The 55873-nt window shown below is 61.5% G+C and carries 54 protein-coding genes and 2 pseudogenes (1 of these 56 cut by a window edge); 27 read left to right on the forward strand and 29 right to left on the reverse strand.

Annotation, left to right across the window (positions count from 1 at the left end; translation table 11 throughout):
- Nucleotides 1–46: 46 nt before the first annotated feature.
- From E4Q08_RS00325 to E4Q08_RS00360, 8 genes are all read right to left on the reverse strand, one after another.
- Nucleotides 47–301 carry a hypothetical protein gene (locus E4Q08_RS00325; RefSeq protein WP_169068945.1) on the reverse strand — a complete coding sequence of 85 codons (255 nt, stop codon included), beginning with the start codon at nucleotides 299–301 and terminating at the stop codon, nucleotides 47–49.
- Nucleotides 302–731: 430 nt separating this feature from the next.
- Nucleotides 732–1478, reverse strand: coding sequence for a zf-TFIIB domain-containing protein (locus E4Q08_RS00330; RefSeq protein ID WP_169068946.1), 747 nt, complete (start codon nucleotides 1476–1478; stop codon nucleotides 732–734).
- A gap of 157 nt (nucleotides 1479–1635) precedes the next feature.
- Nucleotides 1636–2919 carry a DUF3422 family protein gene (locus E4Q08_RS00335; protein ID WP_169068947.1) on the reverse strand — a complete coding sequence of 428 codons (1284 nt, stop codon included), beginning with the start codon at nucleotides 2917–2919 and terminating at the stop codon, nucleotides 1636–1638.
- 85 nt (nucleotides 2920–3004) lie between these two features.
- Entirely contained in the window at nucleotides 3005–4405 is a 1401-nt protein-coding gene (locus E4Q08_RS00340) for a PIG-L deacetylase family protein (RefSeq protein ID WP_169068948.1), read from the reverse strand.
- A gap of 47 nt (nucleotides 4406–4452) precedes the next feature.
- Complete coding sequence (locus E4Q08_RS00345; protein ID WP_169068998.1) at nucleotides 4453–5349, reverse strand: GNAT family N-acetyltransferase; 897 nt, start codon at nucleotides 5347–5349, stop codon at nucleotides 4453–4455.
- Nucleotides 5350–5522: 173 nt separating this feature from the next.
- A complete protein-coding gene (locus E4Q08_RS00350) occupies nucleotides 5523–6509 on the reverse strand; it encodes a CapA family protein (RefSeq protein ID WP_169068949.1) in 987 nt (328 codons plus the stop codon).
- Nucleotides 6506–6919: a hypothetical protein gene (locus E4Q08_RS00355; protein ID WP_248594603.1), complete on the reverse strand. Its 414-nt coding sequence runs from the start codon at nucleotides 6917–6919 to the stop codon at nucleotides 6506–6508. Before E4Q08_RS00355 ends, E4Q08_RS00350 begins: the two co-directional genes overlap by 4 nt.
- Before the next feature lie 59 nt (nucleotides 6920–6978).
- Nucleotides 6979–7776 (reverse strand): alpha/beta hydrolase, encoded by a 798-nt coding sequence (locus E4Q08_RS00360; RefSeq protein WP_169068950.1) that lies wholly within the window; start codon nucleotides 7774–7776, stop codon nucleotides 6979–6981.
- Nucleotides 7777–8058: 282 nt separating this feature from the next.
- On the opposite strand from E4Q08_RS00360, the gene E4Q08_RS00365 reads away from it, so the two are divergent.
- From E4Q08_RS00365 to E4Q08_RS00385, 5 genes are all read left to right on the forward strand, one after another.
- Nucleotides 8059–9291, forward strand: a complete 1233-nt coding sequence (locus tag E4Q08_RS00365; protein WP_169068951.1) for a Card1-like endonuclease domain-containing protein — start codon at nucleotides 8059–8061, stop codon at nucleotides 9289–9291.
- A 65-nt stretch (nucleotides 9292–9356) separates the two neighbouring features.
- On the forward strand, nucleotides 9357–9776 hold the full coding sequence (locus E4Q08_RS00370; RefSeq protein ID WP_034916575.1) for an Hsp20/alpha crystallin family protein: 420 nt from the start codon (nucleotides 9357–9359) through the stop codon (nucleotides 9774–9776).
- Nucleotides 9766–12138: an endopeptidase La gene (lon, locus tag E4Q08_RS00375; RefSeq protein ID WP_169068952.1), complete on the forward strand. Its 2373-nt coding sequence runs from the start codon at nucleotides 9766–9768 to the stop codon at nucleotides 12136–12138. Before E4Q08_RS00370 ends, lon begins: the two co-directional genes overlap by 11 nt.
- A gap of 200 nt (nucleotides 12139–12338) precedes the next feature.
- Nucleotides 12339–12842 (forward strand): BCAM0308 family protein, encoded by a 504-nt coding sequence (locus E4Q08_RS00380; RefSeq protein WP_034917343.1) that lies wholly within the window; start codon nucleotides 12339–12341, stop codon nucleotides 12840–12842.
- A gap of 103 nt (nucleotides 12843–12945) precedes the next feature.
- On the forward strand, nucleotides 12946–13620 hold the full coding sequence (locus E4Q08_RS00385) for a protein-L-isoaspartate(D-aspartate) O-methyltransferase (protein ID WP_169068953.1): 675 nt from the start codon (nucleotides 12946–12948) through the stop codon (nucleotides 13618–13620).
- Between the two features lie 58 nt (nucleotides 13621–13678).
- Here the strand turns inward: E4Q08_RS00385 and trpE are convergent, their stop codons facing one another.
- From trpE to rpe, 3 genes are read right to left on the reverse strand one after another with little or no spacing between them, the layout of a single operon-like run.
- Complete coding sequence (gene trpE, locus E4Q08_RS00390; protein ID WP_034917348.1) at nucleotides 13679–15151, reverse strand: anthranilate synthase component I; 1473 nt, start codon at nucleotides 15149–15151, stop codon at nucleotides 13679–13681.
- Nucleotides 15148–15834, reverse strand: coding sequence for a phosphoglycolate phosphatase (locus E4Q08_RS00395; RefSeq protein WP_169068954.1), 687 nt, complete (start codon nucleotides 15832–15834; stop codon nucleotides 15148–15150). The genes trpE and E4Q08_RS00395 overlap by 4 nt, the downstream gene beginning before the upstream one ends.
- On the reverse strand, nucleotides 15831–16520 hold the full coding sequence (gene rpe / locus E4Q08_RS00400; protein ID WP_034917353.1) for a ribulose-phosphate 3-epimerase: 690 nt from the start codon (nucleotides 16518–16520) through the stop codon (nucleotides 15831–15833). Before rpe ends, E4Q08_RS00395 begins: the two co-directional genes overlap by 4 nt.
- 145 nt (nucleotides 16521–16665) lie before the next feature.
- On the opposite strand from rpe, the gene apaG reads away from it, so the two are divergent.
- Nucleotides 16666–17049: a Co2+/Mg2+ efflux facilitator ApaG/CorD gene (apaG, locus tag E4Q08_RS00405; RefSeq protein ID WP_034917357.1), complete on the forward strand. Its 384-nt coding sequence runs from the start codon at nucleotides 16666–16668 to the stop codon at nucleotides 17047–17049.
- Nucleotides 17050–17142: 93 nt separating this feature from the next.
- Here the strand turns inward: apaG and argJ are convergent, their stop codons facing one another.
- Nucleotides 17143–18381, reverse strand: coding sequence for a bifunctional glutamate N-acetyltransferase/amino-acid acetyltransferase ArgJ (gene argJ, locus E4Q08_RS00410; RefSeq protein WP_169068955.1), 1239 nt, complete (start codon nucleotides 18379–18381; stop codon nucleotides 17143–17145).
- A 109-nt stretch (nucleotides 18382–18490) separates the two neighbouring features.
- Nucleotides 18491–21208, reverse strand: coding sequence for a preprotein translocase subunit SecA (gene secA, locus E4Q08_RS00415; protein WP_169068956.1), 2718 nt, complete (start codon nucleotides 21206–21208; stop codon nucleotides 18491–18493).
- A gap of 452 nt (nucleotides 21209–21660) precedes the next feature.
- On the opposite strand from secA, the gene E4Q08_RS25370 reads away from it, so the two are divergent.
- A complete protein-coding gene (locus E4Q08_RS25370; protein ID WP_256435931.1) occupies nucleotides 21661–21795 on the forward strand; it encodes a hypothetical protein in 135 nt (44 codons plus the stop codon).
- Between the two features lie 121 nt (nucleotides 21796–21916).
- Here E4Q08_RS25370 and ubiB read toward each other — a convergent pair whose 3' ends face one another.
- Together ubiB and E4Q08_RS00425 are read right to left on the reverse strand one after the other, a co-directional pair.
- A complete protein-coding gene (ubiB, locus tag E4Q08_RS00420) occupies nucleotides 21917–23455 on the reverse strand; it encodes a ubiquinone biosynthesis regulatory protein kinase UbiB (protein ID WP_169068957.1) in 1539 nt (512 codons plus the stop codon).
- An 85-nt stretch (nucleotides 23456–23540) separates the two neighbouring features.
- Nucleotides 23541–24371: a ChbG/HpnK family deacetylase gene (locus E4Q08_RS00425; RefSeq protein ID WP_034914638.1), complete on the reverse strand. Its 831-nt coding sequence runs from the start codon at nucleotides 24369–24371 to the stop codon at nucleotides 23541–23543.
- A 19-nt stretch (nucleotides 24372–24390) separates the two neighbouring features.
- Here E4Q08_RS00425 and E4Q08_RS00430 point away from each other — a divergent pair, with 19 nt between their 5' ends.
- Complete coding sequence (locus E4Q08_RS00430; RefSeq protein ID WP_034914641.1) at nucleotides 24391–24783, forward strand: GtrA family protein; 393 nt, start codon at nucleotides 24391–24393, stop codon at nucleotides 24781–24783.
- Here E4Q08_RS00430 and E4Q08_RS00435 read toward each other — a convergent pair.
- Complete coding sequence (locus E4Q08_RS00435; RefSeq protein ID WP_169068958.1) at nucleotides 24746–26317, reverse strand: ArnT family glycosyltransferase; 1572 nt, start codon at nucleotides 26315–26317, stop codon at nucleotides 24746–24748. The two genes, E4Q08_RS00430 and E4Q08_RS00435, sit on opposite strands and share 38 nt — an antisense overlap.
- 10 nt (nucleotides 26318–26327) lie before the next feature.
- Nucleotides 26328–27317: a glycosyltransferase family 2 protein gene (locus E4Q08_RS00440; RefSeq protein ID WP_169068959.1), complete on the reverse strand. Its 990-nt coding sequence runs from the start codon at nucleotides 27315–27317 to the stop codon at nucleotides 26328–26330.
- Nucleotides 27318–27551: 234 nt separating this feature from the next.
- On the opposite strand from E4Q08_RS00440, the gene argS reads away from it, so the two are divergent.
- The 4 genes from argS (at nucleotide 27552) to E4Q08_RS00460 (ending at nucleotide 31666) form a co-directional block, all read left to right on the forward strand.
- Complete coding sequence (gene argS, locus E4Q08_RS00445; RefSeq protein ID WP_169068960.1) at nucleotides 27552–29318, forward strand: arginine--tRNA ligase; 1767 nt, start codon at nucleotides 27552–27554, stop codon at nucleotides 29316–29318.
- 32 nt (nucleotides 29319–29350) lie between these two features.
- Nucleotides 29351–30148 (forward strand): SPOR domain-containing protein, encoded by a 798-nt coding sequence (locus E4Q08_RS00450; protein WP_248594604.1) that lies wholly within the window; start codon nucleotides 29351–29353, stop codon nucleotides 30146–30148.
- Nucleotides 30149–30162: 14 nt separating this feature from the next.
- Nucleotides 30163–30810 carry a thiol:disulfide interchange protein DsbA/DsbL gene (locus E4Q08_RS00455; protein ID WP_034914653.1) on the forward strand — a complete coding sequence of 216 codons (648 nt, stop codon included), beginning with the start codon at nucleotides 30163–30165 and terminating at the stop codon, nucleotides 30808–30810.
- Nucleotides 30811–30904: 94 nt separating this feature from the next.
- A complete protein-coding gene (locus tag E4Q08_RS00460) occupies nucleotides 30905–31666 on the forward strand; it encodes an SDR family oxidoreductase (RefSeq protein ID WP_034914655.1) in 762 nt (253 codons plus the stop codon).
- 24 nt (nucleotides 31667–31690) lie between these two features.
- Here the strand turns inward: E4Q08_RS00460 and E4Q08_RS00465 are convergent, their stop codons facing one another.
- Genes E4Q08_RS00465 through E4Q08_RS00475 form a run of 3 tightly spaced genes read right to left on the reverse strand, consistent with a single transcriptional unit; the run spans nucleotide 31691 to nucleotide 36480 of the window.
- Nucleotides 31691–33235: a SpoVR family protein gene (locus E4Q08_RS00465; RefSeq protein WP_211203255.1), complete on the reverse strand. Its 1545-nt coding sequence runs from the start codon at nucleotides 33233–33235 to the stop codon at nucleotides 31691–31693.
- Nucleotides 33232–34506, reverse strand: a complete 1275-nt coding sequence (locus E4Q08_RS00470; protein ID WP_169068962.1) for a YeaH/YhbH family protein — start codon at nucleotides 34504–34506, stop codon at nucleotides 33232–33234. The genes E4Q08_RS00465 and E4Q08_RS00470 overlap by 4 nt, the downstream gene beginning before the upstream one ends.
- A gap of 51 nt (nucleotides 34507–34557) precedes the next feature.
- Entirely contained in the window at nucleotides 34558–36480 is a 1923-nt protein-coding gene (locus E4Q08_RS00475) for a PrkA family serine protein kinase (protein WP_169068963.1), read from the reverse strand.
- Between the two features lie 714 nt (nucleotides 36481–37194).
- Here E4Q08_RS00475 and E4Q08_RS25935 point away from each other — a divergent pair.
- Nucleotides 37195–38118 (forward strand): annotated as a pseudogene (locus tag E4Q08_RS25935) (sensor domain-containing diguanylate cyclase); the annotation flags it as partial.
- Nucleotides 38090–38440 (forward strand): GGDEF domain-containing protein, encoded by a 351-nt coding sequence (locus E4Q08_RS24255; protein ID WP_252396602.1) that lies wholly within the window; start codon nucleotides 38090–38092, stop codon nucleotides 38438–38440. The pseudogene E4Q08_RS25935 and the gene E4Q08_RS24255, both read left to right, overlap by 29 nt.
- Nucleotides 38441–38640: 200 nt before the next feature.
- On the opposite strand, the gene E4Q08_RS00485 is transcribed toward E4Q08_RS24255, so the two are convergent.
- Nucleotides 38641–39366, reverse strand: a complete 726-nt coding sequence (locus E4Q08_RS00485) for an SDR family oxidoreductase (protein ID WP_169068964.1) — start codon at nucleotides 39364–39366, stop codon at nucleotides 38641–38643.
- A gap of 36 nt (nucleotides 39367–39402) precedes the next feature.
- On the opposite strand from E4Q08_RS00485, the gene E4Q08_RS00490 reads away from it, so the two are divergent.
- The gene (locus E4Q08_RS00490; protein ID WP_169068965.1) at nucleotides 39403–40203 is read left to right on the forward strand and encodes a helical backbone metal receptor; all 801 of its coding nucleotides are present in this window, start codon (nucleotides 39403–39405) and stop codon (nucleotides 40201–40203) included.
- 34 nt (nucleotides 40204–40237) lie between these two features.
- Here E4Q08_RS00490 and glpK read toward each other — a convergent pair.
- Nucleotides 40238–41750: pseudogene (gene glpK / locus E4Q08_RS00495) on the reverse strand (glycerol kinase GlpK).
- Nucleotides 41751–41874: 124 nt separating this feature from the next.
- Here glpK and pyrC point away from each other — a divergent pair.
- Both pyrC and E4Q08_RS00505 read left to right on the forward strand, forming a co-directional pair.
- On the forward strand, nucleotides 41875–42909 hold the full coding sequence (gene pyrC, locus E4Q08_RS00500; RefSeq protein ID WP_034918833.1) for a dihydroorotase: 1035 nt from the start codon (nucleotides 41875–41877) through the stop codon (nucleotides 42907–42909).
- 40 nt (nucleotides 42910–42949) lie between these two features.
- Nucleotides 42950–43381 carry a hypothetical protein gene (locus tag E4Q08_RS00505; protein ID WP_169068966.1) on the forward strand — a complete coding sequence of 144 codons (432 nt, stop codon included), beginning with the start codon at nucleotides 42950–42952 and terminating at the stop codon, nucleotides 43379–43381.
- Nucleotides 43382–43536: 155 nt separating this feature from the next.
- On the opposite strand, the gene E4Q08_RS00510 is transcribed toward E4Q08_RS00505, so the two are convergent.
- The 3 genes from E4Q08_RS00510 to E4Q08_RS00520 all read right to left on the reverse strand — a co-directional run bounded on the left by E4Q08_RS00510 (nucleotide 43537) and on the right by E4Q08_RS00520 (nucleotide 45787).
- Entirely contained in the window at nucleotides 43537–43674 is a 138-nt protein-coding gene (locus tag E4Q08_RS00510) for a hypothetical protein (protein WP_169068967.1), read from the reverse strand.
- Nucleotides 43675–43794: 120 nt separating this feature from the next.
- On the reverse strand, nucleotides 43795–44970 hold the full coding sequence (locus E4Q08_RS00515) for a class I SAM-dependent methyltransferase (protein ID WP_248594605.1): 1176 nt from the start codon (nucleotides 44968–44970) through the stop codon (nucleotides 43795–43797).
- Nucleotides 44971–44974: 4 nt separating this feature from the next.
- Entirely contained in the window at nucleotides 44975–45787 is an 813-nt protein-coding gene (locus tag E4Q08_RS00520) for a hypothetical protein (protein WP_169068968.1), read from the reverse strand.
- Nucleotides 45788–45973: 186 nt separating this feature from the next.
- Here E4Q08_RS00520 and E4Q08_RS00525 point away from each other — a divergent pair, with 186 nt between their 5' ends.
- From E4Q08_RS00525 to E4Q08_RS00540, 4 genes are all read left to right on the forward strand, one after another.
- Complete coding sequence (locus E4Q08_RS00525; protein ID WP_169068969.1) at nucleotides 45974–46711, forward strand: pteridine reductase; 738 nt, start codon at nucleotides 45974–45976, stop codon at nucleotides 46709–46711.
- A 6-nt stretch (nucleotides 46712–46717) separates the two neighbouring features.
- Nucleotides 46718–47626, forward strand: coding sequence for a tRNA 2-thiocytidine(32) synthetase TtcA (gene ttcA / locus E4Q08_RS00530; protein ID WP_169068970.1), 909 nt, complete (start codon nucleotides 46718–46720; stop codon nucleotides 47624–47626).
- Between the two features lie 85 nt (nucleotides 47627–47711).
- Nucleotides 47712–48320: an adenylate/guanylate cyclase domain-containing protein gene (locus tag E4Q08_RS00535; RefSeq protein WP_169068971.1), complete on the forward strand. Its 609-nt coding sequence runs from the start codon at nucleotides 47712–47714 to the stop codon at nucleotides 48318–48320.
- Nucleotides 48317–48607: an FHA domain-containing protein gene (locus E4Q08_RS00540; protein ID WP_169068972.1), complete on the forward strand. Its 291-nt coding sequence runs from the start codon at nucleotides 48317–48319 to the stop codon at nucleotides 48605–48607. Before E4Q08_RS00535 ends, E4Q08_RS00540 begins: the two co-directional genes overlap by 4 nt.
- Nucleotides 48608–48681: 74 nt before the next feature.
- Here E4Q08_RS00540 and E4Q08_RS00545 read toward each other — a convergent pair whose 3' ends face one another.
- Nucleotides 48682–49389, reverse strand: coding sequence for a ComFC family protein (locus tag E4Q08_RS00545; protein WP_169068973.1), 708 nt, complete (start codon nucleotides 49387–49389; stop codon nucleotides 48682–48684).
- Nucleotides 49390–49458: 69 nt separating this feature from the next.
- Between E4Q08_RS00545 and bioB the strand changes: the two genes are divergently transcribed.
- Together bioB and bioC are read left to right on the forward strand one after the other, a co-directional pair.
- A complete protein-coding gene (gene bioB / locus E4Q08_RS00550) occupies nucleotides 49459–50451 on the forward strand; it encodes a biotin synthase BioB (RefSeq protein ID WP_034916692.1) in 993 nt (330 codons plus the stop codon).
- 15 nt (nucleotides 50452–50466) lie between these two features.
- Nucleotides 50467–51354 (forward strand): malonyl-ACP O-methyltransferase BioC, encoded by an 888-nt coding sequence (gene bioC / locus E4Q08_RS00555; protein WP_034916690.1) that lies wholly within the window; start codon nucleotides 50467–50469, stop codon nucleotides 51352–51354.
- A gap of 28 nt (nucleotides 51355–51382) precedes the next feature.
- On the opposite strand, the gene E4Q08_RS00560 is transcribed toward bioC, so the two are convergent.
- Complete coding sequence (locus E4Q08_RS00560; RefSeq protein WP_169068974.1) at nucleotides 51383–51871, reverse strand: disulfide bond formation protein B; 489 nt, start codon at nucleotides 51869–51871, stop codon at nucleotides 51383–51385.
- Nucleotides 51872–51883: 12 nt separating this feature from the next.
- Nucleotides 51884–53047: a DesA family fatty acid desaturase gene (locus E4Q08_RS00565; protein WP_169068975.1), complete on the reverse strand. Its 1164-nt coding sequence runs from the start codon at nucleotides 53045–53047 to the stop codon at nucleotides 51884–51886.
- Nucleotides 53048–53237: 190 nt separating this feature from the next.
- Here E4Q08_RS00565 and E4Q08_RS00570 point away from each other — a divergent pair, with 190 nt between their 5' ends.
- The 4 genes from E4Q08_RS00570 to E4Q08_RS00585 all read left to right on the forward strand — a co-directional run bounded on the left by E4Q08_RS00570 (nucleotide 53238) and on the right by E4Q08_RS00585 (nucleotide 55795).
- A complete protein-coding gene (locus E4Q08_RS00570; protein WP_169068976.1) occupies nucleotides 53238–53969 on the forward strand; it encodes a winged helix-turn-helix domain-containing protein in 732 nt (243 codons plus the stop codon).
- Nucleotides 53956–55362 carry an ATP-binding protein gene (locus tag E4Q08_RS00575; protein WP_169068977.1) on the forward strand — a complete coding sequence of 469 codons (1407 nt, stop codon included), beginning with the start codon at nucleotides 53956–53958 and terminating at the stop codon, nucleotides 55360–55362. Before E4Q08_RS00570 ends, E4Q08_RS00575 begins: the two co-directional genes overlap by 14 nt.
- 79 nt (nucleotides 55363–55441) lie before the next feature.
- Nucleotides 55442–55597, forward strand: a complete 156-nt coding sequence (locus E4Q08_RS00580; RefSeq protein ID WP_169068978.1) for a hypothetical protein — start codon at nucleotides 55442–55444, stop codon at nucleotides 55595–55597.
- Nucleotides 55598–55606: 9 nt separating this feature from the next.
- A complete protein-coding gene (locus E4Q08_RS00585) occupies nucleotides 55607–55795 on the forward strand; it encodes a hypothetical protein (RefSeq protein ID WP_169068979.1) in 189 nt (62 codons plus the stop codon).
- A 5-nt stretch (nucleotides 55796–55800) separates the two neighbouring features.
- Here E4Q08_RS00585 and E4Q08_RS00590 read toward each other — a convergent pair whose 3' ends face one another.
- Nucleotides 55801–55873, reverse strand: the 3' end of a protein-coding gene (locus E4Q08_RS00590; RefSeq protein ID WP_169068980.1) for a mechanosensitive ion channel family protein. It continues 1331 nt past the right edge of the window; the window shows 73 of its 1404 coding nt (coding positions 1332–1404); its start codon lies beyond the right edge, outside the window — the gene reads right to left on this strand; its stop codon occupies nucleotides 55801–55803.

Consider the following 55873-nt stretch of genomic DNA (forward strand, 5'->3'; position numbering starts at 1 on the left):
GTATGCTCTCGAACGACGTCCAGAAACGTCGTCGATAATTCGGGCGTCAGGTCGAGCTTACGCTTCCGCCCACCGCCTTTTTTCGGAGCTTATCCCCCGTCGCCTCTTCCGCTATGTCCAGGTCGGCCAGTCCTTGTCGGATCGTCTTGCTATCGATCTCAAACAACTGCGCGATGTACTGCTGGCCCCCATGCCCTAACTTGTCAGACTCCACCGCCGCGTACCGGCGACGATCCTTTTCCGATAGTCGCCGATAGAATTCCTTCATTCGCCGCTCTACGTCTTCCCGGTAATAGCCCACGCTGCATTCCCTTTGCTGTTTTCAGAACAACCAAGCAAGCAAGTGGCATGCCCGAGCGCACAGTCAAAACGGGAAGTTATTTCGTAGGCGTTCCCTGGGGCTCACGCCGCTATGACAACCGAGTGGCAAGGCCCTGAGGTCTCCCCCACCCGAGCGGATGGCGTTCATTCAAGAACGGTTCTATTATTTTCCACTGTTCGTTCGTCAGATCGGAATCGTAGGTTGCTCTGCTCATATAATAGATAGACAATGGCGTGTTTAAACGGATGGAATATTCTCCCGGGTCAGACAGGCCTCTCTTCCCGCCTTCCGGATGAGCAATCATTATAAATCAATAGGTTAGGTTTTTTAACACGCTCTGACGTTAGACACGGTTGCTCCCCCGCGCGGGGGGAGGGGAGATTCGTGAGTCGCATACGCGACTTTCACATTAATTCTTCAGCAATAGCCACACGCCCTCGATACCGTTGAGCACGAGATCCACGACGTCGGGTGCTAATCGGTCCTTGTGCTCCTGCCGCTTCGCCCGCAATCTGGCACGCTCGTTGGCGATCAGCGCTTCGGCAAGGGCCTGCGGGTCAAGGTTTGCCTGCCGGTTCGCTTTCTTGCCGAAGTCATCAAGTGCTTTCTGCACGGCGTCGGGGTCGAGAATGACGATCGGTGAACGGCAGTGATTGCAGACCTGGTCGCGACAAATATCGACCGGCGCGCCGCAACCGGAGCAGCGAATGGTCTGCACCTGGCGCGCGAGTTGATCGACTTCGGCGCCGTTGAGCAGACGAACGAAGCCCTTTTCGATCATGAATGCGGCAAATCCGGTGTAACGGCCGTGCCGTTGCGGGCAACGGTGGTAGGCAAAACGGCCGGCGCGCGTGCTGTCGAGGCAGGCCAGCAGCGACTGCTGGCAGCGCGGGCAGCGCAGCGGCTGGCGCCAAGGCTGGCGCGAGTCGGCAAAATGCTGGTGCAGCAGCCGGAACAGTTCGAGGACCCCCGCTGGCGCCAATTGCGCACTCTCATATTCGTCGAACCAGATGCCCTGGCAGGCGAAACAGAGATCCAAAGTGAGTTCGCCGCTGAGCTGGCGCTGGAATCGATGAACTGCCATCGGTACCTGGCAGCTCGGACATCGCGCAGCGTTGGTCGGAGGCGGGGAAAATGGCTTGGGGAGACTGGACATGGTGGCGAAGGGGCGAAGGCGGCAGGGGGTCAGTCGGCGGAGGCTCTGCGTTCAGCCCCGCAAGTGGTGTGAAACGATCAAAGGCGAACCAATGGGCCAGGTTCGGCGGTTCTACTGCATTCACAAAACGATGTGAGCCCGGCTGCTAGCTGTTGCTTTACATCGCTGCACGCTGCACGACGCGACGGATGTGTCGGACCCCCATCGCGGCGCTGATGACCACGATCGGAATCGCCACCCCGGTGACGACATCCGGATTGACATCGACGCCCGCCGCCTTGATTGCCTTGGTGATGTAAGCGATCAGGCCGACCACGTAATAGCTGACCGCGGCTACCGACAATCCCTCGACGGTCTCCTGCAGGCGCAGTTGCAGTCTGGCCCGCCGTGCCGTCGCGCTCAGGAGCGCCTGGTTCTGCCTTTGCATCGCGATGTCGACCCGCGTGCGCAACAATTCGCTGGCACGACCGACTCGTTCCGACAGGCTGTCCTGGAGCCTGGCCACGGTTTCGCAGGTGTTCATCGCCGGCATCAGGCGCCGCTCGACGAACTCGCGCAGGGGCGACAGACCTTCGACACGCACTTCCCGCAGTTCGACGATACGACGATCGACCAACTCGTGGTAGGCGCGCGCGGCGCAAATCCGACCCAGAGTCGATGAAATCGTGCTCTCGACGACGGCGGCGAGTTTGGTGAGCCGGTCGAGCAGCGCCGGTTCATCTTCGCTCCTGGCCTCGACCATTTCGTTGATCAGCGCCGCCAGTCGCTGATCGACATCGACCAGCACCGGCATGGTCGCCCGGGCCACCGGGAGGGTGAGCAGCGCCCTCATCAGATAGGTTTCGATCTCCAGCAAGCGCTGCACCATCCGTCCCGCCTGGCGCGGGGTGAGGCTGAAATCTTCGATCAGGAAGCGGCTGTAGCCATCCGCATGGATGCGAAAGTCGGCCCACACGCTGGCGACGCCGTCGCCGACACGTGAACCGACGAGCGGGTTGCCTTCGAAATACGTCGCCAGTTCCTCGTTGCCGGTCGCTTTCCTGGGGGCTTTTCGCAGCGCGACGTGCGCGGCCACGAGCACCTGCCCCGGCAGGCTCTCCAGCCAGTCTGGCGGGACGCTGGCGATCACTGGCCTGGCGAAGGGATCGTCGAACTCGCCCTGACGGAAGAAGGTGTAGCTGTTGCACTCGGTACGCCGCTCCCATTTGATCCGGAAGGTGCCGAGATCGGCCTGGAAGTGATTGACATCCGGCGCCGGGGGAGGCACGCCGTAGCGCGTGCACAGCTCGACGAGGCGCTCGTACTCGGCCTCCCGGTTGGCAGGGTCGGTGGCGAGGGCCAGATAGGATGCCTGCTCCGGAATGTTGAGCGTTTCCGGTAAGCGGGCATGCAGCTCGTAGTTGAGAGCAAAGCGTTGCGGATGATTCACTGCGGTTGCCATGCCATTCCTTCATCAATCTTGCAGGGGATTTCTGGCGAATAGTAACCGATGAGCTTTCTTGAACGCTACCCGGCGCCCTCGACACTCAGGCGTCGAAACGACGTACCCAGAACAGTTCATGGCGGCGGACGGCCTTGCGGAAAAATTCGTTTTCGCCGGTGGGCGGCCAGGAACGACCAGTGAGCACTTGCTGGATGCGCCGGCGCAGACGTTTCTTGATCGGCAGGCGGCCCTGCAGATCGTGCTGCATGGCCAATGCCATGGCTTTGTCGAGCTGCACCGCTTCGCTCAGCGTCGGGCTCCAGAGAGCATCGGCGGGCAGCGATGTGAACGCCGGCGGCAAGGCGATGCCGCAGCCGGCCGGTCCCATCGGCCAGCGGTCGTTGTCGTGCAGGTGATTGGCGTAGAGCAGGGCGATTTCGGGCTGCCAATTCGCCAGTTTTGCCGCCAGATCGATCGCCAGAGTGGTGGCGTAGTGATCGGGATGCGGGTCGAGCTGCGGGTGCGGCGTGACGACAATTTCCGGGCGAAAGTGTTCGAGCAGAGCAACCAGATCACCGAGCAGGTTCTTCCCCGAAGGCTGGCCATCGGCATCGGCTGGCAGTGGCAGCGGATTGTGGCAGCGCGCGCTGCGGATGTCGGACTCGCCCGATGCGCGGGAAGCAAAGGTTTCCGCGGCATCTTCGAGCATCGCCGATAGTTGCAGGCAGTAGTAACCGAGCTGCACGCAGCGCTTCTGCGGAACGTTGCCCCAGAGCGGTACGGCGATGCTGTCCCAACTGCGCAAGCGGCCTTTCAGCCTGGCCGCCTGCGCGGCATCGAGGTCGTAACGCTGGTACGCCTCTGCCTCGATCTCGCCCTGCGTCAGCGTCACGATGAGTACTGCGGACGCTCGGCTATAGAGGCCGAATGCCGCCAATTCGGCGTCATCGGCGTGCGGCGCGAGCACCATGATGCGGCGCTGCGCATAATCCGGGTTATGCAATGTGTAGAGCGTGGCGGTCGCCGGCAGGCGGCAGTGTCTCCCCTGGATCAGCAACTCGCTCCTGGCAAGCACATCGGCCTGTCCCGAGACATTCAGATAGCGCCGACCCGAGACACCGCGCTCGAAATCCTGCCGGTCATCGCCGAGCAGAACCTGCGGGTCGAGCCAGTAGCCGAGCCCGCTGCTGCGCAACTCGATTTCGAGGATCAAGGTCTCGCCAGCCGCCAGTGGCTCGCTCAACTGCACGCGGCCATCGCGCAGCGATACCTGCTGCCGGGGAGTATCGGGCGGGAAGCGGTACTGGTAGTCATCGTGTGGCGAATAGAAGAGATGATCGGCCAGCCAGGCCTCATGCGTGATCCAGCCGAGCAGCAGCAGGCCGGGCAGCAGCCACCAGGCGAGGAAAAAGCCAAGCACGACGAGCAGGAGCGCGGCCGAGAGTAGCAGATAGCGTTTCTGTCGGCGGTAGCGCGAGAGTAATTGCGGTTTACGTGAAAGCATGGCTGGCCTCGTGGAGGAATTCGCTGGCATCGCGGAGAAAACGTTTTCTAGATTTGATAGGCTGGCACGCGATGGCACCAGCGATCCTTGTATTCACGATCGGCGCGACCGAAGGAATAACGCAAGGGTTTGCCGAGCGCGCGCGCATCCTGCCAGGCGGCTTGCGTGTTGACGAAGCTGAGGACGCTGCCGGGGCTGAACTCTCTGCATTGCGGGTCTACACCGCCATTGATGTATTCGAGAGAAATCCACTGCGGGGCTTCGACGCGGTAGAGAATCTGGATGGCGATCGGCTGCGCGTTGCGCAACAGCACCGCGCCGGTCATGAATTCACGCAACAGCGTAAAGACTTCGCTCAAATGCGCAGCGCCACGCGCGGCAAAGCCCCAGCGGCGCTCGAACAAATCTGCGTAGATGGCGGCCTGCTCGGACGGCGAAAAATCGAGCATCGAACGAATGCTGCCCCCCGCTTCCTCGAGCAGACGCAATTCGCGGCGCTGGTTGTAGCGGAACTTCTTGCCGTAGTCTTCGGGTGGGCGCGCCAACGCCAGGCCCTGCGGCTGCGGCCGCAGCGTGCTGATGCGTGCGGCGTTCAGTTCGGAGACGTATGGCACTCGCAAACGCACCGGTACAGAGGCCTCGGCAGCGATCGGCAGGATGATCTCGGCATTGCCGAGATCGAACAGGCCGCGCTGCCCGCGCTTTTTGAGCACCACCTTGGACAGCGCCAGATAAGGCCCCCAGCAGGGAATCGCTGCCAGCAGTCGATCGCCGGCAAACCAGCCGAGGTAACGCACCGGTATCGCCGCCAGCCCCGCCAGCCGCTCGACGACGAGCGGATGCGTGGCGACGCTGCCACCGTACTGTTGCCAGGCCTGCGCGTAGCTCGCCGCATCGATCGGCGTCCAGCCACGCTCGCGCCAGGCGCGCAACAGCGTCAGCACGGGTCTCTGCCGGCAGCACGCGGCGCGCGCACTGCGACCAGGCGGGTGGCGTGCCAGGACTCTGCGCTGCACGCCGGTGGCTCCTGCCCCATGCTCCGATTGATCCCCAACGACTCGTCAAAACAAGAATGTACCGCTTTTTCCATGAAATCAGCTTAAAGGCATGCGCGACCTCAGGGCTTGGCGCATTCGCGGACGAGGCGATCCCCGGCGCGGCCGCAGGGCGTGGGGGTACCGGCTTGCGGGTGCGGGGTGCCGTCTTCGTCGATCTGCGCGGCCACGGTATCCCAACTGAGCAGGCCATGCTTGTCGAGGGTCAGGCGCAGCAGCCAGCCGGTCCGGGCTGCGGGGAGGTCAAAACCGTCAAAGACGAAGTTGCCGAGGCTATAGACAATCAGCTTGCCCTGGTAATACTCGATGTCTTGCGTCACATGCGGATGCCCGCCGACCACCAGGCTGGCACCGGCGTCGATCATCAAACGGGCCAGTTGCCGCTGCCGTTGGCTCGCCTGCCGTTCACGTTCCCAGCCCCAGTGCATGAAAGGAATCACCAGGTCGGCACCGGCCGCGCGCGCAGCGCGGATGTCGGCGACGACCTGGCTATCCTCGCTCCAGGCGATTCCCGGCCATTCGGCACCGGCTTCGAAGGCGCGCGGCTTGAACTCGTTGTAGGCCAGCACGGCGATGCGCAGGCCGCGCCGTTCGATCCACAGCGGACGGTGCGCCTCGGTCAATTGGCGACCACCTCCGAAGGTGGCGATGCCGTGGCCGGCGAGATGAGCGAGGGTTTCGAGAAAAGCCGCCTGACCGTAATCGCCGGAATGATTGTTGGCCACACCGAGCGCATCGAATCGCCCGCGCAGAACGGGCAGCACGCGCGGGTCGGCGCGGAAGCTGAAAATCTTGTTGTCGAGCGGTTTCCCGGTCGTGGCAATCGGGCATTCGAGGTTGCCGATGCGGTAGTCGGCGTCCTGCAGCAGCGCCGCGAAAGGTGCGAGCGGATCCCCACCGCGGTGGATCAGGCGGCCCGGACCATCGTCGAGCATGATGTCGCCGACGAAAATCAGACGGACGGGTTCGGCGCGCGCGCTTCCGGCGAGGATTGCCCCAGGTACGCCGAGCAGGATGACCAGCAGGCGCAAGCGGCCTCGCCAACTCATCGTGCCGGCCCGCTGCTGGGAGACCATTCGCACCAGTATTGCAGCTCGCCATCGCGGATCGGCTCATAGACCTGGTTGAGGCCAGTAAAGCCGAAGCCTGCGCCCTTGCCTGCGAGCGGCGGGTAAGGGTGTGTTGCCTGCTGGATCGGCAGCGGTCCGCTGTCCCGATCGGCAAAGACATAGAGCTTGATCGCCGCCAGGTCTGCCGGTTCTTTCTGAAAAACGATGCGAAAGAGGAAATACGAGCCGATCGGCTGCACCGGGACGGTGTAGGGCGAACTGACCGGCCGCGCTTCCAGATCCTGCGTTTCACCGCCGTAAGTGACGTGGCAGAGCAGCGTCTCGGCATGCACGGGCGCGGCAAACAGCAGGATGGCGGCGAGGAGGCGTTGGCAACGGTTGGGTATCATCGGCGAGTGGCGGCTGGAAAACTGACTGGCGTCGGTGTAGGGACGAGCGATGTGCCAGCCTATGGCTGCCGCTCGATCCAGGCTGCGATTCGCTCGGCCGCGGCTTCCCAGTGGGCGTCGAGCATCAGCGTGTGTCCGGCACGCGGAATCACCGCCACTTCGGCCTGCCAGTGCGCGGCAATGAAGCCCAGCCCTGCCGGCGGAAACAGGGCGTCCGCTTCGCCGCCGACGACCAGCACCGGCAGCTTCGGCCGGCGCCGGCCGATGTGCATCGCCAACAGCGTCAGGTCGAGGATGGCACGACGGGATTCGGACTGGAACAATGGCGCAAAGCGGAGCAGATTCTCGGTGCAGGTCTCCGGCGAATAGTAGACGTCGCGAATCGTCTGCAGCGTCTCCGGCGTGTACTCGCCGCGAGTCGCGCGCGCTTGCTGGTCGAAGAATGCAGGCTCGGTCAAGGCAATCTTCATCGTCGCGCCGAGAATGCCCGTCGGCGGGACCGGTGCCATCAGGACTGCAGCCTGCGCCTGCTGACGTTCGAGAAAGCGTTCGACGACGACGCTGCCCATCGAGTGCCCGATCAGGATCGCCGGCACATCGAGTTTCCGGGTCACCTGGGCGAGGTCTTCGGCATAATCGTCGATGCCGAAAGAGTGCAGATGCTCGCGGCCCTCGCTGGCGCCGTGACCGGAGAGGTCGAGCGCGTAGCAGTCGAAACCGCGACGGCTGAACCAGGGCAGAAAGTACGCGTCCCAGCAGCCGGCCGTGGCATAGCCGCCATGGACAAAAACGAGTGCTGGAAAACGCTTCGCGCCGACCGCCGGCCGGTGCAGAGTATGGATGCGGCGAATTTTCATGATCGATGGGAAAGTGGCACGGCGAGGCCTGCTGGCCGAATGCCGAAGGTTGGCAGTTGGATCGAGCGCTTTGGCAGCTTTGGATGCCAGACAGGAAGCTGACGATGGCAAGTATCGCAGGGTCTTGCCAGTGCAGGCAATCCCCATTTTCTCAATGGACGTTCGCTGTCGGCCTGGCATTCTGATCAACGCAGGCATGGAAGCGCTCCCACGCCATCTCCATCTCCATCTCCGGCGAACAGGCGCACAATGGCGATTGCTTACCGTCCACGGAAACATCACATGCAATTCCAGCCACGCATCCTCGTCTGTCTGGCCTCCGAGCAGATCATGCAGAACACCCTGCCCGCCCTGCGCCTGCGACCGGCGCAGGTGATCATCGCCGCCAGCGACTCCGAACCGGCGCTTCAGGGCGCGCTGCAGGTCAGCCGCGTCCTGCACGATGCCGGTTGGCCAGCGGATGCGGTACGCATCGTCGAGCACACGCCGGACCACGATCTCGGGAGCATCAGCCGCTACGCTCAGGATCTCGCCAGCGAGTTGCAGAACCAGCATCCGGGTCTGCCGATCGACCTCAATGCCAGCGGCGGTACCAAGGTGATGTCCTTCGGTTTTGTCGGTGCGCTCGCCGGACTGGGCGATGCCTGGTATTGCGATACCCGCCATGGTCTGCTCGAGCATCTGGGCGGCGGTGCGCCTTTGCTGCTGCCGGCCGACATGCTCAAGCTCGGCGAGGTGCTGCAGGTGCAGGGATATCGCGTCGTTGCCGACCCTACCTGGAACCCGACATTCGTGTGCGCCGCTGCCGCGCGCGCTGGTCTGACCGAGCGCCTGGTCCGTGAGGCACCGCAACTCAACGGCTTTTTCGGCTACGTCAACCGGCTGACCCGCGAAGCCTTGCCGCAGAGCCGTACGGACGGCAGCATTCTGCGCACTTTCCGTGACGAAATCCTCGCTCAGCGCCCGTTGTTCTCGAACAACCACGAACTGGCGCGAGCCTTTGAAGAGGCCGGCATCTGGGAGTGGGACGGCGATTGCCGCTTCCTCTTTGCCAGCGAGGCCAGCGCCAGGTATGCCGGAGGCGGCTGGCTCGAGGAATGGGCCTGGCTGACGCTGGCCGGGCTGCAGGCCGATGGCCTGATCCCCGACGGCCATTGGGGCACCAATCTGCGCGTCGATGCCGGACACGGCCTGCAGGAGGCAGCCAGCAACGAGCTCGATGCGGCACTGGTGTGGCGCAACCAGTTGCTGGTGCTCGAATGCAAGACCGGAGTGCAGATCAGCACCGAAGGCGGCAGTCAGTCGATCCTCAACCGCCTGGACAGCCTGCGTCGCCATGTCGGTGGCGCGATGGGCGAAACCTGGCTGCTCACCGCGCGGCGCTTGCAACAGGGCACCGGATCGGCGGCGCGGGAACGCGCGCGTGCCTACCGCATCCGCCTGATCGAGCCTGCACAGCTGGTCGATCTGCGGGCGGAAATCTGCGCCTGGATGGACATCGATATCGCTGCATAGCGCTATACTTCACAGGCTTTGCGTCAGCAAGTACCAGTTTTGCAGTCTTGTCAGGGATGTAGCCAATGAGAGCCGATGATCGAAGGTTATGGATGTGGGCGGAGGCACTCGATCTGCTGCAGGGCGGAGAGCGATTGCAGCGCCGCTTTCTTGCCCTGGAGAGCCTGCAGTCGGTGCCCTGCTGGGAACCATCGGTCGATCTGTACGAGAACGGCGACGAACTGAGACTGCTGGTGGCTCTGCCTGGCGTCCATTTCCGGCAGGTCGAAGTCGTCCTCGATGAAGCTGGCCTGGTCGTACGTGGTACGCGCCCGATACCACAGGCTTTGCGTCGGGCAACGATCCACCGCCTGGAGATTCCCTATGGGCGCTTCGAGCGCTGGATAGCGCTGCCGCCAGGAAACTACCAGCTGCACGAGCAGTTCCTGGAGGACGGCTGCCTGGTGTTGGTGCTGCGCCACCTGCGAGACGAAAATGCGATCTGACCGGACAGACGCGAGTCGCAACGCACTCGCGACCGGCGCTGGCGTCCTGGTGATCCCGGACGACGCGATGGTCATCGTTCCGGTACGCAACGTGCTGCTTTTTCCCGGCATGATCCTGCCGCTCACCATCAGCCGCGAACAGTCGATGCTGGCAGCGCAGCAGGCGGTCAAGACCGAGCGCCCGGTCGGTGTTCTCCTGCAGCGGGATGCCGAGGTCGAAGTGCCGGGACCGGATGATCTTTGCCTGGTCGGTACGGTGGCCAACATCCTGCGTTATGTGACCCTGCCGGATAACACGCATGTCATCGTCTGCCAGGGGCTGCAGCGATTCCGCGTCGTCGAGTACCTGCCAGGCTATCCTTTCCCGGTGGCGCGTGTCGGGCGGATGGATGAACCCGACGCGACAGACAGCCAGATCGAAGCGCGCATGATCCAGCTCAGGGAACGCGCGCTCGAAGTCCTGCAGTTTCTGCCGCAGGTCTCACAGGAACTGGTCGGTGCGGTCAAGAGCATTACCCAGGCGGGGGCTCTGGCCGACCTGGTGGCGAGCGTCGCGGAACTGAAAATTGCCGATCGGCAGAGGGTCCTGGAAAGCATTGATCTGCAGCGGCGGCTCGACATCGTTCTCGATTGCCTGCTCGCGCGCCTGGAAGTGCTGCGACTTTCACGCGAACTCGACGAGCGTACCAAGGCGAACATCGATCAGCGTCAGCGCGAATACCTGCTGCGCGAGCAGTTGAAGTCGATCCAGAAGGAACTCGGTGAAGGGGAAACCGGCAACAGCGTCGAGATCGAGGCGCTGCGCAAAGCCATCGCCGAAGCCCAGATGCCCGAGGAGGTGGCAAGTCAGGCAAACAAGGAGCTGCAGCGCCTGGCGCGCATGTCGGACGCTTCGGCGGAGTACTCGATGGTGCGTGCCTATCTCGACTGGCTGATCGAGTTGCCATGGCGGGCACCCGAGCCGGATCGGATCGAGATTGCCGAAGCCCGTCAAATCCTCGACGCCGATCATTTCGGCCTCGACCAGGTCAAGAAGCGTATCGTCGAGTTTCTCGCGGTGCGCAAGCTCAACCCGAGCGGGCACGGACCCATTCTGTGCTTTGTCGGCCCGCCCGGAGTTGGCAAGACCTCGCTTGGCCAGTCGATCGCCAGAGCGCTGGGACGAAAGTTCGTGCGCGCATCGCTCGGCGGCGTCCACGATGAAGCCGAAATCCGCGGCCACCGGCGCACCTACATCGGCGCCCTGCCCGGCAACATCATTCAGGCGATCCGCAAGGCCGGATCGCGAGGCTGTGTGATGATGCTCGACGAGATTGACAAGCTCGGTGCCGGTATTCAGGGTGACCCTTCGGCCGCCCTGCTCGAAGTGCTCGATCCGGAGCAGAACAATACCTTCCGCGACAACTATCTGGCCTTGCCGTTCGACTTGTCCCGGATGCTGTTCATCACCACCGCGAATGTGCTGGACAACATTCCGGGGCCACTGCGTGACCGCATGGAGATCATCCAGTTGCCCGGCTACACACAGGAGGAAAAGCGGGAGATCGCCCGGCGTTATCTCGTCGGACGTCAGATTACCCAGAATGGCCTCCAGGAAGGTCAGATCGAGTTTTCGGAACAGGCACTCGTGGCGATCATCCGCGATTACACGCGCGAAGCCGGCGTGCGCTCGCTCGAGCGGGAAATTGGCGCGGTGTGCCGACGCGCCGCGGTGAACATTGCCGAGGGCAAGATGCCGTCGATGCGGGTCGATGAGGGCGATCTCGCCAGCATACTCGGTCCAGGCAAGTACGATAACGAAGTCGCCTTGCGCACCGGTCTTGCCGGAGTGGCCACCGGGCTGGCGTGGACGCCGGTCGGTGGCGACATTCTGTTCATTGAAGCCAGCCGTACGGCGGGTGACGGCAAGTTGATCCTCACCGGGCAACTCGGGGAGGTGATGAAGGAATCCGCACAGGCAGCGCTGACCCTGGTGAAAACGCGTGCAGCAGACCTCGGCATCGATGCCGGCAGCTTCGAGAAAAGCAACGTACATGTGCATGTGCCGGCGGGGGCGATCCCCAAGGATGGTCCGAGTGCGGGCGTGGCGATGTTCATCGCGCTGGCCTCGCTGTTTGTCGACCGCCCGGTCCGCAACGATACCGCGATGACTGGCGAGATCAGCCTGCGGGGACTCGTTCTGCCAGTGGGCGGAATCAAGGACAAGGTGCTCGCCGCCATGCGCGCCGGGATTCAGCGGGTGCTGTTGCCGGCAAGGAACCGCAGGGATCTCGATGAAGTGCCGCAGGAGGCGAAGGAGCGACTCGAATTCATCTTCCTGGAAAATGTGGACGATGCGGTCCGGCATGCCATGCGGCAATGAGTCGGCGGGACGCGCTGCGTCCTGGCAAGGTGGATCTCGTTTTTTTTCCTGGAAAATGCCATCGGACGACCTATCATGAATGTGTCAGCAGGCTGTTTCCTAAGGGTTGCGGTGCTGGCAATACCCAGGGTGGGCAGAGTGTGAAGAATGGGTGGTTTTCGCCTGTCGCCGGGGTGACATTTTCATTGAGGAGTTTTGTCATGAGTAGCAGATCCATTCCCCCCGGTTATCAGCCGGTTCGCCATGATCGCCTGTTGCAGGAAGCGCAGCATGACAGCTACAAGAGCCGGGGAAAACTTCCGGAGCCTACCATCTGCGCGCATTGCGGCGCCGTTTTCCATGCTGGCCGTTGGCAATGGGGTATCTCGGCAGCAACCGATGCGCATCGGGCAAGCTGTCCGGCCTGCCAGCGCGTGCACGATCATTGTCCGGCCGGGTTTGTCTTCCTTGCCGGCGCCTTCCTGCAGGCGCATCACGAGGAGATCTTGCACCTGGTGCGCAACGAAGCCGAGCGTCAACGTGCGGAGCATCCCTTGAAGCGGGTGATGGCCATCGACGAAGCCGAGGGAGAGGTTCGGGTCAGCACCACCGACATCCATCTCGCGCGCGCCCTGGGTGAAGCCGTGCATCACGCGTACCAGGGCGAACTCGAATTTCATTACAACCCGCAGGAAATGCTGCTGCGCGTTCATTGGTCGCGATGATCGGCATGGCCAGCAGGTCTTGCCCTACGACGAGAGTGCCATGGCCAGGTCGGTCTCCGTGGCAGGAAGTCTGTGCGCCGGGCCAGCGTTCAGTGAGGCGTCAATGAGCAAGGCGGATCATCGGGAGGTCGATCTGTTGCTCGATGAAATCCGCGACGAAATGCTCGCGACCGGCCATCTGACCGGTTGCGCGGCACTGGAGCAACGGGTATTCGAGGTCTTGAGCGCGGTACCGCGGCACGCTTTTGTTCCGGAAGAACTGGTGGACTGCGCTTATGCCAACCACCCGCTGCCGATCGGGCATGGGCAGACCATTTCGCAGCCCTATATCGTCGCCTTGATGACCGAACTGATCCGCCCCAAGGCGGAAGACGTGATCCTTGAAGTAGGTACCGGTTCCGGATACCAGGCGGCCATTCTGGCCGGCCTGGTCAAGCAGGTCTATTCGCTGGAAATCATCGCGGAGCTCGCCGAACAGGCGCGCCAGCGCCTGCAGCGGCTGGGCTATCACAATGTCGAGGTGCGCACGGGCAACGGCCACTTCGGCTGGCCGGAGCACGCTCCGTACGACGCGATCGTCGTCACCGCGGCCGCTGCACGGGTTCCTCCGGCACTCGTCGAGCAGCTCAAGCCTGGCGGAATGCTGGTGATGCCGGTGGGCAGTCGGTATTTCGGACAGGATCTATGGACGATCCGCAAGGACGCGCAAGGCCGGATTGCCGAAAGGCGGGTCCTGCCGGTCGCATTCGTGCCTCTGACCGGAGCACCGGCGGAGTGAGCGAGCTGCCGGGCCTGCCCAGCGAAGTCGCGGTCGCACCTGCCTGGCCGACCGCCCCTTACATGCGGGTGTCGAGGCCGTGCTCGGCGAGTTCGGCAGCGCGCAGTACGGCGCGGGCCTTGTTCTGCGTTTCCTGCCATTCGGATGCCGGGTCGGAATCGGCGACGATGCCGGCGCCCGCCTGCACGTGCAGTTGGCCGTCCTTGACGATGGCGGTGCGGATCGCGATCGCGAGATCCATGTCGCCGTTGAAACCGAGGTAACCGACCGCGCCGGCATAGATGCCGCGTTTGACCGGTTCCAGTTCGTCGATGATCTCCATGGCCCGCACCTTGGCCGCGCCGGAGACGGTTCCTGCCGGGAAAGTCGCCTTGAGCACGTCGAGCGCGTTCAGGCCTGGCCGCAGTTTGGCTTCGACGTTCGAAACGATGTGCATCACGTGCGAATAGCGCTCGACGATCATGTTTTCGGTGAGCTTGATCGTACCGACGCAAGCGACGCGGCCGATGTCGTTGCGACCGAGATCGAGGAGCTGCACATGCTCCGCACGTTCCTTCTCGTCGGCCAGTAATTCGGCAGCGAGTTCCTGATCTTCCTCGAAGGAAACGCCACGTCGGCGTGTGCCCGCGATCGGCCGGACGGTGACCGTGTCGCCTTCGAGACGAACGAGAATTTCGGGCGAAGCGCCGACGACGTGGAAATCCTCGAAGTCGAAGTAGAACATGTACGGCGACGGATTGAGCGAGCGCAGCGACCGGTACAGCGCCATCGGGCTGGCAGCCAGGGGTTTGCTCATGCGCTGTGACAGAACCACCTGCATGATGTCGCCCTCGGTGATATAACGCTTGGCTTTCAGTACCGCCTGCCTGAACTGCGTCTCACCAAACATCGAGGCCGCCGGCTGCGAAGGTTGCGGCGCTTCGGGTGGAATGCGCACCGGTTCGCGCAGGCGGGCGAGCAGTTTCCTGAGCCTGGCCTGCGCTTTCTGGTAGGCGCCGGGAACACCGGGCTCGGCATAGACGACCAGCGTCAGCTTGCCGGAAAGGTTGTCGACCACCGCAATTTCTTCCGAAAGCAGCAGCACGATGTCGGGAATTCCAAGGTCGTCCGCTTTCTGGGAGCGCGTCAGCCGGGTTTCGATATAGCGGACGGTGTCATAGCCGAAGCAACCGACCAGGCCACCGCAGAAGCGTGGCAGACCGGTAGTCGGAGCGGCACGAAAGCGCTTCATGTACTTGCCGATGAAGTCGAGCGGGTTGGTGTCGTCTTCGCGTTCGGCGATGCGGTTGCCGTTCAGCACCAGCACCTGATGCGCATTGACGACGATCCGCGTCGGGCTGGCAAGACCGATGATCGAGTAACGGCCAAAGCGCTCGCCGCCCTGCACCGATTCGAGCAGGTAGCTGTACGGGCCATTGGCGAGCTTCAGGTAGATCGACAGCGGCGTATCGAGATCGGCGAAGGTCTCGAGCGTCACCGGGATGCGATTGTAGCCTTCGCCAGCGAGGCGATTGAAATAAGCTTCGGTCATGCGCGAACCAGGAGTTGGGCAGCTTCTGCAAGGGACGAGACTATAGCATCACACGCCAGATCACGAACATCACGTCCTTCATTGTAGCCGTAAGGAACCAGGAAAACGGGGCAGCTGGCCGCCCTCCCGGCGTGAAAGTCATGTACCGAATCGCCGATCATCAGCACGTCGACCGGCGAAAAACCCAGGCGACCGCAGGCCCAGAGCAAGGGCATCGGATCGGGCTTCGGACGCGGCAGGACGTCGCCACTGACGATCACCTCGAAAAAGGGAAGCAGGCCGGTACGCTGCAGCAGTGGCAGGGTGAATGCTTCGGCCTTGTTGGTAATGACGCCGAGTGGCAAATCCAGCGCCTTGAACGCCTCCAGGCCTTCGCGAACGCCAGGAAAAAAGGCGGCATTCCGACCGTTCTCGATACTGTAGTGGTGCCTGAAGCTGGCCAGTGCCGCCGCTGGTGGCGGCGTGGCATCGTCAGCGGCGGCCATCGAACCTGCCAGGACGCGCTTGACCAGGTTGGGAATGCCGCGCCCGACATAGCTGCGAATCGACTCGACCGAAATTTCGCTGCGCCCCAGGTCGCGCAGCATGGCGTTGGCAGCGGCATGGAGATCGAGAACGGTATCCAGCAAGGTGCCGTCGAGATCGATGAGCACGGCGCGTACGGCGAGCGGTGAAGAGATCATGGCTTTTCCAGTTGCGCGCGCAGCGCTGCGAGTATGCTGTTGTAGCGGTGGCGATCGCTGTCGCTGCCGGCACCGAAAACCGCCGAGCCGGCGACGAAAGTGTCGGCGCCGGCTCGGGCAATTGCGGCGATGTTGTCGACCTTGACTCCACCGTCGACCTCAAGCCGGATTCGCCGCCCGCTGTCCTGCTCATAGGCGTCGATTCTGGCGCGTGCGGCCGCGAGCTTGGCCAGCGTGGAAGGAATGAACTGCTGCCCACCAAAACCCGGATTGACACTCATCAGCAGGATGATGTCCAGCTTGTCCATGACGTGATCGAGGTAGTCGAGCGGTGTCGCCGGATTGAACACCAGCCCCGACTGACAACCGTTTTCCCGGATCAGGGCGAGCGTCCGGTCGACATGTTCGGACGCCTCCGGATGAAAAGTGATGATGTTGGCTCCCGCCCGGGCGAAGTCGGGAACGATGCGATCGACCGGTTTGACCATCAGGTGTACGTCGATCGGTGCCTGCGTCAGTGGGCGGATGGCCTCGCAGACCAGCGGACCAATGGTCAGATTGGGGACATAATGGTTGTCCATCACGTCGAAGTGAATCCAGTCGGCGCCAGCGGCGATGACATTCACGACCTCTTCGCCAAGCCGGGCGAAATCGGCAGAAAGGATGCTTGGAGCAATCACGTACATGGCAGGTACCCCAGAGAAGTTGGGCTGGATTCTAGCGCGAAAAGGCTTGTCCGCTTAGAAGAAAGGTTCGCTTTCTCAACAAGCTTGTCATTACCGCCAGTTTGGTGTGCAATGCCGGTTCTGATCGTTCCGACATTGAGCACACATGGCCGAAAGCAAGAAATACGAGGTCGCCGTCAGCGCGATCCCGCAATATATCGCCGAGCAATCGGATCCGACGAACGACCACTACGTTTTTGCGTACACGATCACCATCGAAAACGTCGGGACCGTGCCGGCGCAGTTGATTTCGCGGCACTGGATCATCACCGACGCGAGCGGTGAGGTCCAGGAGGTGCGTGGTCTTGGCGTTGTCGGACGGCAGCCGTTGCTGCAACCGGGCGAGAAGTTTGCCTACACCAGCGGCTGCCAGCTCGACACGCCAGTCGGCACGATGCGCGGCAGTTACCAGTTGACGGCCGTCGACGGCAGGCAGTTCGAGGCGGAAATCCCCGAGTTCACCCTGGCCGTTCCGCACGTTCTGCACTGATTGCCGACGCTTGAGTCTCAAGCACAGCTACATCCTGCACCTGATCCTCGCCGTCCTGCCGAATCCGCTCGCCTGCCTCATTAAGGTGAAAGGTTAGCTGCGGTAGTCCGCATTGATCTTCACGTAATCGTAGGTGAGATCACAAGTATATACGGCGGCGCTGGCAGTGCCGCGGCCCAGGGCGACGCGGATGCCAATCTCGGATTGTTGCATGATGGCGGCGCCGTCCTCTTCGCGATAGGAAGCCGCTCGCCCGCCCTTTTCGGCAACCAGAATCTCCGTTTGGCCGCTGCTCAACCAGACGCTGACTGGCTCCACGTCGAGATCATCCAGCTCGGCATAGCCGATGGCGGCCAGGATGCGGCCGAGGTTGGGATCGGAAGCGAAGAAAGCGGTCTTGACCAGCGGCGAGTGCGCGATTGCATAGCCGACGCGCTTGCATTCTGCGCGGTCGCGGCCCCCTTCGACGGCGATGCTGATGAACTTGCTGGCGCCTTCGCCGTCGCGAATGATCGCCTGCGCCAGTTCGACGGCAACGGCGATCACTGCCTCGCGCAGCTCCGTGTAGCCGGGTGCCGCCGCGTCGGCAAACTCGATCCCGGCCTGGTCCGTCGCGATCAGGAGGAAGGAATCATTGGTCGAGGTGTCGCCATCGACGGTGATGCAGTTGAATGAGGCGTCGGCGGCCGCACGCAAGAGCTGTTGCAGCAGCGGTGTGGCGATGCCGGCATCGGTGGCGATGAAACCGAGCATGGTTGCCATGTTTGGCCGGATCATTCCGGCACCCTTGCTGATGCCGGTGATGGTCACGGTCCGGCCGGCGACATCGATGCGGCGCGAGGCGGCTTTGGCAACCGTGTCGGTGGTCATGATGGCGTGCGCGGCGGCGTGCCAGTGGTTCTCATGGAGATCGGCGACGCAGCGCGGCAGGCCGGCCACCAGACGATCGACCGGCAAGGGTTCGAGGATGACGCCGGTCGAGAAGGGCAGCACCTGCCGGTCGTCGATGCCCAGCAAGTGAGCGGTGGCGGCACAGGTGTGCACCGCCGCCTGCCAGCCCTGCTCACCGGTACCGGCATTGGCGACGCCGGTATTGATCACCAGCGCGCGGATGTCGCTGCCGAGTTCGAGATGACGACGGCAGACCTGTACCGGTGCGGCGCAGAAACGGTTGCTGGTAAACACGCCGGCAGCTCGAGAACCCTCTGCCAGCGACAGCAAGGCCAGGTCACGCCGGTCAGGTTTGCGGATGCCTGCCTCGGCGACACCGAGGCGAACGCCAGCGACTGGAAACAGTTGCGCAGGGGAGGGAGTGCGGTAATTGACGGGCATTACAACCTCACGGGCGGAGACGACCAGGATCCGGGAGCGAAGCAGAGCGGCAGTCGCCAGGACAGAGCGTAGATCCGCACGCTCCGACGCGGCAGTTCACTCCAGGCAACTACGACAACTTGCCATGACAGTATTTGTACTTCTTTCCCGAGCCGCAGGGGCAAGGTTCATTGCGGCCGACCTTGGCGCCCACGTGCATCGGTTTCTGCGCGCGCGTCGCAGCCGTGTCGTCGCCCCCCTGCCCCAAGGCTTCGTCATAGTCCGCATGGTGGTAGCGGACGTTCTGCACATCGGCATGCGGAATGGTTTCCTCGACATCCTGAGCGCGCACCTGCACGGTGACCAGTAGACGCGTCACGTCGACGCGCACGCTGTCGAGAAGGCGCTGGAACAGCTCGAAGGCTTCGCGCTTGTATTCCTGCTTCGGATTCTTCTGCGCATAGCCGCGCAGGTGGATTCCCTGCCGCAGGTGGTCGAGCGCCGCCAGATGTTCGCGCCAGTGCGTATCCAGGCTCTGCAACATGACGTTGCGCTCGAAAGGGTGGAAGGCCTCGGCGCCCACGAGTTCGATCTTGGCCGCGTAGGAGGCGGCAGCCGTCTCGATGACCCGCCGCAGCATGTCTTCGCTGCGCAGATTCGGCTCGTTCCTTGACCACTCGACAATCGGCACCTGCAACTGAAGTTCGGCAGCCAGTGCCCTTTCGAGACCGTGCAGGTCCCATTGTTCCTCGACGCTTTCGGCCGGAACGTACAGCCGGAAAGTGTCGTGCAACACACCTTCGCGCATCGCCGTCACGGTTTCCGAGATATCGTCGGTCTCCAGCAGCTCGTTACGCTGCGCGTAGATGACTTGGCGCTGATCATTGGCCACATCATCGTATTCGAGAAGCTGCTTGCGAATGTCAAAGTTGCGCGCTTCGACCTTGCGCTGCGCCGATTCGAGCGAGCGCGAGACGAGCGGATGCTCGATCGCCTCGCCCTCGGGCATTTTCAGTCGCTCCATGATCGCCTTGAGACGATCACCGGCAAAGATACGCAGCAGCGAGTCATCGAGGGCGAGATAGAAGCGCGAGGAACCGGGATCGCCCTGGCGACCCGAACGGCCGCGCAACTGATTGTCGATACGCCGCGACTCATGACGTTCCGAGCCGATGATGTGCAGGCCGCCGGCGGCGACGACCTGATCGTGCAGCTTTTGCCACTGCGAACGGATCTCGGCGATACGTGCATCGCGCTCATCCGTGCTCAGCGCCTCGTCGTCGCGGAGCTGCGCGATCAGCTTCTCGATACTGCCACCGAGAACGATGTCGGTTCCGCGACCGGCCATGTTGGTGGCAATGGTGATCACCCCCGGCCGTCCGGCCTCGCGGACGATTTCGGCTTCGCGCGCATGCTGCTTGGCGTTGAGCACCTGATGCGGCAGCTTTTCGTGGTCCAGCAGGGCCGAGAGCAACTCGGAATTCTCGATCGAGGTGGTGCCGACCAGCACCGGCTGGCCGCGCTCGCGGCAACCACGAATATCGGTGACGATCGCCGCGTGTTTTTCCTTGGCGGTGCGGAAGACCTGATCGTTGTGGTCGGTCCGGCGCATTGGCTGGTTGGTCGGGATGACCACCGTTTCCAGACCATAGATTTGCTGAAACTCGTAGGCTTCGGTATCCGCGGTGCCGGTCATCCCGGACAGCTTGCTGTACATGCGGAAGTAGTTCTGGAAGGTGATCGATGCCAGGGTCTGATTCTCGTTCTGAATCCGGACACCCTCCTTGGCCTCGACTGCCTGGTGCAGACCATCGGACCAGCGACGACCGGACATCAGGCGACCGGTAAACTCGTCTACGATGATCACCTCACCGTTCTGCACCACGTACTGCTGGTCCCGAAGGAACAGGTTGTGGGCGCGCAGAGCGGCGTACAGATGGTGAATCATCAGGATGTTGGAGGCATCGTAGAGACTGCCGCCGTCGGGAAGCAGGCCAGCTTGTGCCAGAAGCTCTTCGGCATGCTCGTGACCTTCCTCGGTCATCAGGATCTGATGACCTTTCTCGTCCACCCAGTAATCCCCCGGACCCTCCTCCAGCTCGCAGCGCTTGAGCAGCGGAGCGACCTTGTTCATGCGCACATACAGCTCGGTATGGTCTTCGGCCTGGCCCGAAATGATCAGGGGTGTGCGCGCTTCGTCGATGAGGATCGAATCGACCTCGTCGACGATCGCAAAGCTGAGCTTGCGTTGCACCCGCTCGGCGCCGGAGTAGACCATGTTGTCGCGCAGGTAATCGAAGCCGAACTCGTTGTTGGTCCCGTAGGTGATGTCGGCAGCGTAGGCCGCCTGCTTGTCCCCATGCGCCATTTGCGACAGGTTCACGCCGACGCTGAGGCCGAGAAAACGATGCAGGCGCCCCATCCACTCGGCGTCGCGGTTGGCCAGGTAATCGTTGACCGTCACCACATGGACACCGTTGCCGGAGAGTGCATTGAGGTAGGACGCAAGCGTCGCCACCAGCGTTTTTCCTTCACCGGTACGCATTTCCGCGATCTTGCCGTCGTGCAGGACCATGCCACCGATCAGCTGGACGTCGAAGTGGCGCATACCCAGCGTACGCTTGCCGGCCTCGCGAACCACGGCGAAAGCCTCCGGCAGCAAGGCGTCGAGCGTCTCGCCATTGGCGACGCGAGCCCTGAAGTCAGCGGTCTTGCCGCGCAGTGCGTCGTCAGAAAGCGTGCTGGTCCCTGCTTCCAGCGCATTGATCTTGCGGACAACCTGCATGTACTGCTTGATCAGCCGATCATTGCGGCTGCCGAAAATCTTCTTGAGTAGGCCGGAAATCATTCTGGGAACGATAAAGAAATGCGAAGTTGATATGAGGACCCGAGCCAAAAAGCGGGGCCGGTTCTTTTCCACGGCGAACAACTGGAGCACGGTTCGGGTTGGGCCGCCGGACCGGTAGGGTGACGGGATCTACACCAGCATGCGGTGCGCGGCATGGATACTACCTTCAAGACTCGATGGACGCAATTCTGGCGTCGTCTGCGGGGTGTGAATTCGTGAATTCGAGATCTGCATCAGGGCGGCCAGAACCTCTCTGGAGCATGCAGGCCACGGAGCGGAACGGGCGCGCAGGGATGAAAAAAAACTCATGCGTCGAGTGAGATTTTATCGTTTGCCGCCTGGCCACCAACCGATTATCTTATGAATGCGATCTTGAATACCGGGAATCACACGATCTACAACAAAACGTAATCCGGCCTCAGCCATTGCGAGGCCAATCAAGGAGAAAGAAAATGGGCGAGAGCATCCCCGTCCTGGGCGCAGGTTTTACCATTCTATTCATGGTCTTGTGTTTATCATCACCAAGTATTGGTTTGCTTGTTGACTGGCTGGCACGTCATCGCCAGCATGGCCCGGCAGTTCAATAAGCGACTGCGGATACAGCTTATCCGGTTATTCATTTATCCGAGCGTGCAGGCCTCGAATAATCGTGCTTGAAAGCATCGAAAACACCTTTCGATGGACTTGCCGCTTCTCAGAGATTATTCATCAATTCATCAATAGCTGACCGAGGAGTATCGCCGTCAGCAGCACGGCGATGACCCCCAGCAAGCGCCTCTGCTGGCGCTGTGTGCGTGCCAGATCGGCCAGCAAGGGCGCCAGATCCGGCGCTTTCGTCTGTGCCAGTGCCTGGTGTACCAGGCGTGGCAACTGCGGCAGGATGCGTGCCCAGTAGGGGGCTTCCTGCTGCACGCTGCGATGGAATGCACGGCTGCCGAGTTGCTCGCTCATCCAGCGTTCCAGGAAAGGTTTGGCGGTCTTCCACAGGTCGAGATTGGGGTCGAGTTGTCGGCCCAGGCCCTCGATGTTGAGCAGGGTCTTCTGCAGCATCACCAGTTGCGGTTGGATTTCGACATTGAAACGGCGCGAGGTCTGAAACAGACGCAGCAGGACGCGGCCGAACGAGATTTCGTGTAGTGGCCGGTCGAAAATCGGTTCACAGACGGCGCGGATGGCGGCCTCGAATTCGTCGGCACGCGTCTCGGGCGGCGCCCAGCCAGCCTCGATATGGGCCATCGCCACGCGTTTGTAGTCGCGCTGGAAAAAGGCGAGGAAGTTCTGCGCCAGGTAATTCTTGTCGTTGTCGGTCAGCGTCCCGACGATGCCGAAATCGAGTGCGATATAGCTGCCGTGATGGGCCGGATCGGTGGCGATGAATATATTGCCGGGGTGCATGTCGGCATGAAAAAAGCCATCGCGAAACACCTGCGTGAAGAAGATTTCGACGCCGGCACGTGACAACGCCGGCAAATCGATGCCAGCAGCGATCAGGGCCTCGATCTGACTGATCGGGATGCCGCGCATGCGCTCCATGACCATCACCGTCGTCGTGCATTGGTCCCAGTACACTTCGGGTACCTGCAGCAGCCGCGAGCCGCTGAAGTTGCGCCGCAGTTGCGAGCAGTTGGCGGCTTCGCGCATCAGATCGAGTTCGTCGTAGAGGTATTTGGCGAACTCGCCGACCACTTCGCGCGGCTTCAGCCGCTTCCCGTCCGACCACACCTTTTCGAGCAGGCCGGCCAGGGTTTCGAGCAGCGCCAGATCATTGGCAATCACGCCGTGCATGTCCGGACGCAGGATCTTGACGGCAACTTCCTGGCCGCCGTCTTCTGGCCGCAGACGGGCAAAATGGACCTGCGCGATCGAGGCGCTGGCGATCGGCGTCGAATCGAACTCGGCAAACACGGCACTGGCCGGCCGGCCATAGGCTTTCTCGATCTGCGTCAGTGCCAGTTCGGGCGAGAACGGTGGTACGCGATCCTGCAGCCTGGCCAGTTCATCGGCGATGTCGGTACGCAGCAGATCGCGACGGGTGGACAGAACCTGTCCAAACTTGACGAAGATCGGCCCCAGCGACTCGAGTGCCTGGCGCAGGCGAACCGCCGGCGGGGTGTCGAAACGTCGCCAGAAATGCAGGGCACGCGACAGCGCCGCCAGGCGACCGCTTGGTTCGTGCTCGAGAATCATCTCGTCGAGGCCGTAGCGGCTCGCAATACTCAGGATTTTGGCGAGGCGGAAAAGTCGCACGGCTGACGGGCAGGTCTTGAGGTCGGCAAAGGAGTGAGTTTACACAGAAACGAGCGTCATCGCTCCGCCCTGATACGCATATCAGTCAAGCTGCTCTCGACAGGCGCGAAATGGTCAATCGATGCTGCTCGATCCAGGCCGGAAAACGGCTGTCGGCAAGCACCGAGTGTTCCCGCATCCTTTGCTGCCCGATCGGGTCTGCAGCCTCGATAGCGCTTGCGGGATGGCACATCAACAGGTCGCCGTCTGCAGCACCGACGAACCAGGACATCAGCAGTTGCCGGTATTCTTCGGGGCTTGCCGAGAAACCGTAGACCCCCAGCAGATGACGGTTCATCGGCAGACCCTGCGCATCCGCCAATCGGCGCATCGTCCGCGCACCCAGGCAGGCAATGATCCGGGCCTTCAAGCGTTTGCCGCGATCGACTGTCAAGTGGCGCGCCGTTTGCGTCGAGCGCAGCCAGAGAGCATGCGTCGGATAGCGCCGAGCAATGCGCTCCAGCAACTGCTCGCGAATCAGCGGCAATTGATGGACATGCTGGTGGCCGTCGATGAAATCCGGAGGACATCCGAAGTGGGTCTCGAAAGCATCCAGCTGGCAATCAATGGTCGCGGTGACCAGGAACCGCGGCAATTGTCGCAGATAACAGGCGCTGATCAGGCGCGGCAGCGAGAAGCAGATTTGGCCCCTGGCAAAGGCCTCGGTAAAATTGAGGTGCAGCCCGATGTCCACCGGCAGCAGCGCCAGCGAAGAAACATGTTCGCTCAGCGTCGGCCCCTGCACCAGACAACTGACCGCACTGAGGCGGCCCAGTCGGGCCAGTTCAAGAATGCCTTCGTCGATTCCGGCCGACATTCCGAAGTCGTCGGCGCAAATGGCGATCCGCCTGCGGGCCACATCAAGGGAAGTTTTCACCTTACTAGAGGCACCTGGCATGGTAGTGATGTTCACGCAACTCGCCTGGTTTGTGCTCGTCGGCTGTGCAGCGGCGGCAACGCATTGGCTGATCGCGGTGGGCTGCGTCACCATTTGGCAGCAGCCTCCGCTGCTGGCCAACCTGATCGGATGGCTGGTCGCTTTTCTGGTTTCCTTTGGTGGACATTATCGCCTGACCTTTCGTCATCAGCAGAATTCCCTGGCGGTCGCCTGCGGTCGCTTCTTTCTCGTCTCGGCAAGCGGGTTCATGATCAACGAACTGAGCTACGCCTGCTTGTTGCACGTCACCAATATCGCCTATGACCTGCTGCTCGCAGTGATTCTGGTGGCGATCGCGGTGCTGACCTTCATCCTCAGTCGTTGCTGGGCTTTTCGCCACAGAGTTTCCTGAGGGCTGCCGGCTGCAGCCGCCACAGCGCGTGCCTTTGGTCGGCGGCAAATACCGGCTGCTGCTGCAGCCACCCCAGCCACTCAGGCGCCGACGGCTTGCCCCAGATCCACAATACGCCGGCAGCAGAACTGCAGAGTCTTGCCGCGAACTCTGCGGGCGTGAGCAGGACCGCCTGCCGGCTGGCATGGTCAAACTCTCCGGCATCGGCGAGTTCCTTTCGCCAATTGTCGCGCCTGGCGATTTCCGGATCCTGCCAATCGCTGACTACCCAGGCAGGCTTGCGGGCTTGCAGATAGAACGGCAGGTCGTATGGATACTGATCGATCAGCACCACTTGGTCCGGTGGCTGCAGCAGGGAACTGGCCGTGCTCGCCAGAGATTTGGCGGAAACTTTATCGGCAAGCGCAACGCCGACCACCAGCGCGACACAGGCGATCGCGGCCAGGCTCAGGCTCCCAACATACCAGCGCAGGGCACGCGTCCGGTCACGATCCAGCCAGTGCGAGAAGGATTCGGCAATCAGGTAGGCAACCGGCGGCATCGCCGGCAGAATGTAGCCCAGCAGCTTGGAACTCGGCAGAGAGAAAAAGATGACGATGAACAGGAACCAGATCACCATCAGGCTTCGCAAGCCACCCCGCCCGGCATCTCCGTGGTCGACCTGGACGAATACGCGTGCAAACCATGGCGACCACGGCAAAGTGGCCAGGAAAATGACCGGAATATAAAACCAGAAGGCCATCTGGTTATTGAAGCCGGTTTCCGAAAAGCGCCGGAAGTGATGATAAACCACCAAATAATCGAAAAATCCGGGGTAGGAATGCTGCATCCAGAAAAACCACGGGAGCGCAATCAGCAGCAGGAGCAGAGTTCCCGGCAGCCAGAAGATCGCTGGCAAAACCCGCCACGCTCGACGCCAGAGCAGCCAGAGCAGCAAAACGCCGCCCGGCAAGACGATACCGATCAGCCCCTTGGCAAGAATGCCGAGTGCGGCAAAGGCATAGCTCATGGCCAGGACAGCACGATAGGGAAGTTTCTTTTCGAGACGAAGGACGGCATCGGCCCCGGCAAGAATCGTCAGGGTAATCAGACCGGCGACCAGCATGTCGAGGTTCGCGAATTGACTCCCTGCGTAGAAGATCGGCTGAGTGACCAGGATGACGATCGACAGGGTAGCGAGCTGGCTGTCCCGGTAACGACGGATGAACCGGTAGAGACCTACGGCGGCAAAGAGGCCGGCGACCAGTGATGCCGCTCGCGCCGGCAACTCGTGCGCTCCGAATAGGCTCAGGCTCAAAGTCGTCAGCCAATAAAACAGTGGCGGCTTGTGGAAGAATGGCATGCCGTCGAGGCGGGGAACCAGCCAGTCAGCGGCGGTCAGCATTTCCCAGGCAACGCCGACATAGCGCCCTTCGTCGGGAAGCATCAAGGGCCGGATTCCCGCCGTAGCCGCCAGCCACACGGCCGTGGTCAACATCACCAGCCACGTTGATCGGGTATCAACAAATGCCGACAGCCGCTTGCTTGTGCTCATCGATGCCTGCTCAGGATTTGTTTTCGGGCAGTTTTTGCCCAATGTTCCGCTTGACCACGTAGAGCGGGCGCTGTTTGACCTCGTCGAAAATCCGCGCGATATAGGCGCCCATGGTACCGAGTGCCATCAGGTTGATTCCGGAGAAGAAAAACATTCCGGTGACGATGGTGGTCCAACCCGAGACGTCGTGCCCATTGATCAGATAATCGATCACCAAGTAACTGCCATAGCAGAAAGAAAGCATCGCAATCAGGCTGCCGACCAGGTTGAAAGTGCGCAGAGGCCAGGTCGAGAAAGCGGTGATGCCATCGACCGCGAAACGAATCAGTTGCAGCAGATTGAAATGGCTTTGCCCATGCAGCCGTTCGGCAGGAACATAGAGCATCGGCTCGGCCTTGAAGCCAACCCAGGCATAGAGCCCCTTCATGAAGCGGGTGCGTTCAGGCAGGCGAATCAGCGCGTCTACGACCTGCTTGTCCATCAGCCGGAAATCACCGGCATCGGGGGGAATACGAACCCTCTGCCCCTGCCCCAGGATGCCGTAGAAGATCGAAGCGCCGACGCGTTTGAGCCAGGATTCGTCGTCGCGATTCCTTTTTACCGCATAGACGGTGTCGACACCTGCTTGCCAGCGTACGAGCATCTCCGGGATCAGGGCGAGCGGGTGTTGCAGATCGGCATCGATGCAGATCACCACATCTCCACTGCTCACTTCGAGCCCGGCGCTGAGCGCTGCTTCCTTGCCGAAGTTACGCGACAATTGCAGGTAGTAGACACCCGGGTTGCTGGTCACATAGGTCGTCATGAGTTGCGGCGTACGATCGGTACTGCCATCATCGACGACGATGATTTCCCAGGCGGAACTGATTTGATCCAGCAATTCGGCCATTTCCGGGAGCAGCAGGAGCAGGCTGTCATGTTCGTTCAGTGCCGGGACAACACAACTGATGCGAGGCCGTTCGGGTCGGGGAGAACCGTACCGAAGCGGGGGGGGGCACACTTGAAATCATGATCCCTTTCCAGAGACAAAACGTATTGCTGGTGGCAGGCGCCAATGCCCGCGACCAACCTCCATGCGGATCTCGCAATTTAACACCAGTCATGCCAGTTCCTGCATTCCAGAGGCAGAAAAGACAGACCGCGCAGTCGGCTACCCTCGCCAATCATTCGCCCGGTCGCGCGTTGTGCGTCGTATAATCAGCGGCTTGACCAAATTCTCTGCCAGAAGCATCCGATGAGTCACGATCTCAAGAGCCACCTCGCCGAACTGATGCGGGCCGCACTGCTCAGTGTTGCACCGAGCGAGTCCGACGCTGCCATCCATATCGAGCGACCGAAGCAGGCCACACATGGGGATTTTTCCTGCAATCTTGCGATGCAACTGGCGCGATCGATCAAACGCAATCCCCGGCAACTGGCGCAACTGCTGATCTCGGAGTTGCCGTATTCGCCCCTGGTCGATCGGAGCGAAGTCGCTGGCGCTGGTTTCATCAACTTTCACCTGTCGCCTGCGGCCAAGCTCGAAGTGCTGCACAGCATTCTCGAACAGGGCGCAGCGTTTGGTCGCTCGACGACTGGCGGCAAGCGCCGCGTACTGGTCGAGTTCGTATCGGCCAACCCGACCGGACCGCTGCACGTCGGGCACGGCCGTGGTGCCGCTTATGGCGACAGCCTGTGCAAGCTGCTCGGTTATGCCGGCTGGGACGTGACCAGCGAATACTACGTCAACGACGCTGGCCGTCAGATGGATATCCTCGCCCTGTCGACCTGGCTGCGCTACCTGGAACTGAACAAGCCGGACAGCGTGCCATTCCCCCCGAGCGGCTACCAGGGTGAATACGTTCGCGACATGGCCAGGCAGTTGCTGGCGGCACATCCTGACCGTTACCTGCGACCGCTCGCCAGCATCAGCGAAGGCCTGCCCGACCTGCCCGATCCCGAACGCACCGACGCCGCCGCCGGGCAACAGCGTGAAACCCTGCTCGATGCGCTGATTGCCAGGGCCAAGAAGTTGCTTGGCGAGGAGTGGAAAACCCTGCACGACTTCGTTCTCACCGAGCAACTCGCAGATTGCCGCAGGGATCTCGAGGAATCCGGTGTGCATTTCGACGTGTGGTTTTCCGAACAGTCGCTGTTTGATATCGGACTGGTCGCGCGTTGCGTCGAGCGGCTCGACAAAAAAGGTCATCTCTACGTTCAGGATGGCGCCCGCTGGTTCCGGTCGACCGCTTTTGGCGACGAGAAGGATCGCGTTGTGCAGCGCGACAACGGTCTTTACACCTACTTCGCGTCGGACATCGCCTACCACCTCAACAAATACGAACGCGGCTTCCAGCGCATCATCAACGTCTGGGGAGCCGACCATCACGGTTATATTCCACGAGTCAGGGGCGCAATCAGCGCTCTGGGGCTTGATCCTGATGTGCTCGAAGTGGCGCTGGTGCAGTTTGCCGTACTCTATCGCTCTGGCTGGAAGGCACAGATGTCGACGCGTTCTGGAGATTTCGTCACCCTGCGCACGCTGCGCGAAGATGTCGGTAACGATGCCTGCCGCTTCTTCTATGTCCTGCGCAAATCCGACCAGCACCTCGATTTCGACCTCGATCTGGCCAAGAGCCAGTCGAACGACAACCCGGTCTATTACATTCAGTACGCGCACGCTCGCGTCTGCTCGGTGCTGGCCCTGTGGGGAGGCGAGCAGGAAGCACTGACCACCGCCGACCTGGCCCGCCTGGAAAGCCCGCATGAACTCGCCCTGGCCGTCAGGCTGGGTGAATTCCCGGAGGTCGTCGAAACGGCCGCGAGCGAACTGGCACCGCATCTGATCGCTTTCTACCTCAAGGATCTGGCCGCCGAGTTCCACAGCTATTACAATGCCGAGCGAATTCTGGTCGACAATCCGGTGTTACGAGATGCACGTGTGGCACTGGCGGCTGCCGTCAGGCAGGTGATCCATAATGGGATGACAATTCTGGGCGTCAGTTGCCCGGAGTCGATGTGATCGGAGGACCGAAGACTTCCATGAGTCTTGACATGAAACCCCGCAAAGCACCTCCTGCCAGGAAATCGGGAGGAGGCACCCTGTTCGGCCTGTTCATTGGCCTGGTCATCGGCGTCATCGGCGTGGCCGGCGTGGTCTGGTATATCAACAAGGCACCGCTGCCTTTCACCACCACCGGCCAGCAACCCAAGCTACCGCCGCCCGTTGCCGGCAAGCCGCCAGCAGCCACTCCCGAAGTGCCGCCGGTCGCATCGGCGCCGGTGGCACTGCCTGGCAAGCCAGGTGACCCGGTCACCGAAAAACCGCGCTTTGACTTCTACAAGATCCTGCCTGGCAATGCTGAGGCCATTCCCGATCCCAAGCCCGAGGAAATCAAGCCAGCGGAGGCTAGGCCTGTGCCTGCCAAACCGACCGAAACGAAGGCAATCGAAACGAAGCCGATCGAAACGAAGCCCAGCGAGGGGAAACCGGCCGAGGGGAAACCGGCCGAAACCAAGCCGACAGAGAGCAAAGCCGCTGCCAGCAAGACCGCCGAGAGCAAACCGGCGGACGCCAAACCGGCAGACAGTACCAGGAGCAAGGCCGACGGCACACTCAAGGAACCACTCTATCTGCAGGCCGGCTCGTTCCAGAGCGCGAATGAGGCTGACAACCAGAAGGCACGCCTGGCCTTACTTGGAACCGAGGCGCAAATTCAGCAGGTGATGTTGCAGGACAAGGTGTGGTACCGCGTTCGTATCGGGCCCTATCAAAAGATCGACGATGTCAATCATTTGCGTGCCGACCTCGCCAGGCAGGGCATCGATGCCAATGTGGTCAGGAAAGACTGAGAGAGGAGAAACTTATGCATCGAGCTCGCAGCGGATGGCTGCTTGCCATCACCCTGGCCATGCTGGCAGTCATTCTGCCAGTTCGGGCCGAACTTGCGGTAGGTCGCGACTACCTACCAATCGTCCCGGCACAGATGACCGATACGCCGGCGAAGATCGAAGTGATCGAGTTCTTCTCGTACGGCTGTCCGCACTGCAGCGAATTCCATCCGATTGTCGGCAAGTGGGCAGCCGCATTGCCGAGCGACGTCACCTTCAAACGCGTGCCAGTCACCTTCGGACGTCCTCAGTGGGCCAGTCTGGCCCGACTTTTCTATGCGCTGGAGGCCACCGGCGATCTGGCCAGACTGGATAACGCGGTCTTCGATGCCCTGCACAAGGCGGGCAGCAAGCTTTATGACGACAAGAGCATCACCGAGTGGGTGACCGGGCAAGGCATCGACGCCAGGAAATTCACCGAAGCCTACAACTCCTTCAGCGTCGTCAGCAAGGCCAAGCGCGCCGACCAGATGGTGCAGGCGTACAAGATCCAGGGCGTCCCGGCCATGGCCGTCGACGGCAAGTACCTGGTCACCGGCAAGGAGATCAAGGGATTGGCTGATCTGCCGGCGCTGACCGACCAGGTGATCGGCATGGCGCGCAGTGATCGCAAGAAAAAGTAGCGATTCTAGCGGTCACTCTGGCGCATTCTCCACAAGCCTTGCGCCGTCGCAGCAGAGCCGCTGCCGGCGAATCTTCCCGATCCTGGCTTCCCGCATGCTCAAGGTCTTCATCACCGGCGCCTCGTCCGGCATCGGTTGGGCACTGGCCGAATACTACGCGCGGCAAGGAGCACAACTCGGACTGGCTGCGCGCCGGGCCGAGCCTTTGCAACGACTGTCCGCACGCTGGCCCGGCCAGGTCCGCTGCTACCCGCTCGATGTCACCGACGCCGCGTCCTTGCGCGCCGCCGGCGCAGACTTCATCGCGGCGCGCGGCGTTCCCGACATCGTGATCGCCAATGCGGGCGTCTCGGTCGGCACCCTGAGCGAATGCGCAGCCGATCTCGAAGTCATCCGGAGAATCATGGACGTCAATTTCTTCGGCATGGCCGCGACTTTTTCTCCGTTCATTGGAGGCATGCGGCAAGCGGGTTGCGGGCGGCTGGTGGGGATCGCCTCGGTCGCCGGAATCCGCGGCCTGCCCGGTGCGGAGGCCTACAGCGCGTCGAAAGCCGCAGTGATCAGCTATCTCGAAAGCCTGCGTGTCGAACTGCGCAACGCCGGGGTGCAGGTGCTCACCATCTGCCCCGGCTACATCCGCACCCCGATGACTGCCGCCAACCCTTTCCCGATGCCTTTCCTGATGCCGGCCGACGAGGCTGCGCGGCGCTTTGCGCGAGCGATCGAGCGAGGCGGCAGCTACACCGTCATTCCCTGGCAAATGGGCTTGGTGACCAAGGTTCTGCGGCTGCTGCCCAATGCCCTCTACGATCGTCTGTTCGCCGCCGCGCCGCGCAAGCCACGACAAGCGCCGTAGTCATTTGATCTCGTCGCGATGCCTTCAGTCGATCGCCGGAGCTACCCGCCAACTGCGTGACATCTTGCCGTTGTGGTCGACGCTTTCCAGATGTACCGGGAAGCCCCACAGCCGCGCGACGTGCTTGAGCACCTCCTCGGCACTGTCACCGAGCGGGCGCTCGTTGTGCTGTGTATGGCGGAGGACCAGCGAACGGTCGCCGCGCAGGTTGACGCTCCACACCTGGATATTGGGTTCGCGCGAACCCAGGTCGTACTGGCGCGACATCGCCTCGCGCAGAACGCGATAGCCGGCCTCGTCGTGGATGGCGGAGACCTCGAGCTTCGGCGCTTTCTCGTCGTCGACGATGGTGAACAGCCGGAAGGCGCGCATCAGGCGCGGCGACAGGTACTGGCCGATGAAACTTTCGTCCTTGAAGTTGCGCATCGCGTGATCGAGCGTGGCCAGCCAGTCGCTGCCGGCGATGTCCGGGAACCAGTCGCGGTCTTCGTCGCTTGGCGCTTCGCAAATGCGCTTGATGTCGGAGTACATCGCGAAACCCAGCGCATAGGGGTTGATGCCGTTGTAGGCCGGGTGGCCGACCGGCGGCTGGAATACGACGTTGGTATGGGACTTGAGCCACTCGATCATCAGGCCATCGGTGAGGTAGCCATCGTCGTACAGGGTGTTCAGCAGATGATGGTGCCAGAAGGTCGCCCAGCCTTCGTTCATCACCTGCGTCTGCCGCTGCGGGTAGAAGTACTGCGCCACCTTGCGCACGATGCGAACGATTTCGCGCTGCCAGGGCTCGAGCAGCGGCGCGTTCTTCTCGATGAAATAGAGCAGGTTTTCCTGCGGCTCGGCGGGAAAACGTGTCGCTTCCTTCTCGGCGGCCTCCTTTTCCGGTCGCCGCGGCAGCGTGCGCCAGAGTTCATTGACCTGCTGCTGCGCATAGGCTTCGCGATCCGCCGCCCGTGCACGTTCTTCGCCGAGGCTCAACCGGCTCGGCCGGCGATAGCGGTCCACACCGTAGTTCATCAGCGCATGGCAACTGTCCAGCAACAACTCGACCGCGTCGATGCCGTGACGCTCTTCGCAGCCGGCGATGTAGTCTTTGGCGTAGACGAGGTAGTCGATGATCGACGAGGCGTCGGTCCACATCCGGAACAGGTAGTTGCCCTTGAAGAAGCTGTTGTGGCCGTAGGCTGCATGCGCGATCACCAGCGCCTGCATCGCCATCGTATTCTCTTCCATCAGATAGCTGATGCACGGGTTGGCATTGATGACGATTTCGTAGGCCAGACCCATCTGACCGCGCCGGTAGTTCCGGTCGGTGGCAATGAACTCCTTGCCGTAGCTCCAGTGGCGGTAGTTGACCGGCATGCCGACCGAGGCATAGGCGTCCATCATCTGTTCGGCGGTGATGATCTCGAGCTGGTTGGGATAAGTGTCGAGGCCGAAGCGCCGGGCGGTGCTGCGGATGACCTCGTGATACTGATGAAGCAACTCGAAGGTCCAGTCGCTTGGCGCCGGCAGCTTCGCCGCCGATGCTTGGGCCGGCAGCGGCCGGTCGATCAGGGTATGGTTCATTTTGCCCTCACCTCCTTGCTGAACAGCTCGCGAAATACCGGATAGATCTGGTCGACCGTACTGGCCTTGCGCATCGCGAAGGCATCGGAGATTGCCGCCAGCGCTGCGTATTCCTGCCACAGGTTCTGCTCCTGCTCGACCACCTGGATATAAGCGAAGTAGCGGCACAGCGGCAGAATGTCGTTCGCCAACAGTTCACGACAGCGCGCGCTGTCGTTGTGCCAGTTGTCGCCATCGCTGGCGTGTGCGCCATAGATGTTCCATCCGCTGCTCGGGTAGCGAGCGCGGATGATCTGCTCCATGAGAACGAGCGCGCTCGAGACGACGGTCCCGCCGGTTTCCGTGGCGTGGAAGAAGTCGTGCTCGTTGACTTCCTGCGCCTGTGTGTGATGGCGGATGAAGACGATGTCGATCCGTTCATAGTGCCGGGTCAGGAAGAGGTAGAGCAGGATGAAAAAGCGCTTGGCCAGATCCTTGCGCGCTTCGTCCATCGAACCGGAGACATCCATCAGGCAGAACATGACCGCCTTGGCGGTCGGCACCGGCGTCCGCACGCGGCTGCGATAGCGCAGATCGATCGGGTCGAGGTAGGGGATGCGCTGGATGTGTACGCGCAGCGCTTCGATGTCATGCTGGAGCGCCTGGATTTCCTGCCGGCGCGACGGGTCAAGAGGCGGTGCGAGCAGGGCCTCGAGAAGTGCTTCGAGGCGGATCAGTTCGCGCCGCGCCTGGCTGCCGAGTGCGATGCGCCGGCCGATGGCGCCGCGCATCGAGCGTACGACATGCAGATTGTTCGGCGTACCGTCGCTGGAAAAGCCGGCCCGGTGCGTCTTGTACTCGGGGGTGTCGGCGAGCGTCGTGCGCACCAGATTGGGCAGCGCCAGGTCGTCGAAGAAGACCTGCATGAACTCCTCTTTCGTCAGGTGAAAGACGAAGTCGTCTTCTCCCTCGCCGGAATCGCCGGCCTGCCCGGAACCGCCCCGGCCAGCGCCGCCCTGTGGACGGTCGATGCGGTCACCGCGAACGAAATCCTGGTTGCCAGGATGCACCATTTCGCGTCGTCCGCCCGGGCCGTGGCCGAACACCGGCTCGCTGATGTCGCGGCGCGGGATCGGGATATCCTCGCCCTGGGCGATGTCACGGATGCCACGCCCGGCGACGGCACGCTTCACCGCTTCACGGATCTGCTCGCGGTGCCGGCGCAGGAAGCGTTCACGGTTGCCGATCGACTTGTTCTTGCCGGCCAGCCTTCGATCGATGATCTGTTGCACGGGATGTCCTCCACGCCTCGGCTTGATGCCGGGTCACGAATGTCACGAATTTCACGAATTCTTGCGGACACGCAGATACCACTCGCAGAGCAGTCGCACCTGCTTCGACGTGTAGCCCTTGTTGACCATGCGATTGACGAAATCTTCGTGCTTCTTGACATCGTCGGCGCTGGCCTTGGCATTGAAGCTGATGACCGGCAACAATTCTTCGGTGTTCGAGAACATCTTTTTCTCGATTACCGTGCGCAGCTTTTCGTAGCTGGTCCACAGCGGGTTCTTGCCCTGGTTGTTGGCGCGCGCGCGCAGCACGAAATTGACGATCTCGTTGCGAAAATCCTTCGGGTTGGCGATTCCCGCGGGCTTTTCGATCTTCTCGAGTTCGGCATTCAGCGAGGCGCGGTCGAATACCTCGCCGGTATCGGTGTCGCGATACTCCTGATCCTGGATCCAGTAGTCGGCGTAGGTGACATAGCGGTCGAAAATGTTCTGGCCGTACTCGCTATAGCTTTCCAGGTACGCGGTCTGGATTTCCTTGCCAATGAATTCGGCGTAGCGCACCGACAGGTGTTCCTTGATGAAAGCGAGGTACTTTGCCTCGGTTTCGGCCGGGAACTGTTCGCGCTCGATCTGCTGCTCGAGCACGTACATCAGGTGCACCGGGTTGGCGGCGACCTCGGTCGAGTCGAAGTTGAACACCTTGCTGAGGATCTTGAAGGCGAAGCGGGTCGAAATGCCGCTCATGCCTTCATCGACGCCGGCGTAGTCGCGGTACTCCTGGTAGCTCTTGGCGCGCGGATCGGTGTCTTTGAGGTTTTCACCATCGTAGACCAGCATTTTCGAATACAGGCTGGAGTTTTCCGGCTCCTTCAGGCGCGTCAGTACGGCGAACTGCGCCATGATCGGCAGGGTCCCCGGCGCGCAGGTGGCTTGCGCAAGCGAGGAACCGCGCAGCAGCTTCTCGTAAATCTTCACTTCTTCGGAAACGCGCAGGCAATAAGGCACCTTGACGATGTAGATGCGGTCCAGAAAGGCCTCGTTGTTCTTGTTGTTGCGGAAGGCTTTCCATTCGCTTTCATTCGAGTGCGCGAGAACGACGCCGTCGAAGGGGATCGCGCCAAAGCCTTCGGTGCCCTTGAAATTGCCTTCCTGCGTCGCAGTCAGCAGCGGGTGCAGCACCTTGATCGGCGCCTTGAACATTTCGACAAACTCGAGCAGCCCCTGGTTGGCGAGGCACAGACCGCCCGAAAAGCTGTAGGCGTCCGGATCGTCCTGGGCATAGGTTTCGAGCTTGCGGATGTCGACCTTGCCGACCAGGCTCGAAATGTCCTGATTGTTCTCGTCACCGGGTTCGGTCTTGGCGATGCCGACCTGCTTGAGCACGCTCGGGTAGCGCTTCACTACCTTGAACCTGCGGATGTCGCCGCCGAATTCTTCCAGCCGCTTCACCGCCCACGGCGACAGGATGCGCGTGAGGTAGCGGCGCGGAATGCCGTATTCCTTTTCGAGAATGGCGCCATCTTCATCCGGATCGAACAGGCCGAGCGGCGACTCGTTTACCGGCGAACCCTTGATCGCGTAGAAAGGCACCTCCTGCATCAGCGACTTCAGGCGCTCGGCGATCGAGCTCTTGCCGCCGCCGACCGGGCCAAGCAGGTAGAGGATCTGCTTCTTTTCTTCGAGCCCCTGCGCCGCGTGGCGGAAGTAGCTCACCACCTGCTCGATGGCGTCTTCCAGCCCATAGAACTCGGCGAAAGCCGGATAGATCTTGATCACCTTGTTGGCAAAAAGGCGTGACAGCCGCGGGTCGTTGCGGGTGTCCACCGCCTGCGGTTCGCCGATGGCGCGCAGCATGCGCTCGGCGGCGCTGGCATAGCTCAGCGGATCTCGCTTGCACGCCGCGAGATAGTCCTCCAGCGAAAGCTCCTCTTCGCGGGTGCGGTCGAAGCGGGCGGCAAAATGACTGACGATATCCATGTTGATCTCCAATAAACGGGTTCTATCCTCCCCGATGATCTCGACCGTGCCGGGTGGAATCAGCACTGGCGCATTACACTTAAGATCAAGCAAGTAACGCGCCAGTTCCCGTAACGGCTTACCCGATGGCATCTGCCCCGTGCTTCGGCAAGGCATTCCCGGCGTCGGCGTCCTCCTCTCCATGCGCAGCCTGATGGCGGCAATGCCTGATGGCGCCGACAGGTTGTCGGCATGACCATGATATTCGCGTAGCAGACGAGGCTGCTGGCGGGCGCGCACCAACACGGTGCGTAACGCTGCGGTCGATGCCACAGAAAGGGGACAGATACGGCAAGGTGTAAAATTTTCCGAGGAGTGGCAGTGTTGCTCCTGGTGACTCAGCAAGTCCATCTTTCTTTTTGGTGGTATTGTCTTTGCGTTAGTTCAGCACCCCGACATTGCTTCATGCGAAAGCCATCGATTCCACCCCATTCAAGCTGCCTGTCCTCATGGCCATGAAAATGCCGGCCCATATTTTCGATCGTCGCAGTTTGCTCATCCTGTTGAGTTCGGTCTTGAGCATCGGCTTTTTTTGCGACAACGATGTTCGGATATTTCGTTTCCAAGCAGGCCATTCGTGCGGCCATCATCAGCGAAGACCTACCGCTAACCTCAAGCAACATCTATTCGGAGATTCAGAAGGATCTGGTGCGCCCGGTGCTGATTTCTTCCAACATGGCACACGACACCTTTGTCCGGGACTGGGTGATTGCGGGTGAGCGCGAGGTCAGTGCCATGGCGCGCTACCTGAAGGAAGTCAGGGAGCGCAACGGCGCCTTCAGCAGCTTCTTTGTCTCTCAGCAGAGTCAGCTCTACTACACCGGCCTCGGCGTGCTCAAGCAGGTCAACCGCAAGGAACCGCGTGATGCCTGGTATTTCCGAGTCAGTGAAATGAAGGAGGATTACGAGATCAATGTCGACCCCGATCTGGCCAACAAGGATGCGCTGACCATATTCATCAATTATCGGGTCTTCGATTACGCCGGCCGCTATATCGGCGCTACCGGCATCGGTCTGACCGTGGATGCCGTCCGGCATTTGATCGCGCTGTATCAGGAGCGTTTTCACCGGACGGTCTATTTTGTCGACCAGCAGGGCCGAATCGTCCTGTTCGCCGATCAGACCGGACTTCATCCGGATCTGCGCACCAATCCCGGCGTGGGGCCGCTGGTGGACCGGATCCTGGAAGAGAAAAAAGGCTCGTACCAGTTTACAGTGGCCGGTGACAACCACATCCTCAACGTCAATTATCTGCCCGAGTTGAAATGGTATCTGTTCGTCGAACAGAATGAGGAAGTCGCGCTGGCCAAGATCCGCCATACCTTATACGTCAATTTGGCGATCAGTATGGTCGTGACGCTGATCGCCATCTATCTGACTTATCTGGCGCTGGGGCGCTATCAGTCGCGGATCGAGGAGATGGCTTCGAGCGACGAACTGACCGGGCTGCTCAATCGTTACGCCTATTCGATTCTGCAGGAACGCATGCTGGCAAGCTGGCGTCGTACGCCTAAGCCGATCAGCGTCCTGCTGATCGATATCGATCACTTCAAGTCGGTGAACGACCGTTATGGGCACCTGTTCGGCGACCGGATTCTGGCCGCCGTGGCCAGACTATTGCGCGAGGTATCGAGGAATTCGGACATCGCGGTGCGTTGGGGGGGGCGAGGAATTCCTCTTGGTTCTGGCGGATTGCGGCCAGGAGAACGCGCTGCGGATTGCCGAAAACCTGCGCGAACGGATCGCCAGATCGCCTCTCGGGCCACCGGAGGCGATGCTGGTGACAGTCAGCGTCGGCGTTGCCGAATTCGATGGCGCGCAGACATTTGACCGTACCATCGCTTGTGCCGACGAGGCACTGTATGCCGCAAAGAAGGCAGGACGCAATCGCATCTGCTCAGCCGAAACGACGACAACTTGATCGAGCTCGCCCACGCCTGACCGAATCAGATATCGTTGCGCACCGATCGGACATCGGGCGCAAGCAGCGGCACGGGCGCGGCTGCCCCGACAGTCCGGCATCGGACGAGAGGGACCAGACCTGTCGAAGTACGTTTACCCTCGGGACTTGTCTCAGACTCTGCCGGAGATCAACGCCAGGCGACTCCCCCTTGCCGAGTCTCACCATTCGATCACTTGACCATCACGGAAGAAACCACCGCTCGGGCCGTCGTCCGGCAGCAGTGCCGCCCATACGATTCCTTTGGCACCCTCTTCGGCGCTGCGGGTAGCGTTCTCGCCACCCATCCCGGTACGGCACCAGCCAGGGCAGACCGAATTGATCTTGATCGGAGTGCCTTCCAACTCCTTGGCAGTGAGGCGAGTCAACGCGTTGAGTGCCGCTTTCGACATCCGGTAGCCCGGCCAGAAGCCGCCCATCTGGGCCAGTTGCCCCATGCCGGACGAGACGTTGACGATCCGCCCCCAGCGATTTTCGCGCATCAAGGGTACAAGCACCTGAATCAGTCGCAGCGGCGCGAGCGCGTTGCAAGCGTGCGTCGCCGCCACCAATTCCGGATCGACCACGAAAACGCTGGCCGCCTGCGGAACCACGAAATCCGCTGCTTCGAGAAAAACGCCGGCATTGTTCACCAGAATGTCGGCGCGGCCAAACTCGCGGCGCAGGCGGGCGCCAAGGGCGGCAACGGCGCCTGCATCGGTAACGTCGGCGATGTGCGGCAGAACCTCGTGCCCACTCTCGCGCAATTGTCGGGCTGCATCTTCGATCGCTTCGGCGCCGCGCCCGACCATCAGTACCATGCACCCGGCGGCGGCAAGGTCGCGCGCCACGGCGAAGCCGATGCCACGCGCGGCACCGGTCACGACGGCAAGTTTCTGAGCTAGCATGCTTGTCTCCTGTTATTTGAACGTGGAGCCTTCATCATGCAATGGTCTGACGCGCTCGGCAAGCTGCACACTCGCTATCCCGGCACGCCGCGCATCGTCTCGCTGGTGCCCAGCCTGACCGAGTTGCTGGTCGACCTCGGCCTCGCCGAACTGCTGGTCGGTCGCACCGGTTTCTGCATCCATCCGCGGCAGGTCGTCCGGCGGGTGCCGAAGCTCGGCGGCACCAAGGGTTTCGACATTGACAAACTGCGCGTGCTGCAGCCTACGCATGTACTGGTCAACATCGATGAAAACCGTCGCGAAGAAGTCGAAGCTCTGTCCGATTTCGTTCCACACCTGATCGTCACCCACCCGCTGGCCGCCCGCGACAACCTCGAACTGTATCGCATGCTGGGCGGGATTTTCGGGCGAGAGAAAGAAGCCGAGGCCTTGTGTGCCGACTTCGAGCACGCATGGGCAGCGCTCGGCGCACTGGCCAACGGGCTACCGCGGCAGCGGGTGCTCTACCTGATCTGGCGAGAACCCTGGCTCAGTGTTGCCCGTGACACCTACATCTCGCGTATGCTGGCTGCCGCCGGCTGGGATACGCTGCCACTGGCAAGCCTGGTTCGCTATCCGGAAATCGATCTGCCGGAGTTGGTGCGGGAAGCCGAGATCGTTTTTCTTTCCAGCGAGCCCTACCCCTTCCGTGCCAGGCATCTGCATCCATTGACAGAACACCTGCCGGGCATTCGCGTGGCTCTGATCGACGGCGAAATGGTCTCCTGGTATGGCAGTCGCGCGATCCAGGGACTCGCTTATCTGCGCGAGCTGCGCGCCAGCCTCGCCGAGCGCTGATGAATCTTCAGTGCACACCAGAACGTCATGAGGCTCACTCGTCATCCAGCGCCCAGCCCTTGCAGCGTTCGACCGCCTGGTGCCATCGCCGGAACAGACGTTGGCGCTCGGCCTCGTCGATGCGCGGCGTATAACGGTTGTCGAGCTGCCATTTTGCGGCCAGCTCCGAACGGCTGCTCCAGAAACCGGTGGCCAGTCCGGCCAGATAGGCGGCGCCCAGGGCGGTGGTCTCGACAATCCGCGGCACTTCCACCGGCACCCCGAGAATGTCGGCCTGGAACTGCATCAGCAGACGGTTGACCGAGGCGCCGCCATCGCAGCGCAAATCCTTGAGGGTGATTCCGGAATCGCGCTGCATCGCCTCGATCACGTCGCGCGTCTGGTAGGCCATGCTCTCGAGCACTGCCCGCACGAGGTGTCCCTGGGTGGTGCCACGGGTGATGCCGATCAGCAGGCCGCGGGCGTAGGGATCCCAGTGTGGTGCGCCCAGACCGACCAGTGCCGGCACAAAATAGACGCCTTCGTTGTCCGGCACCGAGCGCGCCAGCGCCTCGACCTCGGCAGCCGATTGAATGATCTTCAGACCATCGCGCAGCCACTGCACGGCCGCGCCGGTGATGAAGATGGCGCCTTCCAGAGCATACTCGACCGGCTCGTCGCCAATCCCCCAGGCGATGGTGCTCAGCAGTTTTTCCTTGCTGAAGACCAGTTTTTTGCCGGTATTCATCAGCACGAAGGAACCGGTGCCATAGGTGTTCTTGGCGAGACCCGCGCCGTGGCAGGCTTGCCCGAACAATGCCGCCTGCTGGTCGCCGGCGATTCCCGCGACGGGAATACCGTGTGTTCCGAAGAACATCTCCGGATCGGTCGATCCGAAAATGCACGCAGAAGGCCTGACCGCGGGGAGAACCGCCTTGGGGATATCGAGCAGTTCGAGAATTTCTTCGTCCCAGCGTAATTCCTGAATGTTGTACAGCAGCGTACGCGAAGCGTTGGAATAGTCGGAGACATGCGCCTTGCCACCGGTCAACTGCCAGACCAGCCAGCAATCCATGGTGCCAAAAGCGATTTCGCCGCGCTCTGCGCGCGCGCGCAGACCGTCTACGTGATCCAGCAGCCACTTCACCTTGGTGCCGGGAGAAATACGGGTCGATCACCAGACCGGTCTTGTGGCGGACCCATTCCTCCAGTCCCCGCTCTTTCAGCTCGTCGCAATAGCGTGCTGTCCGACGGTCCTGCCAGACAATGGCCCGGGCCACCGGCCTGCCGGTGGCCCGATCCCAGAGCACTGTCGTTTCCCGCTGGTTGGTGATGCCGATGGCTTGCAGATCGCTGGCTCGGACACGCGCGACGCGCAGGGCTTCGCCGATGACCCTGACGGTCACCTGCCAGATCTCCTCGGCGTCGTGCTCCACCCAGCCAGGCCGGGGATAGTGCTGGGCGAACTCGGAATAGGCTCGGCCCTTGACCTGCCCGTCGTGGTCGAAGATCAGCACCGTCGAGCCGGTAGTGCCCTGGTCGATCGCGAGAACGTAGCCTTCACTCATGGTTCGAGAGTCTAGGCAAGTATCGATCGACCGGTCAAGGGATATCCTGGCTGCACGATCTGCTGGAATGGCGCCAGCACTGTTAGAATCTGGAATTCCGTGATTTCCTTCTTCAGACGCAAGCATGCAGATCACCATCACTCGTCCCGATGACTGGCACCTCCATCTGCGCGATGGTGCGGCGCTGGCAGCGGTCCTGCCGCACACGGTGCGCCAGTTTGCCCGCGCCATCGTGATGCCCAATCTGCGCCCGCCAATCACCACGGTCGCCGCTGCCCAAGCGTATCGTGCGCGCATCCTCGCCGCGCTGCCGCGGAGCGTGGCTTTCGAACCACTATTGACCCTCTATCTGACCGACAAAACGCCCGCCGACGAAATCCGCCGTGCCGTCGATTGCGACAGCGTGCACGCCGTCAAGCTCTACCCGGCCGGAGCGACGACCAACTCCGATTCGGGAGTGACGGATGTCGATCGATGCGCGCCAGCGCTGGAAGCGATGGCCGAGCTGGGAATGCCTTTGCTGGTGCACGGCGAAGTGACCGACCCGACGATTGATGTATTCGATCGCGAGCGGGTGTTCATCGAGTGCGTGCTGCGACCTCTGCTGGCGCGGCACCCGCAGCTCCGGGTCGTTTTCGAACATATCACGACCGCTGACGCCGCCAACTTCGTTGCCGATTGCGGGCCGAATGTCGCGGCGACGATCACTGCTCACCACCTTCTTTACAACCGCAACGCCATTTTTGCCGGTGGGGTGCGCCCGCATTACTACTGCCTGCCGGTCCTCAAGCGCGAGAGGCATCGCCAGGCACTGCTGCGCGCGGCCACTTCAGGCAACCGTAAATTCTTCCTCGGAACCGATTCCGCGCCACATGCGCGCACCGCCAAGGAGACCGCCTGCGGTTGCGCCGGTTGTTACACGGCACATGCAGCGCTCGAACTCTACGCGGCAGCCTTCGAGTCGGCAGGCGCTCTCGATCGGCTGGAGGCCTTCGCCAGTTTTCATGGCCCGGACTTCTACGGTTTGCCGCGCAATGGCGGCCAGGTAACGCTCGAACAGCAGGACTGGCGTGTACCCGAAACCTACGCGTATGCTGATGACGATCGGCTGGTCCCCCTCGGGGCTGGCGAGTGGCTGCACTGGCGGATGCTCGACTGATGCCGCCACCAGGTTCCGGAATTCGCCAGAGGAAATTTCCTTGTCATTGAAAAAGCTGCTCCCCTGCTTGCTTCTGCCTCTGTTGATGGCCTGTTCGGATCAGCGCGCGTCTTTCGAAATTGCCTCGCGCCAGCATTCGCTGACGCTGATTCGTGTTCAGAACTTTTTCTGGGAAAAAACCGCCAGGTACGCGATCGTCGCGGCGCGCATGCCCGATTGCCAGCGGCGGCACGAGATGGGACCGGGAGGTGCTGAAAGCAGGGTAGAGGTCTATGCGCCGGGTAACGATGCCTGGATTCTCAAGCAAGGCAAGCGCATGTTTGTCGTCGAAACGCGCAGCTGCGAGGGCTTTGCGAAACTTGACGGAGAACCCGACGGTGGCATGGGCCCCTTGCAGGGAACGTTCCAGATGCGCAGCGGGACGCTTTCCTTTGTCGCCGCACCGCCGAGCGAGGCGCCAGTCGCGCAGTGAGCGGGGCATGGTGCGCCTGGTCACATCGGTAAAAGTTGACCCATCGATCGGATCGGGCAGCGCTTCCTCCTTCTGCAGGCACCGGCAGACCTACCGGTTTGCTCGCCGTCTCTTTAGGGTTCGGGTTCAGGCCGCGAGTGTGGCTGCGCTGCAGCTCACTTCTTCTTGACTTCGGGTGTGTGCGAGCCGGCACTCGACGATGTTCCACCAAAAGGTGTCGTCGGCACGACGGGCTTCTGGGGTTGCTTCGGTTTCTTGACTTCGCGATTACTGCGTAACTGACTCTTGGCCATGCGGATTCTCCTTAAGCTGTTGCAGTGTGGCATGCCAGATGGCACGCGCCAGCATACGCGCTATTTAGCTCACACGGAAGGGGTTGGTGGAGCTGCTGCCAGAATTGTCCATCGTCAAGCCTAGAGTGCCGCGCTGCGGTCGCCGTTGACGAAGCCCAGTAGTGGTTCGCTGATGCCTTTACCAAGGGCGATCACCTTGAAAAGTTCTCCCATTTCCGCTGGTGAAACCAGTTTTTGTGCCGCGTTGGCGAGCGGCAGGTAGCGCATCGGGTCGCTCGCCGGCGTTCTTGCCAGGATCTCGGTCAAGCCGCAGTTGAAGAGAAAGTTCGACTGCGTGGTGTAGCCCAGCAAATCCAGTCCGGCCTCACAGCCTGCTTCGACGATGGCGGTGAAGTCGACATGCACCGTGATGTCCTGCAAGCCCGGCAGGTAGAAGGGTTCACCATGTGCGTGGTGACGGTAGTGACACATCAGCGTGCCAGCATCGCGCTGCGGGTGGTAATATTCGCGCCGCGGAAAGCCATAGTCGATCAGAAGCAGCGCACCGTGTCCCAGGATCGCGGCCCATTGCGCCACCCAGGCCGGCGCCAGCAGTGCGATTTCACTCAGATAGCCGGGTGCTATCGCACATTCCGCGGCCAGAACTCGGGCACGTTCGAGCAGCCGGCCATTGGCCGGGCGATCGCTCCAGATGAACTGCCCATCCTTGACCGCAACACCGCGCTCGGCGATTGTTGCCCCGTTCCAGCTCACGAGATGTGCCGGCATCGCATCGAGCACTTCGTTGGCTAGCACCAAACCATCGAAATGCTCGGGCAGGTGGTCAAGCCAGCGTACGCGTGGCAGGAGATGCGGTGCACGCTTGCCAAGCGTTTCGTGCTGGCGGGCACACAATTCACCGGACACTTCGAGGATGCCGTAACATTTGGGAAGCTGGTCGCGCCGAGCCAGTTCAAGCAGCAGGTCGGCGGCGAGTTGCCCGCTCCCGGCGCCAACCTCGACGATTTGTGGAGAAGTCAGTGCAAGCAGTTGCGCTGCCTGCGCGGCCAGGGTCTGAGCGAAGGTCGAGCCGAGCTCCGGTGCGGTAATGAAATCTCCGCCTGCGCCAAACTTGTGCGCACCACCGGCATAATAGCCCTGAGCTGGTGAGTAGAGCGCGAGATCCATGAAGCGATCGAAGCCGATCCAGCCGCTTGCGGCTTCAATCCGCGCCGCGATGTCGCGGCTCAGCGCTGCGCTGCCGGCCAGCGCATCGGCCGTCGGAACGGGCAGCGAGGCTGCGATCCGGGCAGTCAATGCTTCACTGTTCGCAGACTTCGAAGCGGACCTGGCCGTACACTTCCGGATGCGTCGTCGCCAGCCAATGCTCCGCCTCCGATTCTGCACGCGCCCAGGTGGCTGCGCGCAAGGGCACGAACTGCTTGCGGTCGTCGGCTTCGGGCCATTCGAGCGTGTAGCTGTGGAAACTACCGTGCCCTTGCAGGTGGATCTTGCACGTCATACTCGGCGGTTCGCGATGCAGTCGGGCAGTCGTGCCGTCGGTCAGCCGCAGCCGGTAGCGCGGTCCCTTGCCCTGGTATTGCACGATGAATTCCTGTTGCCCGGCGTCTTCTTCGATGATCTGCCACTCGGCACAAGCTTCGATGATCGCCCCGATCGGCAGATCCTCTTCATCGCGAATGACTTCAGCATTTACCGTGTGGGTTTGCTCTGCCTGGCCTTCGAGGAGTTCGTGCCAGGGCAAGCCCTGCCGGGTCGGCGGTGCAAACGGAAGGGCGTGCTTGCCCTGGCGAATACGGGCAAAGAGCGAGGATTTCCGGATATCTTCGAGGTCAATCGACGGAAATGTCGAGCGTGGGTCGGCACGAAAGTTGCCAGCTCCCATGTAGCCGACATTCCACAGTGTTTTCAACCACTCGGCGGTGTCGAGAGCGAGCTGTGCCAGGTGATCGTCAAGCTCAGCGCTGTGCGCCTCGGTTTCTCGCCGGAGGGTTGCTTCCCCGGCCAGCAATTCAGCTTCGCGTGCGCGCGCGCGCAGTAACTCCTGCAGCAGGACGCTGACCCATTCGGCTTCGGCTGCCGGGAGTTTGCCGATACGCTCGGTAATCATCATCAGATCGTCGGCGTCGAGGGGGGGTGTCCAGGTGGCTCATCAATGATCTCCCAATATCAGTTTTGTTACAGTTTACCGCGACGCCGATGGAAAGGAGCGTTTTTCGGAAGACGGTGGCAAGAATCCGCTAGAATCAACTCTTGGTTGCTTTCCTGATCGTTGGGATAGCATGGGGATGAGCAGGGGATGAGCGGAAAGACGATCTTGGTAACCGGTGCCGCCAAGCGGGTGGGCAGCGCCATTGCGCGCGAAATGCACGCAACCGGAGCCAACATCATGGTGCACTACCGCCAGGCATCGGCGGCTGCCGCAGCGCTGGTTGCCGAACTGAATGCGCTCAGACCCTTTTCGGCAGCTTGTCTGCAGGCCGATCTGCGGGACATCGAGACCTTGCCATGGCTGGTGACCGGCACCATTGATCGTTTTGGCCGTCTCGATGCCCTGGTGAACAACGCCTCAAGCTTTTTTCCAACGCCTTTCGGCAGCATTGACCAGGAGGCCTGGGATGATCTGGTGGGCAGCAATCTCAAGGCGCCGCTGTTTCTGACCCAGGCTGCCGCGCCACATCTGCTGGCTGCGCGCGGCGCCGTCGTCAACATCACCGACATCCATGCCGAAAGACCACTCGCCGGTTATCCACTGTACTGCGCAGCGAAAGCGGGCCTGCTGGGACTGACGCGTGCCCTGGCCATTGAACTGGGGCCGCTGGTGCGCGTGAATGCCGTTGCTCCGGGGCCGATCCTGTGGCCCGAGGATGGCTTTTTTGACAGTAGCACGCGCGCAGAAATCGTGGCACATACCTTGCTGGAGCGAGCCGGCTGTCCGCAGGACGTCGCCCGGGCGGTACATTATCTACTCGAAGACGCAACCTACGTGACCGGTCAGGTCATCAATGTGGATGGCGGTCACAGTGCGCATCTGTAATTCATCATGCCATTGGAAAGGGCTCCTTTGGAACTGTCGAATACCCTGCTGCGCCTGAGAAAACGCCTGGAGAGCCAGGCTGGCAAGGCGATTGCCGACTACAACATGATCGAGGATGGCGATACGGTTCTGGTCTGCATTTCCGGCGGCAAGGACTCGTACACGCTGCTGTCGCTACTGATGGCCTTGCGTGAACGTGCACCGGTCGATTTTCGCTTGATCGCCATGAATCTCGACCAGAAACAGCCGGGTTATCCTGCTGATGTGCTACCGAGATATCTGACGAAAATTGGTGTCGACTATCGGATCGTCGAACGGGATACCTATTCGGTGGTCAAGAGCAAGATTCCGGAGGGCAAGACGACCTGTTCGCTGTGTTCTCGACTGCGTCGCGGCATCATTTATCGTACCGCCAAGGAAATCGGTGCCAACAAGATCGCGCTTGGTCACCATCGCGATGACATCGTACACACGCTCTTCCTCAATCTTTTCTTTGCCGGACAGCTCAAGGCAATGCCGCCCAAACTGGTCACCGACGACGGCGTGCATGTGGTGATCCGACCGCTGGCCTACTGCGGCGAAGCGGACATCGCGCGTTTCGCGCGCGGCATGGACTACCCGATCATTCCCTGTAATCTCTGCGGCTCGCAGGACAATCTGCAACGCCAGAAAATTCGCGAAATGATGGCTGACTGGGATCGGCGCTACCCTGGACGCACGGAATCGGTTTTTTCTGCGCTCCAGAAAATCGTTCCCTCGCATCTGGCCGACCAGACCTTGTTCGACTTCAAGGATTTGCGTCCCGGGACCGAGCTGACAACCATGGCTGGAGGCGATTCGGTGTTCGACCCGCAGCCACCCGGCGATCGCTGCTCATCGCCGGAAATCATTCCGCTACAGGTCGTGCGGCGATGAACAGCAAGCCCAGCAGCGATGATGACCGGCCTGCAGAATCGATGCAGCAGGCTGATGCCAAGGAACAAGACAGGGAGTACGATACATGAGCAGCAGAGAAAGGATGCTGTCGGTAGTGTTTGCTGCGGTTGCCGGGAGCTCACGACTATTCGAAAAACTCGCTGGTGCCGAAGCCCTGCACGCCGTTGACCGTTGCATGAAACGCATGCGCCGTGGCATTGATGGCTTTCACGGCCGCATTGTGAAGACCGGTCGGGACGACCTCACCGCAGTCTTCGCCAACGCCAACGATGCCTGCCAGGCGGCCATCGCCATGCAGCGGCGGGTCGCCGACCTGCCACCCGTCTCCGGCGTTCAACTGGCGATCCAGGTCGGTTTTCATCATGGAGCCGTGATCGAGGAGCTTGGTGAGTTCCTCGGCGAGTGCGTGAACACTGCGGAATCCCTGGCGAGGCTGGCCGGCGCCGGGCAGGTGTTGACCAGCGGCACCACACAGGTACTTTTGTCGCCGCATCAGCAGTTGTCGATACGCCCCCTGGAAAATCGGTCGATCGCCGGACAGCCTGCTGAACTGCAGGTCTTCGAAGTGCTCTGGCTTGAGCATGCGAGTGAGCCTGCCAAAGCGATTGTCGAGCCGCATGCGCCCGTGCAGGATAGGGACTGCGGCTTTGCGTACGTTATGGTCACATTGTGAAAGTGCTCGACAAGCACCGAACCAGCCTGCTCATGGGCCGTGATACGAGTTGTGAGATCACGGTTCGCGATCGCCGCGCCTCTCGCAACCACGCGCTGATTGAGCGGCGAGGCGAGCATTTCGTACTTACGGATGTCAGTACCAATGGCACTTTCGTGACGGTCAACGGCGAGCAGGAGCTGTTTCTGAAGCACGAGGAACTTGCCCTGCACGGCAGCGGAATCATTGCCTTTGCCGCTCCAGCAGGCAGTTCGGGCGCAGACATCGCCGAATTCGAACATCTTTGAGAAGACCGGGCTGCTGCGCGTATAACGGTGCATGCCACTGGCGACACAGCAACTCTGTTCCGGAATGCCGGCGATTACGCAGGCAAGGTGCGGGCGACGACCAGCAACACCACCCGCACAGCACCGTGCAACTTCACCGTACGCGCCAATTCGTCCAGTGACGCGCCGGTGGTCATCACATCGTCGATCAGGAGTAGTCGCTTGCCGGTAAAATCCGATTCGCAGTGAAAGGCACCACGAACATTTCTTGCTCTTTCTCGCCAGGGTAGGTCAGCCTGCATGGCGGTGCGACGGATGCGGCGGCAACTGCGCGTGTCGATAGGGATTCGGCAGGCTTTGCCGACCGGTCGGGCGAGTTCGAGCGCCTGGTTGAAGCCGCGTTCGCGAAGACGCAGGGGGTGTAACGGCAAGGGGATGATCAGGTCGGCAAGCTCGTTCTCGCTCAGCAAGGCAAGATGGTGGCCGAAGTAGTCTGCGAGTGCCAGACGATGTCCATACTTGAATGACTGCACCAGCTTGTCCATCGGGAAGGCATAGCGAAAAGCGGCGAACGTGGCATCGTAGTGCGGTGGCTTGGCGAGGCAGCGGCCACAGACTTCACCATGCGACGTCGGCAGCGCACAGCGAGGACAGACTGGCAGCGGCAGTCGCGGCAAATCCGCCTCACAGGCTCGACAGAGGAGGTGCTCGCCGCTGTCGGCGCCGCATAACAGACAGTCCTGCGAAAGCAGCCTTGCGCACGATCTGCGGACCAAGCCGGCGCTTTGAGTTAAGATTGACATTTTTCAAGTGCTCGCAAAGAATCCGTACTGCCGGGCCTTAATTTACCCCAACCCTTAGGTTTACCGACCATGAATGCCATTCCTCAAGCCGCCGCGCTTACTCCCGAACATGCTGCCGCTGCAGCCCGCACAGCGTGCTGGACTGTCGCCGAAGTCGAGGCGCTATACCAGCTTCCCCTGATGGACCTGATCTTCCGTGCACAACAGGTGCACCGCGAGAACTTTGACGCCAATGAGATTCAACTCTCGACGCTGCTCTCCGTCAAGACCGGCGGTTGTTCCGAGGATTGCGGCTATTGCTCGCAGGCGGCACGCTACAATACCGAAACCGGACGTGAAGCCTTGCTGCCGCTCGACGAGGTCATCGCCGCGGCGCAGGCCGCCAAGGACAAGGGCGCCTCGCGCTTCTGCATGGGTGCTGCCTGGCGAGGTCCGAAAGACAAGGATCTCGCGAAAGTCAGCGAAATGATCCGCGCCGTCAAGGGCCTCGGTCTGCAGACCTGCGTCACCCTGGGCATGCTCAAGGATGGCCAGGCCAACGAACTCAAGGAAGCCGGTCTCGATTACTACAACCACAACCTCGATACCGATGCCTCTTTCTATGGACAGGTGATCACCACCCACAAGCACGCCGACCGCATCGATACCCTTGGCCAGGTACGTGAGGCCGGCATCAAAGTCTGTTCCGGAGGAATCATCGGCATGGGCGAGTCGCGCCGCAACCGCGCTGCGCTGATCGTCCAGCTTGCCAGCCTCAATCCGCCGCCGGAATCGGTGCCGATCAACAATCTGGTACCGATTCCCGGTACACCGCTGGCCGATGTTGCGCCGATCGATGGTTTCGAGTTCGTGCGCACCATTGCCGCCGCGCGCATCACCATGCCATCCAGTTTCGTACGTCTGTCGGCCGGCCGTCAGGCGATGGCCGAAGAACTGCAGGCCCTGTGTTTTCTGGCTGGCGCCAATTCGATCTTCTACGGTGACAAACTGCTGACCACCGGCAACCCTGAAGCCGATCGTGATCAAGTGCTGTTCGAGAAGCTTGGGCTACGGCCGATCTAGGCGAGCCAGTCGTCAATGAAGGCACCGGCGCAGTTCGTCGAGCAGCGCCAGGTGCGACGAAATTTTGCGCGGGCGGCGTCGACCTACGACGAGGTAGCAGTTCTGCAGCGCGAAATCGGCAGTCGCATGCTCGAACGCCTCGACTATGTGCGTATCGAGCCGCAGCGTGTCCTCGATCTCGGTTGCGGCACCGGTGCCAGTCTCACCGCGCTGCGTGAACATTATCCCAAAGCTTTGCTTCTTGGCGTCGATCTTTGCGCAGCGATGCTGCAGGCGGGACAGGCACAACGCTCGCGGCTGCGCTACTTGCTGCCGTTTCTGCGCGGCAGGCAAGCGCCGCTGCTGGTCGCGGATGCAGCCTGCCTGCCCTTGCCAAGGCAGTCGATCGATCTCGTCTGGTCAAATCTGATGCTGCACTGGCTTGATGATCCACTGGCAGTGTTTCGTGAAGTGCATCGGCTGCTCGCCATCAATGGGCTGCTGATGTTCTCGACTTTTGGACCGGACACCCTGAAAGAACTGCGCGCCAGTTTTGCCGATGGTTACGTCCATACCCAGCGTTTTACCGACCTGCACGACTACGGCGACATGCTTGTCGAGTGTGGTTTTACCGACCCGGTGATGGATGCGGAGGTCCTGACCATGACCTACGCGAGCTTTGACGACCTGCTCAACGATTTGCGCAGAAGTGGCTCGACCTGTGCCATGCGGGCTCGCCGGCATGGCCTGATGGGGCGCTCGGCCTGGGCCGCGGCGCGCGCTGCCTATCCACAACTCGCGCACTCCGGACGGCTGCCGGCGACCGTTGAAGTGGTCTATGGACATGCCTGGAAAGCGCCACCGAGAAAGACCGCTGACGGGCGGGCGATTGTCCGTTTCGATCCCAGACAGCGCATGCGTTGATCCGGCAACCTGCGTTTCAGCGCGGTCTCTAGCACTCGCCGCGCCTCATCACCAGTACGGCAGCGACGACCAGAATAGCCAGAAAACAAAGACAAGACCAGTTGGCCATCGACAGGCCGAGGAACAGCCAGTCCTTGCTTGAACAGAAACCGGTGGCCATGAACAGCGACGGCCAGCGTACGCCAAACCAGTCGACAATCTGCTCGATCAGCGTCGGCTCACCAAAACCGCAGGCCATGCTCGCGTCGGGCAGAAGCTGCAGCCAGCTCTGGTAGGCTGCGGTCGCCAGGCCGCCGGCTGCCGTCAGGCCGAGCGGCACGCCCCAGAAGCGGGAGTAGCCGGGCAACAGCACACCGGCCAGCGCGAACAAGGCAATCAGCAGATAGAGCAGGCGCTGAAAGATGCACAGAGGACACGCCTGCAGCCTGAGCATCTCGCCGAGCAACCATCCGGCCAGCGTCAGACCGGTCGCCGCCAGCATCAGCAGGCCGAAGGCAAGACGCGGCGAAACGCGCATCAGTGGGCTCGATCAGGCCAGTACATAGCTGCGCAGGCGCAGCGATAGTTCCTGCAACTGCCGAACTCCCGAATGCTCGGCGCGCTCGCACCAGTCCTGCAAAGCCTTGAGCAGATGCTCACGGGACGCGTTCGAGCGTTCCCAGACGGCCACCAGTTCCTCGCGCATGGCGTAAGCGGTTTGCAGCGCACGACTCTCGCCGAGCAGCAACTCGAGTCGCCCGCGCTGTTCCTGCGGAACAGCACCGGCATCCGCCGCCAGCCAGCGTTTCATGCCCTTGAAGCGACTGCCGTCCTGCAGCGTGACGAGTTCCTCGCGGTATACCTGTTTCAGCGAGCGAGCGTACTGCGAAAGTACGTCGTAACGGTTAATGATTACCGCCTGCAGGGTGTCGAAATCGACGACCGGCCGCAGATGACCCAGACGTGGTCTGGGTGCCACCTTCTTCACATGTGCCAGGCCAAGTGCAGAAAGGATGCGGATATAGAGCCAGCCGATGTCGACTTCGTACCATTGGATCGACAACCTGGCAGAAGTCGGAAAGGTGTGATGGTTGTTGTGCAGCTCTTCTCCACCAATCAGGATACCCCAGGGGGAAATGTTGGTGCTGGCGTCCGGGGAAGCGAAATTACGGTAGCCCCAGAAGTGCCCGAGACCATTGATCACGCCAGCCGCCCAGAATGGAATCCAGGCCATCTGCGCAACCCAGATCAGGGTGCCCGGCAGCACGCCCAAAACCGCGATGTCGATGAGCAGCATGAGCAGGACGCCGAGTTTGTGCCATGGCGAGTAGAGATGATTCTCGAGCCAGTCGTCGGGTGTGCCGCGGCCGTAACGCTCGATGGTATCCTGGTTTCGGGCCTCCCTGACGTAGAGCAAGACGCCGGTCCAGAGGACCCTGTGAATGCCGAAAACCTGCGGACTGTGCGGGTCTTCCGCAGTCTCGCACTTGGCGTGATGCTTGCGATGGATCGATGCCCACTCCCTGGTCACCATGCCGGTACTCATCCACAGCCACAGGCGAAAGAAATGTGCGACCAGAGGATGCAGATCCAGTGCACGATGCGCCTGATAACGGTGTAGGAAGATGGTCACCGCGGCGATCGTGACATGCGTCAAACCCAGGGTGAGCAACACATAAGCCCACCAGGGCCAATCGACTAATCCAGCGTACATAAACCGTCCTTTAATGAGCAAGCACGCGATTCTAAGGCAATAAGCCGTCGTGCCAAAGCAACTTGTCAGAAACTTTGACAAACCCTGGGGGTATTCGCCACCGGCAGGCTTTGTGGGTCGCCGGCAGGCCAAACACGGCCTTCTCGGGTGCAAGTGTGTACGCACAGCCACAAGCCGTTATCATTGGCGAATGAAAACACATATCCTGCTGGTCGAGGACGATGAGCGCCTCGCCAACCTGACTGCCGAGTACCTGCGAAAGAACGATTTCGAGGTCCAGATCGAGCCGCGTGGCAACACTGCCGAGGCACGCATTCTCGACGAACGACCCGACCTGGTCATTCTCGACGTGATGCTGCCCGGCAAGGACGGATTCGAGGTCTGCCGCACCGTCCGCCCGCATTACGGCGGGGTGATCCTGATGCTGACGGCACGCGACGAGGACTTCGACCAGATCCTTGGCCTGGAACTCGGTGCCGATGATTACATTGCCAAACCGGTACAGCCGCGCCTGCTGCTGGCGCGCATCAAGGCCTTGCTGCGCCGCTCACCGGTCAACCCGGGCAGCACTGGCAGCACTGGCAGCGACTCGGCGGAACCAGGCGAACCTTCCGAACTGGCTTTTGGCAGCTTTCGTATCAGCCAGGCGACCCGCAGCACGCAGCTCGGCAGCAATGGCATCGACCTGACCACAGCCGAATTCGATCTGCTGTGGCTGCTCGCCCGCCACGCCGGCAGCATCCTGTCTCGCGACGACCTGCTGCAGGAACTGCGCGGGATCGGCTTTGATGGGCTAGACCGCTCGATTGACGCCCGCATTTCAAGGCTGCGCCGCAAGCTCGGAGACGATCCGGAAAACCCGACGCGAATCAAGACCGTACGCGGCAAGGGCTATCTGTTCAGCAAGCATGACTGGCAATAGCAACAAGCTGCTCGCCATCCTCGGGACTTACAAGCCGGCGCCCTGGCGAGGGCGCTACAGCCTATCCCGACTATTCTTCAATTTCTACCTGCTGGTCATGGGCTCCTTCGTGGCCATTGCGATCTTTGCCGACTTCGTCATTTCGACTGCGGTCAAGGGCATCACCGACGACTACACCAGCCGCTTCATGCGCGGCACGGTGCTCCTGATCGAAGACGAACTGTTTCGCAGGCCACGTTCGGAATGGCCAAAGACGATCGCAGCGCTCGATCGGAAGTTCGCCTACAAGCTTGACATCGTCGACCGCTGGACGCTGAATCTGCCGCCAATACAGGCAGAGAGACTCGATAGTGGAGAACTGGCGATTGACGCGCAGGGAGACATCATCTACCACCGCCTCAAACAGACCCCGCAGATTCTGGTAGTCGGCCCGATTTCCCCCGAGCGCAACCCGGAATACCCGCGCGGGATTCCGCTCGATCTACGCATCAGTCTGCTGACCTGGAGTCTGATCGGTGTCTGTCTGGCGATTGTCGTGTGGCTATGGGTGCATCCGGTCTGGCGAGATCTGGAAGCGATGCGACAGACCGCACGCGCCCTCGGCGAGGGACTCTTCGCGGCGCGTGCCCCAAGCATGCGCAGCAGTGCTTTCAGACCGCTGGCAGAAACTCTGAACGGGATGGCCGAACGGATCCAGCAGTTGATTGCAACGCAGAAGGAGTTGTCGAGCGCCATCTCGCACGAGTTGCGCACACCGATTGCGCGCCTGCGCTTCGCGCTCGAGATGCTGGCGGAAACTCCTGACCCAAACGAGCGTGAGCGTTTGTGGCGAACGATGGAAGCTGACCTCGATGAACTCGACGGCCTGATCGATTCCAGTTTGACCTACGCTCGCTTCGAGCGCGAGCAGCCTGACCTCGACCTGACCGCGGTCGAGATCGCTCCCTGGCTTGAAGAACAGGTGGAGGCCAGCCGCGTGCTGGCGCGCAAGCTTGAGCTGCAGGTCGACAACACCGCCTTGCCGCCGCTGCTGCGCGTTGAACTCGATCGCAGAAGCATGCCATACGCGATCACCAACCTGCTGCGCAACGCCATCAAGTACGCCAGGACGCGTATCCGGGTCAGTACGGAAGTGCGCGATGGCCGGATCCAGGTGCACGTCGACGACGACGGCATCGGCATACCGGCTGATGAACGTGAACGTGTCTTCTCTGCCTTCACCCGCCTCGACCGTTCGCGCGACCGTGCGACCGGTGGTTACGGACTCGGGCTGGCGATCGCACGACTGGTACTGGAACAGCATGGCGGCAATGCCAGCGCCGCGGCATCACCGCTTGGCGGGGCCCGCTTCACGCTCAGCTGGCCCCTGTCACAGAACGTCACGGAAAGCTGACGCAATTGCTGCAGACGAATGCTCTGGTCGGCCTCTATCATTGCTTCCCATGTACAGAACAACGATCAAGGAAGACAAGATGAGCGACTTCAAGCTGAACTGCGAGCACTTCCTCGCCACTACACGTCAACACTTCTTCGCCAGTGACTCGGCCTCGTCCGGCCAGCAGGGCGTTTCTGAAGATGATTCTGCGGATCACTTCTGCGAAACAGCGCACGGCGCACACTGCGGGTAGATGAGGGCGGTGGCGCAACTCCCGCAGCCCTTCCCGGTGGCTGAAGGAATCGGCATCTTCATCGGGATTGTCGCTTGGGATGTGCTCAGCGCCGGAGAAATGGAACTGCTCAAGGCTTCGCTGATCGCCGCCGTCGGCGCGCTGGTCTGGTACGGCGCACGCTGCTGGCTGAGCAGGCGCAGGCGCCGAACATCATGACCGTATCAGCAAATGGTTTGACCTCCCTGTAGCCCGTCGCAACGATGGGCCTTCAATCCCGCGCAGATTACGGCGCGG

Origin of the sequence: Candidatus Accumulibacter contiguus (assembly GCF_012940005.1) — a bacterium.
Classification (GTDB): domain Bacteria; phylum Pseudomonadota; class Gammaproteobacteria; order Burkholderiales; family Rhodocyclaceae; genus Accumulibacter; species Accumulibacter contiguus.

What these genes read in the sequence shown, in the direction of transcription:
- E4Q08_RS00330 (WP_169068946.1), bottom strand. Translation starts at nt 1,478, where the DNA reads ATGTCCAGTCTCCCCAAGCCATTTTCCCCGCCTCCGACCAACGCTGCG.
- E4Q08_RS00335 (WP_169068947.1), bottom strand. Translation starts at nt 2,919, where the DNA reads ATGGCAACCGCAGTGAATCATCCGCAACGCTTTGCTCTCAACTACGAG.
- E4Q08_RS00340 (WP_169068948.1), bottom strand. Translation starts at nt 4,405, where the DNA reads ATGCTTTCACGTAAACCGCAATTACTCTCGCGCTACCGCCGACAGAAA.
- E4Q08_RS00350 (WP_169068949.1), bottom strand. Translation starts at nt 6,509, where the DNA reads ATGAGTTGGCGAGGCCGCTTGCGCCTGCTGGTCATCCTGCTCGGCGTA.
- E4Q08_RS00355 (WP_248594603.1), bottom strand. Translation starts at nt 6,919, where the DNA reads ATGATACCCAACCGTTGCCAACGCCTCCTCGCCGCCATCCTGCTGTTT.
- E4Q08_RS00360 (WP_169068950.1), bottom strand. Translation starts at nt 7,776, where the DNA reads ATGAAAATTCGCCGCATCCATACTCTGCACCGGCCGGCGGTCGGCGCG.
- E4Q08_RS00365 (WP_169068951.1), top strand. Translation starts at nt 8,059, where the DNA reads ATGCAATTCCAGCCACGCATCCTCGTCTGTCTGGCCTCCGAGCAGATC.
- E4Q08_RS00370 (WP_034916575.1), top strand. Translation starts at nt 9,357, where the DNA reads ATGAGAGCCGATGATCGAAGGTTATGGATGTGGGCGGAGGCACTCGAT.
- lon (WP_169068952.1), top strand. Translation starts at nt 9,766, where the DNA reads ATGCGATCTGACCGGACAGACGCGAGTCGCAACGCACTCGCGACCGGC.
- E4Q08_RS00380 (WP_034917343.1), top strand. Translation starts at nt 12,339, where the DNA reads ATGAGTAGCAGATCCATTCCCCCCGGTTATCAGCCGGTTCGCCATGAT.
- E4Q08_RS00385 (WP_169068953.1), top strand. Translation starts at nt 12,946, where the DNA reads ATGAGCAAGGCGGATCATCGGGAGGTCGATCTGTTGCTCGATGAAATC.
- trpE (WP_034917348.1), bottom strand. Translation starts at nt 15,151, where the DNA reads ATGACCGAAGCTTATTTCAATCGCCTCGCTGGCGAAGGCTACAATCGC.
- E4Q08_RS00395 (WP_169068954.1), bottom strand. Translation starts at nt 15,834, where the DNA reads ATGATCTCTTCACCGCTCGCCGTACGCGCCGTGCTCATCGATCTCGAC.
- rpe (WP_034917353.1), bottom strand. Translation starts at nt 16,520, where the DNA reads ATGTACGTGATTGCTCCAAGCATCCTTTCTGCCGATTTCGCCCGGCTT.
- apaG (WP_034917357.1), top strand. Translation starts at nt 16,666, where the DNA reads ATGGCCGAAAGCAAGAAATACGAGGTCGCCGTCAGCGCGATCCCGCAA.
- argJ (WP_169068955.1), bottom strand. Translation starts at nt 18,381, where the DNA reads ATGCCCGTCAATTACCGCACTCCCTCCCCTGCGCAACTGTTTCCAGTC.
- secA (WP_169068956.1), bottom strand. Translation starts at nt 21,208, where the DNA reads ATGATTTCCGGCCTACTCAAGAAGATTTTCGGCAGCCGCAATGATCGG.
- E4Q08_RS25370 (WP_256435931.1), top strand. Translation starts at nt 21,661, where the DNA reads ATGGGCGAGAGCATCCCCGTCCTGGGCGCAGGTTTTACCATTCTATTC.
- E4Q08_RS00430 (WP_034914641.1), top strand. Translation starts at nt 24,391, where the DNA reads ATGGTAGTGATGTTCACGCAACTCGCCTGGTTTGTGCTCGTCGGCTGT.
- E4Q08_RS00435 (WP_169068958.1), bottom strand. Translation starts at nt 26,317, where the DNA reads ATGAGCACAAGCAAGCGGCTGTCGGCATTTGTTGATACCCGATCAACG.
- argS (WP_169068960.1), top strand. Translation starts at nt 27,552, where the DNA reads ATGAGTCACGATCTCAAGAGCCACCTCGCCGAACTGATGCGGGCCGCA.
- E4Q08_RS00450 (WP_248594604.1), top strand. Translation starts at nt 29,351, where the DNA reads ATGAAACCCCGCAAAGCACCTCCTGCCAGGAAATCGGGAGGAGGCACC.
- E4Q08_RS00455 (WP_034914653.1), top strand. Translation starts at nt 30,163, where the DNA reads ATGCATCGAGCTCGCAGCGGATGGCTGCTTGCCATCACCCTGGCCATG.
- E4Q08_RS00460 (WP_034914655.1), top strand. Translation starts at nt 30,905, where the DNA reads ATGCTCAAGGTCTTCATCACCGGCGCCTCGTCCGGCATCGGTTGGGCA.
- E4Q08_RS00465 (WP_211203255.1), bottom strand. Translation starts at nt 33,235, where the DNA reads ATGAACCATACCCTGATCGACCGGCCGCTGCCGGCCCAAGCATCGGCG.
- E4Q08_RS00475 (WP_169068963.1), bottom strand. Translation starts at nt 36,480, where the DNA reads ATGGATATCGTCAGTCATTTTGCCGCCCGCTTCGACCGCACCCGCGAA.
- E4Q08_RS24255 (WP_252396602.1), top strand. Translation starts at nt 38,090, where the DNA reads ATGGGCACCTGTTCGGCGACCGGATTCTGGCCGCCGTGGCCAGACTAT.
- E4Q08_RS00485 (WP_169068964.1), bottom strand. Translation starts at nt 39,366, where the DNA reads ATGCTAGCTCAGAAACTTGCCGTCGTGACCGGTGCCGCGCGTGGCATC.
- E4Q08_RS00490 (WP_169068965.1), top strand. Translation starts at nt 39,403, where the DNA reads ATGCAATGGTCTGACGCGCTCGGCAAGCTGCACACTCGCTATCCCGGC.
- pyrC (WP_034918833.1), top strand. Translation starts at nt 41,875, where the DNA reads ATGCAGATCACCATCACTCGTCCCGATGACTGGCACCTCCATCTGCGC.
- E4Q08_RS00510 (WP_169068967.1), bottom strand. Translation starts at nt 43,674, where the DNA reads ATGGCCAAGAGTCAGTTACGCAGTAATCGCGAAGTCAAGAAACCGAAG.
- E4Q08_RS00520 (WP_169068968.1), bottom strand. Translation starts at nt 45,787, where the DNA reads ATGATGATTACCGAGCGTATCGGCAAACTCCCGGCAGCCGAAGCCGAA.
- E4Q08_RS00525 (WP_169068969.1), top strand. Translation starts at nt 45,974, where the DNA reads ATGAGCGGAAAGACGATCTTGGTAACCGGTGCCGCCAAGCGGGTGGGC.
- ttcA (WP_169068970.1), top strand. Translation starts at nt 46,718, where the DNA reads ATGCCATTGGAAAGGGCTCCTTTGGAACTGTCGAATACCCTGCTGCGC.
- E4Q08_RS00535 (WP_169068971.1), top strand. Translation starts at nt 47,712, where the DNA reads ATGAGCAGCAGAGAAAGGATGCTGTCGGTAGTGTTTGCTGCGGTTGCC.
- E4Q08_RS00545 (WP_169068973.1), bottom strand. Translation starts at nt 49,389, where the DNA reads ATGTCAATCTTAACTCAAAGCGCCGGCTTGGTCCGCAGATCGTGCGCA.
- bioB (WP_034916692.1), top strand. Translation starts at nt 49,459, where the DNA reads ATGAATGCCATTCCTCAAGCCGCCGCGCTTACTCCCGAACATGCTGCC.
- bioC (WP_034916690.1), top strand. Translation starts at nt 50,467, where the DNA reads ATGAAGGCACCGGCGCAGTTCGTCGAGCAGCGCCAGGTGCGACGAAAT.
- E4Q08_RS00560 (WP_169068974.1), bottom strand. Translation starts at nt 51,871, where the DNA reads ATGCGCGTTTCGCCGCGTCTTGCCTTCGGCCTGCTGATGCTGGCGGCG.
- E4Q08_RS00565 (WP_169068975.1), bottom strand. Translation starts at nt 53,047, where the DNA reads ATGTACGCTGGATTAGTCGATTGGCCCTGGTGGGCTTATGTGTTGCTC.
- E4Q08_RS00570 (WP_169068976.1), top strand. Translation starts at nt 53,238, where the DNA reads ATGAAAACACATATCCTGCTGGTCGAGGACGATGAGCGCCTCGCCAAC.
- E4Q08_RS00575 (WP_169068977.1), top strand. Translation starts at nt 53,956, where the DNA reads ATGACTGGCAATAGCAACAAGCTGCTCGCCATCCTCGGGACTTACAAG.
- E4Q08_RS00580 (WP_169068978.1), top strand. Translation starts at nt 55,442, where the DNA reads ATGAGCGACTTCAAGCTGAACTGCGAGCACTTCCTCGCCACTACACGT.